General features: G+C 40.9%; 51 protein-coding genes (2 of these 51 cut by a window edge). 38 read left to right on the top strand and 13 right to left on the bottom strand.

Going from position 1 to position 57,671, the window contains the following annotated elements:
* From DWA30_RS09365 to DWA30_RS09330, 8 genes are all read left to right on the top strand, one after another.
* On the top strand, positions 1–1,280 hold the 3' portion of the coding sequence (locus DWA30_RS09365) for an O-antigen ligase family protein (protein ID WP_114492278.1). It extends 154 nt beyond the left edge of the window; 1,280 of the gene's 1,434 nt are visible here — the last part of the coding sequence; the start codon falls outside the window, past its left edge; its stop codon occupies positions 1,278–1,280.
* Positions 1,273–2,571 (top strand): MATE family efflux transporter, encoded by a 1,299-nt coding sequence (locus DWA30_RS09360; RefSeq protein WP_114492277.1) that lies wholly within the window; start codon positions 1,273–1,275, stop codon positions 2,569–2,571. Before DWA30_RS09365 ends, DWA30_RS09360 begins: the two co-directional genes overlap by 8 nt.
* Positions 2,568–3,386 (top strand): glycosyltransferase, encoded by an 819-nt coding sequence (locus DWA30_RS09355; RefSeq protein WP_245933892.1) that lies wholly within the window; start codon positions 2,568–2,570, stop codon positions 3,384–3,386. The genes DWA30_RS09360 and DWA30_RS09355 overlap by 4 nt, the downstream gene beginning before the upstream one ends.
* 76 nt (positions 3,387–3,462) lie before the next feature.
* Positions 3,463–4,701 (top strand): O-antigen ligase family protein, encoded by a 1,239-nt coding sequence (locus tag DWA30_RS09350; protein WP_114492276.1) that lies wholly within the window; start codon positions 3,463–3,465, stop codon positions 4,699–4,701.
* Positions 4,702–4,747: 46 nt separating this feature from the next.
* On the top strand, positions 4,748–5,875 hold the full coding sequence (locus DWA30_RS09345) for a glycosyltransferase (protein ID WP_245933891.1): 1,128 nt from the start codon (positions 4,748–4,750) through the stop codon (positions 5,873–5,875).
* A gap of 9 nt (positions 5,876–5,884) precedes the next feature.
* Positions 5,885–7,198 carry a UDP-glucose dehydrogenase family protein gene (locus DWA30_RS09340; RefSeq protein WP_114492274.1) on the top strand — a complete coding sequence of 438 codons (1,314 nt, stop codon included), beginning with the start codon at positions 5,885–5,887 and terminating at the stop codon, positions 7,196–7,198.
* Positions 7,195–8,184 carry a UDP-glucuronic acid decarboxylase family protein gene (locus DWA30_RS09335; protein ID WP_114492273.1) on the top strand — a complete coding sequence of 330 codons (990 nt, stop codon included), beginning with the start codon at positions 7,195–7,197 and terminating at the stop codon, positions 8,182–8,184. Before DWA30_RS09340 ends, DWA30_RS09335 begins: the two co-directional genes overlap by 4 nt.
* A gap of 2 nt (positions 8,185–8,186) precedes the next feature.
* The gene (locus DWA30_RS09330; RefSeq protein WP_114492272.1) at positions 8,187–9,542 is read left to right on the top strand and encodes an exopolysaccharide biosynthesis polyprenyl glycosylphosphotransferase; all 1,356 of its coding nucleotides are present in this window, start codon (positions 8,187–8,189) and stop codon (positions 9,540–9,542) included.
* Here the strand turns inward: DWA30_RS09330 and DWA30_RS09325 are convergent.
* The 3 genes from DWA30_RS09325 to DWA30_RS09315 are packed head-to-tail and all read right to left on the bottom strand — an operon-like array spanning position 9,539 to position 13,147.
* Positions 9,539–10,705: a glycosyltransferase family 4 protein gene (locus DWA30_RS09325; protein WP_114492271.1), complete on the bottom strand. Its 1,167-nt coding sequence runs from the start codon at positions 10,703–10,705 to the stop codon at positions 9,539–9,541. The genes DWA30_RS09330 and DWA30_RS09325 overlap by 4 nt on opposite strands.
* The gene (gene wecB / locus DWA30_RS09320; RefSeq protein ID WP_114492270.1) at positions 10,695–11,789 is read right to left on the bottom strand and encodes a non-hydrolyzing UDP-N-acetylglucosamine 2-epimerase; all 1,095 of its coding nucleotides are present in this window, start codon (positions 11,787–11,789) and stop codon (positions 10,695–10,697) included. The genes DWA30_RS09325 and wecB overlap by 11 nt, the downstream gene beginning before the upstream one ends.
* 44 nt (positions 11,790–11,833) lie before the next feature.
* The gene (locus DWA30_RS09315) at positions 11,834–13,147 is read right to left on the bottom strand and encodes a phenylacetate--CoA ligase family protein (RefSeq protein ID WP_114492269.1); all 1,314 of its coding nucleotides are present in this window, start codon (positions 13,145–13,147) and stop codon (positions 11,834–11,836) included.
* A 165-nt stretch (positions 13,148–13,312) separates the two neighbouring features.
* Between DWA30_RS09315 and purD the strand changes: the two genes are divergently transcribed.
* Positions 13,313–14,587 (top strand): phosphoribosylamine--glycine ligase, encoded by a 1,275-nt coding sequence (gene purD, locus DWA30_RS09310; RefSeq protein ID WP_114492268.1) that lies wholly within the window; start codon positions 13,313–13,315, stop codon positions 14,585–14,587.
* Here the strand turns inward: purD and DWA30_RS09305 are convergent.
* The gene (locus tag DWA30_RS09305) at positions 14,579–14,815 is read right to left on the bottom strand and encodes a DUF6341 family protein (protein ID WP_114492267.1); all 237 of its coding nucleotides are present in this window, start codon (positions 14,813–14,815) and stop codon (positions 14,579–14,581) included. The genes purD and DWA30_RS09305 overlap by 9 nt on opposite strands.
* Positions 14,816–14,854: 39 nt before the next feature.
* Here DWA30_RS09305 and DWA30_RS09300 point away from each other — a divergent pair, with 39 nt between their 5' ends.
* From DWA30_RS09300 to DWA30_RS09290, 3 genes are all read left to right on the top strand, one after another.
* Entirely contained in the window at positions 14,855–15,778 is a 924-nt protein-coding gene (locus DWA30_RS09300) for a DUF6427 family protein (RefSeq protein ID WP_114492266.1), read from the top strand.
* Positions 15,779–15,924: 146 nt separating this feature from the next.
* A complete protein-coding gene (locus DWA30_RS09295) occupies positions 15,925–16,530 on the top strand; it encodes a DUF4254 domain-containing protein (protein WP_114492265.1) in 606 nt (201 codons plus the stop codon).
* Between the two features lie 57 nt (positions 16,531–16,587).
* Positions 16,588–17,628 (top strand): glycosyltransferase family 9 protein, encoded by a 1,041-nt coding sequence (locus DWA30_RS09290; RefSeq protein WP_114492264.1) that lies wholly within the window; start codon positions 16,588–16,590, stop codon positions 17,626–17,628.
* Positions 17,629–17,631: 3 nt separating this feature from the next.
* Here the strand turns inward: DWA30_RS09290 and DWA30_RS09285 are convergent, their stop codons facing one another.
* Positions 17,632–18,675: a ferredoxin--NADP reductase gene (locus DWA30_RS09285; protein ID WP_114492263.1), complete on the bottom strand. Its 1,044-nt coding sequence runs from the start codon at positions 18,673–18,675 to the stop codon at positions 17,632–17,634.
* 194 nt (positions 18,676–18,869) lie between these two features.
* On the opposite strand from DWA30_RS09285, the gene porW reads away from it, so the two are divergent.
* The 17 genes from porW to DWA30_RS09200 all read left to right on the top strand — a co-directional run bounded on the left by porW (position 18,870) and on the right by DWA30_RS09200 (position 34,910).
* The gene (gene porW, locus DWA30_RS09280; RefSeq protein ID WP_114492262.1) at positions 18,870–21,455 is read left to right on the top strand and encodes a type IX secretion system periplasmic lipoprotein PorW/SprE; all 2,586 of its coding nucleotides are present in this window, start codon (positions 18,870–18,872) and stop codon (positions 21,453–21,455) included.
* 5 nt (positions 21,456–21,460) lie between these two features.
* Positions 21,461–21,934, top strand: a complete 474-nt coding sequence (locus tag DWA30_RS09275) for a bactofilin family protein (RefSeq protein ID WP_114492261.1) — start codon at positions 21,461–21,463, stop codon at positions 21,932–21,934.
* A 34-nt stretch (positions 21,935–21,968) separates the two neighbouring features.
* Positions 21,969–22,220: an AtpZ/AtpI family protein gene (locus DWA30_RS09270; protein WP_210725400.1), complete on the top strand. Its 252-nt coding sequence runs from the start codon at positions 21,969–21,971 to the stop codon at positions 22,218–22,220.
* Positions 22,213–22,608 carry a hypothetical protein gene (locus DWA30_RS09265; RefSeq protein WP_114492260.1) on the top strand — a complete coding sequence of 132 codons (396 nt, stop codon included), beginning with the start codon at positions 22,213–22,215 and terminating at the stop codon, positions 22,606–22,608. The genes DWA30_RS09270 and DWA30_RS09265 overlap by 8 nt, the downstream gene beginning before the upstream one ends.
* Before the next feature lie 69 nt (positions 22,609–22,677).
* Positions 22,678–23,787: a F0F1 ATP synthase subunit A gene (gene atpB / locus DWA30_RS09260; protein WP_245933889.1), complete on the top strand. Its 1,110-nt coding sequence runs from the start codon at positions 22,678–22,680 to the stop codon at positions 23,785–23,787.
* A 23-nt stretch (positions 23,788–23,810) separates the two neighbouring features.
* Positions 23,811–24,050 (top strand): ATP synthase F0 subunit C, encoded by a 240-nt coding sequence (atpE, locus tag DWA30_RS09255; protein ID WP_114492259.1) that lies wholly within the window; start codon positions 23,811–23,813, stop codon positions 24,048–24,050.
* 75 nt (positions 24,051–24,125) lie between these two features.
* On the top strand, positions 24,126–24,620 hold the full coding sequence (locus DWA30_RS09250) for a F0F1 ATP synthase subunit B (RefSeq protein WP_114492258.1): 495 nt from the start codon (positions 24,126–24,128) through the stop codon (positions 24,618–24,620).
* Between the two features lie 6 nt (positions 24,621–24,626).
* On the top strand, positions 24,627–25,169 hold the full coding sequence (gene atpH, locus DWA30_RS09245) for an ATP synthase F1 subunit delta (RefSeq protein ID WP_114492257.1): 543 nt from the start codon (positions 24,627–24,629) through the stop codon (positions 25,167–25,169).
* A 47-nt stretch (positions 25,170–25,216) separates the two neighbouring features.
* The gene (atpA, locus tag DWA30_RS09240) at positions 25,217–26,797 is read left to right on the top strand and encodes a F0F1 ATP synthase subunit alpha (RefSeq protein ID WP_114492256.1); all 1,581 of its coding nucleotides are present in this window, start codon (positions 25,217–25,219) and stop codon (positions 26,795–26,797) included.
* 80 nt (positions 26,798–26,877) lie between these two features.
* Positions 26,878–27,750 carry an ATP synthase F1 subunit gamma gene (atpG, locus tag DWA30_RS09235; RefSeq protein ID WP_114492255.1) on the top strand — a complete coding sequence of 291 codons (873 nt, stop codon included), beginning with the start codon at positions 26,878–26,880 and terminating at the stop codon, positions 27,748–27,750.
* 138 nt (positions 27,751–27,888) lie between these two features.
* Positions 27,889–28,410 carry a hypothetical protein gene (locus DWA30_RS09230; protein WP_136073184.1) on the top strand — a complete coding sequence of 174 codons (522 nt, stop codon included), beginning with the start codon at positions 27,889–27,891 and terminating at the stop codon, positions 28,408–28,410.
* Between the two features lie 54 nt (positions 28,411–28,464).
* The gene (locus tag DWA30_RS09225; RefSeq protein WP_114492253.1) at positions 28,465–29,925 is read left to right on the top strand and encodes a lipopolysaccharide biosynthesis protein; all 1,461 of its coding nucleotides are present in this window, start codon (positions 28,465–28,467) and stop codon (positions 29,923–29,925) included.
* Between the two features lie 5 nt (positions 29,926–29,930).
* The gene (dut, locus tag DWA30_RS09220) at positions 29,931–30,365 is read left to right on the top strand and encodes a dUTP diphosphatase (protein ID WP_114492252.1); all 435 of its coding nucleotides are present in this window, start codon (positions 29,931–29,933) and stop codon (positions 30,363–30,365) included.
* A gap of 62 nt (positions 30,366–30,427) precedes the next feature.
* Positions 30,428–31,444, top strand: coding sequence for a sugar phosphate nucleotidyltransferase (locus DWA30_RS09215; RefSeq protein ID WP_114492251.1), 1,017 nt, complete (start codon positions 30,428–30,430; stop codon positions 31,442–31,444).
* Between the two features lie 72 nt (positions 31,445–31,516).
* Positions 31,517–32,890: a tetratricopeptide repeat protein gene (locus tag DWA30_RS09210; protein WP_114492250.1), complete on the top strand. Its 1,374-nt coding sequence runs from the start codon at positions 31,517–31,519 to the stop codon at positions 32,888–32,890.
* Between the two features lie 4 nt (positions 32,891–32,894).
* Positions 32,895–33,668 (top strand): lipoprotein insertase outer membrane protein LolB1, encoded by a 774-nt coding sequence (gene lolB1, locus DWA30_RS09205; protein ID WP_114492249.1) that lies wholly within the window; start codon positions 32,895–32,897, stop codon positions 33,666–33,668.
* A gap of 3 nt (positions 33,669–33,671) precedes the next feature.
* Positions 33,672–34,910, top strand: coding sequence for a murein hydrolase activator EnvC family protein (locus DWA30_RS09200; RefSeq protein WP_114492248.1), 1,239 nt, complete (start codon positions 33,672–33,674; stop codon positions 34,908–34,910).
* Between the two features lie 48 nt (positions 34,911–34,958).
* Here DWA30_RS09200 and DWA30_RS09195 read toward each other — a convergent pair whose 3' ends face one another.
* From DWA30_RS09195 to DWA30_RS09185, 3 genes are all read right to left on the bottom strand, one after another.
* Positions 34,959–38,546 carry a S8 family serine peptidase gene (locus DWA30_RS09195; RefSeq protein WP_114492247.1) on the bottom strand — a complete coding sequence of 1,196 codons (3,588 nt, stop codon included), beginning with the start codon at positions 38,544–38,546 and terminating at the stop codon, positions 34,959–34,961.
* 170 nt (positions 38,547–38,716) lie between these two features.
* A complete protein-coding gene (locus tag DWA30_RS09190; protein ID WP_114492246.1) occupies positions 38,717–39,226 on the bottom strand; it encodes an acyl-CoA thioesterase in 510 nt (169 codons plus the stop codon).
* Positions 39,227–39,297: 71 nt separating this feature from the next.
* On the bottom strand, positions 39,298–40,233 hold the full coding sequence (locus DWA30_RS09185; protein WP_317048347.1) for an HU domain-containing protein: 936 nt from the start codon (positions 40,231–40,233) through the stop codon (positions 39,298–39,300).
* Positions 40,234–40,357: 124 nt separating this feature from the next.
* Here DWA30_RS09185 and dprA point away from each other — a divergent pair, with 124 nt between their 5' ends.
* The gene (dprA, locus tag DWA30_RS09180) at positions 40,358–41,461 is read left to right on the top strand and encodes a DNA-processing protein DprA (protein WP_114492371.1); all 1,104 of its coding nucleotides are present in this window, start codon (positions 40,358–40,360) and stop codon (positions 41,459–41,461) included.
* On the opposite strand, the gene trpS is transcribed toward dprA, so the two are convergent.
* Positions 41,458–42,426: a tryptophan--tRNA ligase gene (trpS, locus tag DWA30_RS09175; protein WP_114492244.1), complete on the bottom strand. Its 969-nt coding sequence runs from the start codon at positions 42,424–42,426 to the stop codon at positions 41,458–41,460. The genes dprA and trpS overlap by 4 nt on opposite strands.
* Positions 42,427–42,500: 74 nt before the next feature.
* On the opposite strand from trpS, the gene DWA30_RS09170 reads away from it, so the two are divergent.
* On the top strand, positions 42,501–43,241 hold the full coding sequence (locus tag DWA30_RS09170; RefSeq protein WP_114492243.1) for a lysophospholipid acyltransferase family protein: 741 nt from the start codon (positions 42,501–42,503) through the stop codon (positions 43,239–43,241).
* Between the two features lie 88 nt (positions 43,242–43,329).
* Here the strand turns inward: DWA30_RS09170 and DWA30_RS09165 are convergent, their stop codons facing one another.
* The 3 genes from DWA30_RS09165 to recA form a co-directional block, all read right to left on the bottom strand.
* Positions 43,330–44,862 carry a porin family protein gene (locus tag DWA30_RS09165; protein WP_114492242.1) on the bottom strand — a complete coding sequence of 511 codons (1,533 nt, stop codon included), beginning with the start codon at positions 44,860–44,862 and terminating at the stop codon, positions 43,330–43,332.
* Positions 44,863–44,864: 2 nt separating this feature from the next.
* A complete protein-coding gene (locus tag DWA30_RS09160; RefSeq protein ID WP_114492241.1) occupies positions 44,865–45,407 on the bottom strand; it encodes an RNA polymerase sigma factor in 543 nt (180 codons plus the stop codon).
* Between the two features lie 120 nt (positions 45,408–45,527).
* Positions 45,528–46,535, bottom strand: coding sequence for a recombinase RecA (recA, locus tag DWA30_RS09155; RefSeq protein ID WP_114492240.1), 1,008 nt, complete (start codon positions 46,533–46,535; stop codon positions 45,528–45,530).
* A gap of 163 nt (positions 46,536–46,698) precedes the next feature.
* Between recA and trhO the strand changes: the two genes are divergently transcribed.
* From trhO to DWA30_RS09125, 6 genes are all read left to right on the top strand, one after another.
* Positions 46,699–47,730, top strand: coding sequence for an oxygen-dependent tRNA uridine(34) hydroxylase TrhO (gene trhO, locus DWA30_RS09150; RefSeq protein WP_114492239.1), 1,032 nt, complete (start codon positions 46,699–46,701; stop codon positions 47,728–47,730).
* A 112-nt stretch (positions 47,731–47,842) separates the two neighbouring features.
* The gene (locus DWA30_RS09145) at positions 47,843–49,018 is read left to right on the top strand and encodes a PSP1 domain-containing protein (protein ID WP_114492238.1); all 1,176 of its coding nucleotides are present in this window, start codon (positions 47,843–47,845) and stop codon (positions 49,016–49,018) included.
* Positions 49,011–49,499, top strand: coding sequence for a gliding motility lipoprotein GldH (locus tag DWA30_RS09140; protein ID WP_114492237.1), 489 nt, complete (start codon positions 49,011–49,013; stop codon positions 49,497–49,499). The genes DWA30_RS09145 and DWA30_RS09140 overlap by 8 nt, the downstream gene beginning before the upstream one ends.
* A gap of 2 nt (positions 49,500–49,501) precedes the next feature.
* A complete protein-coding gene (locus DWA30_RS09135) occupies positions 49,502–51,811 on the top strand; it encodes a penicillin-binding protein 1A (protein WP_114492236.1) in 2,310 nt (769 codons plus the stop codon).
* 121 nt (positions 51,812–51,932) lie between these two features.
* Complete coding sequence (locus DWA30_RS09130; RefSeq protein ID WP_114492235.1) at positions 51,933–52,634, top strand: CoA transferase subunit A; 702 nt, start codon at positions 51,933–51,935, stop codon at positions 52,632–52,634.
* Positions 52,634–53,290, top strand: coding sequence for a CoA transferase subunit B (locus tag DWA30_RS09125; RefSeq protein WP_114492234.1), 657 nt, complete (start codon positions 52,634–52,636; stop codon positions 53,288–53,290). Before DWA30_RS09130 ends, DWA30_RS09125 begins: the two co-directional genes overlap by 1 nt.
* 383 nt (positions 53,291–53,673) lie before the next feature.
* Here DWA30_RS09125 and DWA30_RS09120 read toward each other — a convergent pair whose 3' ends face one another.
* Positions 53,674–55,362, bottom strand: coding sequence for an ABC transporter ATP-binding protein (locus DWA30_RS09120; protein WP_114492233.1), 1,689 nt, complete (start codon positions 55,360–55,362; stop codon positions 53,674–53,676).
* 207 nt (positions 55,363–55,569) lie between these two features.
* On the opposite strand from DWA30_RS09120, the gene DWA30_RS09115 reads away from it, so the two are divergent.
* Positions 55,570–57,671: the 5' portion of a M36 family metallopeptidase gene (locus tag DWA30_RS09115; protein ID WP_114492232.1), read on the top strand. Its footprint extends 1,828 nt past the window's final position; the window shows 2,102 of its 3,930 coding nt (coding positions 1–2,102); the start codon lies at positions 55,570–55,572; the stop codon falls past the right edge of the window.

Genomic DNA, 57,671 nt, shown 5'->3' with positions numbered 1-57,671 from the left:
TTTTCTTTTTTGGCGCATTTTTCCTTTTACTAGTTCTCGCAGCAATTCAACGAAAGATCGCGATTCCATTTAACAACCTGTTGTTTCAAGTGGTGTTGCTGCTCATCGCCTGGTTCTTTATTACTACTGTGCTAAATATTCCGGCCATTCACAATTACTATTTTAAAGGGATAGGAGGTTACGAACGCTTTATTAGGCAGTATGCCGTACTTCTAATCTCTGCGGTATTCTTTTTTCTAACGTATTACAATGTCTTTATAAATTACAGCAGTAAAGAGTTGTTTACCAAGGTGCGACGCGTGTTCTTATTTAGTATGGTAATAGTAACCGCCTATGGATTTTTTGAAATTCTCATAGTTAAATTCGGAATGGGCGTTTTTTACAATGTGATCAATTTGTTCGATTATTTCCCGTTTACCAATGTATATCTGCATGGTGGTTCGCGAATATCATCGGTAACTTTTGAAGCACCCGCATTGGCAACCTACCTGTTAACGGTATCCGGATGGATGTTCAGCTACATAATCACCGAGAAAGGCATGTTGAGGTTCGTTCCTTCTTTAGCTATAATTGTTTTGGCGCTTTTCTCAGATTCACGTGCGGCACTAGTGGTTATCTTTTTACAAATTGTTGTATTCGGATTTCTATTGCTGAAGAAAAAAAGGCACCATCAATTATTTATCAAAATAGCCGCCTTATCGACCGTAGCCATTCTTGTGATTGGCGTCGCCAAAGGGGATGTAATAGCCGAATACATTACCGAAAAATTAACGTCTTTTGGCGTAGAAGATGATCAGCACAGTATTTCGAATAGATCGCGATTCGGGATTCAACAAGCAAGCTTGATGGTCTTTGAAGAAAACCCGATAATTGGGGTTGGCTATGGGCAACAAGCCTACGAAGCAAGAGAGCGTTATCCACGATGGGCAACCGCAGGCAACTGGGAGTTCAAATTGAAGTATTTAAATCAGTCAGATCCACAATTTCCGCCGGGGTATAACATCTACACCCGAATTTTAGCGGAAGGAGGTATCATTGGAATGATCATCTTTGCTTCATTACTTATTCTAATAATGTGGGTATGTCTGGTGGTTACGCAAAAGAATGATGATCGCTACTTGTTAGCCTTGGTCATCTTAATCTCTATGGTGGGCTTTTATTTTAATTGGCTAAAGATGGATACCGTTCGGGTATTTGGCTTTTGGATCAATTTAGCTTTGCTAGTAGCCATTACGAGAAAGACAAGATTTGTGGCGAACTTAAAACAACGAAATGAATAATGTGCTTCGCACTTTTATAAAGAATACACTTGTAAACCGAAGTCTCAAGGTATTGTTATTGAGAGTTGGCGGGGTGTTCTTGTTTTTCCTTTTGTCATTGTTCTTAACCAATTTTTTTGATCCTGAGATCGTAGGACGATACGATTTTACAAGGTCCACTCTCTTAATACTGGGCGGAATTTGTCTGCTGGGGACCAACCAAGCAATTATCTATTACTCAGGCGTACTGGTGGCGCAAGACTCTTTGGGCGGACTTCACCGTGTGTACCAAAAAATGGTCACCATAATTGTGGGAACCTCCTTAGTGTTCTTAGTGCTGGTCTTATTAATTCCTGATTCATTTTTTAACACTTTCTTTGAAAAAGCAGATGCTTCAGAATTAGTTTTTAAGATCGTACTTGCGTTAAGCGCCTTCGCCATGACGATGTTGAATATCGATACCTTGCGCGGACTTAAACGCACCCTTTTTTCAGAATTATACAGGAACATATTTAGATATTTACCCTTCTTTCTTGGGGCAATTCTATTATTTGCAACACAAAATGCACACTGGTTGGTCGAGGTGTATCTGCTGGGCTTTGTAGTATTGGCATTGGTTTCTACCATTCAAGTGGTGATTGCATTTCATAAGAGCGAAACTCCCGATCGATCGATCAATTATTCATACAATTCGATCTTTAAAAAGTCATACCCCATGGCATTAAGCGCAGTATCGTATTTTATGATGCAAAGCATAGACATTATTTTGCTGGGTAAGTTTACCGATTTCGACACGGTGGCGTTTTATTCCGTGGCTGTAAAGCTTGCTACCGCTACTTCTTTGGCCTTGCAATCGGTGAACATCATTATCGCACCAAAGATCGCAGAGGTGTTTAAAAAACAGGAACTAGAGAGTCTTAACAAGATGATCAAGAACAGCGCACGACTTATTTTTATGCTTAGCTTACCGGCCTTGGCCGTGCTGGCACTTTTTGCCACCTTTTTTCTAGGGCTCTTCGGAAGTGAATACACGGTCGCTAAGGAAGCGCTATATATCCTATTGCTGGGACAGTTCTTTAACACGCTTTGCGGGCCGGTAGCCATTTACATGAATATGACCGGAAAACAACATGTGTTACATCAAATATTGATTGTAGGTTTTGCGACAAACTTAATTTGCAATTGGTTCTTTATTCCCGAATTTGGTATGATAGGTGCCGCTTGGGCTACCGCTCTTAGTATGATACTGTGGAATGTGATCGCCGTACTGTATACGTATAAGAAAGACCGTATTAAAACATTTATTTCGTGAGTACAGCTTCAGAAAAAAATAAAAAACTAATCGTGCTAATGGCACACTACAACAACCCGAAGGGCTTGCTAGATTCGCTGCGATCTATCGATGAACCTTTCGAGGTCGATGTGCTCATTGTAGACGATGGAAGCGAACACAAGCCAAATGAAGCCGAGTTACGAGATAGTTATGACAACGGAACCTTGTATTTTGATTATTTAAAGACCAATCAAGGGGTAGGAATAGCGGCGAATAGAGCATTAGAGCTAGCCCAACAAATGCACTATGAACTTATTGCACGCTTCGACTGTGGCGATATTTATTACAAAGAAAAGTTTAAAAAACAACTGGATTATCTAGCGGCCAATCCCGATGTAAAATTGCTTGGGACCTGGGCACGAGTGATCGATGAGAAAGGAAACTTTCTGCATATGCTAAAACACCCGACATCCTATGAAGAACTCAAGAAAAAAATGTACTTGAACAGTATGTTCTTGAATCCGTCGGTGGTGTTTTATTCTGAAATTATTTCCGAAGTAGGCAATTATCCGTATAAATATAGAAGAGCAGCGCAAGATTACGCCTTCTTTTTTAAGGTGATCAAAAAGTTCAAGGCAGAAAATTATCCGGAAGTACTTATGGATTACATTGCAGATCCAAACTCGATCTCGACCACCAAACGCAGACTTCAAGTTAAGAATAGGATAAACATCGTACTCGATAATTTCTATTGGGGATGGTACCCGATATTCGGAATACTAAGAGGATCTATTCTATACTTGATGCCTAGAAGTCTTACGACCTTTTTTAAAAAAATTGTACAACGAACGTAAAATGAGAAGCGTATAAACCGATCAAATAATAAATCATATAGCGTGTACCCTTGCTAAATACCTTAAATTTGAAGTTATGAAGGCCTTATTAAAAAGTATATATCCGTATTTATTCCTCTTCTTTTGTTTTGTATTGCCTTTAGATAAGTATGCGACTTCGGTCCCCAATATCGTGCTCATTGCATTGGTCGTAATATTTCCATTCGTAGTAACGAAAGAGAATTTCAATATTTTGAAGAAACGGGAAGTATTGCTTTTCGCCGGCTTGGTGTTATATGTGTTTTTGAATGGCTTTTTATTTCAGGATTTCGATCGAGACCTTACCATTAGCAAGAAGATCGCAGGTTCTTTATTGCTTATTGTGCTCGCAATCCCACTCGAACGCACCGATAAGCTTAAGAAAACCGTCATCGTTTCAGTAGTGATATGCATCGCTATTTCGCTCTACCACCTTTATTTCTTCTATATGCGAGAGGGCGAATTCAATTTTGCCGCAGGCGGTGAGATTAACGAGGTACTCATAATAGATCGGTTGTATCTCGGCTTTCTCTGTGTTATAAGCATTATTGCATCTATAGGGCTTATTGGTAGAAAATATAACGAATACAACAAATGGTATTTCGCAAACATTGTGCTCTGTGCAGGTTTTGTACTGCTAATCTCGTCTAGGTTAGCGATTTTGTTATTGGTGTTGCTATTCCTTTTAAAGATATTCTACACCAAAAGTAAAAAGGAGTATTTGTTTTTTTTCTTCGGAATCGTAGGTCTTATGATCGTAGCATTCATGCTAAATAAAAACCTGAACGAACGCTTTTTCTACGCCCACAGTACGCAAAAAGATAAAGGATATATAGAATTATTTCAACGCATGGAACCACGTGTAATTATTTGGGAATGTAATTACAACATCGCTAAAAATGAACCATTCGCATTAACCGGATTAGGATTTTACCACACCAAGGATTTACTGGTAGATTGCTATCGCGAAATAGTTACGCCAGATCGCCGCAAACAGTATTTTATAGAGAGTCGATTTAATTCGCACAACCAGTTTATGGACTTTTTCTTGAGTACAGGTATTATTGGCGGACTCGTTTTCGGACTCATATTTTTGTCCTTTTTTGTGCGAAACTGGAAGTATTTCTTTGGAACAGGGCTTATAGTTACCATGTTCGCGTTTGCCAATATCGAGAGTTTCTTTCACCGCCAGTTAGGAGCCTATTATTTTGGGATCGTCTGTATCTTTTTATTAATGGATTACCAACGAAGAAACACCGATTCCGAAGAAACCAAAACAGGAAACCAAGCCGAGTAAGAAGTATGGAGATGAAGGCAGAAGCAGAAATGAAAAATCACTACTTTTGCATCTTGAAAATAAGAAAGAGGGACCGTATTTAATGAAAAAGAAAGCACTCATTGTAGATTGGTTAGATAAATACGGTGGTGCCGAACGTGTTATAAGTTCTTTGTGTAGTGTATTTGCTTTCGAAAAATGTTACTTGCTCATTAATATTATGAGTAAGGAGAATGAAGCAAAGGTTTTTGGGCAACGCCCTATTCCTGTTAAGGAAACCATTATTCGGTACGCCGGATCGAAGTTCAGGTACTTGTTTTTTTTGTTTCAGGGTGTGTTTAGACGCATTAAGATCGATCCCGATATCGATGTGATCATTTCGTCTTCGCATGCCATAGCAAAAGGAATTAATAAGTCGCACCCTCGACAAGTGCATATCTCCTATTTTCAGGCAAGAAACTTGAAATATATCTGGGATGATTATAAGTTGTACTTCGGAAGGCTAAGGTTTATGCTGTATCCTATGATTGCGATCATGCGAAAAATGGATATTAAAGATGCACAAAAGCCGGATCATATTATCGCCAACTCAGTTTTTGTAAAAGATTGGGTCAAGAAAATATACAATAGGGAAGCCGATGTGATTTATCCGCCGGTTGACTTGTCTAAGTTCACTTTAGAAACGGATAAGGAAGACTATTACGTGGCGGTAGGTAGAATAGAACCATACAAACGTTTCGATATCGTGGTAGACGCATTTAATGAGACGAATCGTAAACTAATTGTGGTGGGCGATGGGAGCCAGTTAAACAGTTTAAAACTAAGAGCAAACGATACGATTTCGTTCGTTGGTTTTGTAGATGCTTCCGAAGTATTTAAATATATAAGCAAGGCCAAAGGATTTATTCATGCGGGCATTGAAGATTTCGGGATCGCTCCAATTGAAGCACAAGCTTGCGGGACTCCAGTGATCGCTTATGGATACGGCGGTGTTCTAGAAACCATAATTGAAAATAAAACGGGAGTTTTCTTCCGTGAAGAAAGCAAAGAAAGCTTACTCGAGGCGATCGATGCATTTGAAAAAGTGCAATTCGATTACCATAAAATTTGTGAGAATGCCCAGCGTTTTAGCAAAGAAAAATTTGAAAGCGCTATGGAAACCTATGTAGCGCAAAAGATTAATGATAATGATTAAGAAATTTAGATGAAAATAGCAGTAATAGGAACAGGATATGTAGGATTGGTCACCGGAACCTGCCTCGCAGAGACAGGGAACGATGTGATATGTGTCGACATCAATGAAGAAAAAGTTGAGAAAATGCGTCAAGGGATAGTCCCTATTTACGAACCCCATTTAGACATACTTTTCGATCGCAATATTAATGCAGGAAGGCTGCGTTTTACCACTTCCTTAGACGAAGGTTTAGCACATGGCGATATCGTGTTTTTAGCGCTTCCAACGCCCGAAGATGAAGATGGCTCTGCAGATCTATCGTATGTTTTAAATGTTTCCGAAGAAATAGGAAAGAAAATAACCTCTTATAAGGTAATCGTCGATAAGAGCACCGTTCCGGTTGGTACTGCCGAAAGAGTCACCGAGGTGATCGCCAAGAACGCAACTTGCGAGTTCGATGTAGTCTCAAACCCTGAATTTCTTAGAGAAGGTTTTGCAGTAGACGACTTTCTGAAACCCGAACGAATTATTATTGGATCTAGCAGCGAGCGTGCGACTACGCTAATGCAGAAATTATACGGTCCTTTTGTGCGTTCCGGTAATCCGGTGATCGTAATGGACGAAAAATCGGCAGAGTTGACCAAATACGCAGCAAATTCATTCTTAGCAACGAAGATCACCTTTATGAACGAGATCGCGAACTATTGCGAAAAAGTGGGAGCCGATGTCGATAAAGTACGAGCGGGCATGGGAACCGATTCTCGAATTGGAAAGCGCTTTTTGTTTCCCGGAATAGGATACGGAGGTTCGTGTTTTCCAAAAGATGTAAAAGCCTTGCAAAAAGCCGGCAAGGACGAATCCTACGATTTCAAAATATTAAATTCGGTCATCGAAGTTAATCGCAAGCAAAAGACTATCCTACTGCCTAAAATCGAGGCTTATTTCGACGGGAATCTAAAAGATAAGAACATCGCTGTTTGGGGATTGGCCTTTAAGCCGGAAACCGACGACATTCGTGAAGCGCCTTCTATCGACATGATGCAAGCCCTACTTAAAAAAGGAGCAAATTTAACTGTATTCGACCCGGAAGCGATGGAGAACATAAAAGCCAAATTTGGGGAAACACTAACTTACGCCGACTCTATGTATGAAGCGCTTGAAGATGCCGATGCATTGCTTATTTGTACTGAATGGAGCATTTTTAGAACACCAAATTACAGTAAATTAAAAGAGTTGCTCAAGCAACCGGTAATTTTCGACGGTCGAAATTTATATAACGTTAATGATATGGAAGCAGAAGGGTTTACGTATATTTCAATCGGAAGAAAGGAAGCGAACACATGAAAAAGAGAGTACTAATTACCGGAGCCGCTGGATTTCTAGGATCCCACCTATGCGATAAATTTGTTGCAGAAGGGTATTCGGTAATTGGTATGGACAACCTTATAACAGGTGACCTGAAGAACATCGAACATTTGTTCAAGAATGAAGATTTCGAGTTTTACCATCACGATGTTACAAAATTTGTACACGTACCGGGCAAAGTAGATTATATCTTACATTTTGCCTCTCCCGCAAGCCCTATAGATTATTTAAAAATACCAATTCAAACGCTCAAGGTGGGTTCGCTTGGCACCCATAATCTTTTGGGGTTGGCAAAAGAAAAAAAGGCTAGAATTCTTATCGCGTCTACTTCGGAAGTATATGGCGATCCATTGGTACACCCGCAATCTGAAGAATATTACGGCAACGTAAACACCATTGGGCCACGTGGGGTATACGATGAAGCAAAACGTTTTCAAGAATCGATCACGATGGCGTATCACCGTTTTCACGGACTCGAAACGCGTATCGCTCGAATATTTAATACTTACGGTCCAAGAATGCGACTTAATGACGGAAGGGTAATTCCGGCATTTATTGGTCAAGCATTAAGAGGGGAAGACCTTACGGTGTTTGGAGACGGAAGTCAAACACGTTCGTTTTGTTATGTAGATGACCAAATAGAAGGATTATACAGCTTATTACTAAGCGATTATACGCTACCGGTAAATATTGGTAACCCGGACGAGATCACCATACTCGATTTTGCCAAAGAGATCATTAAACTCACCAAAACTGACCAAAAGATCGTGTTTAAACCTTTGCCAAAGGACGACCCAATGCAACGTCAACCCGATATAACGAAAGCAAAAGAGGTGTTGAACTGGCAACCAAAAACAGCAAGGCAAGAAGGAATGAAAAAGACCTTTACGTACTTTAAGAACTTGACCAAAGAAGAGCTGTTTAAAAGCGAACATAAGGACTTTTCAAAGCATATTAGACCGTAAGCATGATTTTTAAAAGAGGGAGATATTCAGGGTTTTTACGGCCAATTTCGTATGGAATAGATCTAGCCATTATTCACATTTTGGCTTTTCCGTTCTTCGGCAACAATTTTGAGTATCTCAACTATATCATATTTGTATCCTTAGCATGGATCATACTGTCGGTCAAGTCAAATTTCTACGAGATCTACCGCTTTACCCATGTTGCTAAGATCATGTCGTTGATCGGAAAACAAGGGATCGTATTTTTCTTGATCGTTTTCGCCTTTTTTGGCTATTACAACAACATCGAGAAGGACCCTATTGCTATTATCAAGTACTTTTTGTTGGTAATGCTTCTCATTACCGTCGTTAAACTAACGGTCTATTACCTGCTTAAAAAATACAGATTACACTTACGAGGGAATCTGAGAAGAGTTGTTATTATCGGCCTCAACCAAAAGACAGACCAATTGCGTAAGTTCTTTATCGATAATCCGGAATACGGTTATCAATTGCACAAGACCTTCGAATTACGTGGCCCTAATAAAGTATCGGTGGCAGAATGTTTCGACTATATTAACGAGCATAAGATCGATGAGATCTATTCTTCCGTAGCAGAGATCAATAATAAGGACCTGGTGAAACTAATCGATTTTGCCGATAATAATTTAAAGATTTTAAAATTCCTTCCCGACAACAAAGAAATTTATAGCAAACGACTCGATTTTACCTATTACGGTTTCCTGCCAATACTTTCGTTACGTAAGATCCCAATGGAAGAGCCATTCAACAAGTTGGTAAAACGCAGTTTCGATATTGTACTGTCATTAATAATCATTATTGGCATCCTTTCATGGCTTACCCCTATTTTAGGGATCATTATTAAGCTAGAGTCTAAAGGTCCGGTGTTCTTTAAACAGAAACGCAACGGACTGGATTATCAAGAATTCTTCTGTTATAAGTTCCGATCGATGAAGCCCAATCCTTTGGCACATTTACATCAAGTGCGCAAAGGAGATGAACGTATTACACGCGTGGGTAAGATCATTCGTAAAACTAGTATTGATGAATTGCCGCAGTTTATCAACGTGCTAAAAGGAGACATGTCGGTCGTGGGGCCTCGTCCTCACATGGTAAGTCACACCCACATGTATGCCGAACGTATCGACAAGTTTATGGTGCGTCATTTTATCAAACCGGGAATTACAGGCTTGGCACAAGTAAGTGGCTATCGGGGTGAGGTAGAAAGCGACAAAGACATTATTAATCGCGTTAAATACGATATCTTCTACTTAGAGAATTGGTCATTATTCTTAGACATCAAAATTACTTTTCAAACGGTGTATAACGCATTACGAGGCGAAGAAAAAGCGTATTAAAGCGCTTCTATGCTTCGGAAGAATTCCGAGAACTGAGTATCAAAATCAAAGGCTTGCAATGCGCGTTGTTGTACCTTGTTTTTAGGATATACTGAAAGTTTTTCCAAAGAAAGTGAATTTACAAATGCTTGAAGCGCATCCATATCCTGCACCGGAAGCACCCATCCTAATTCATGGGTAACGACTAACTTCTCTCCTTCACCCCCGGCATTGTATAACACCGGAAGCCCAAGTCGGGTATATTCAAAGATCTTAGAAGGTACCGAGCCATAAATACGTTTTACCAAAGGAATAAAGGCAATATCATGCTGTATTAGCAGGGTATGTAGTTGTTCACGAGATACTTCTCCGTGGTAGTGAATATTTGGTTTGTTCAATGCTGCTATCGCCGCCGCTTCGGGCCCGTTTCCATAGAGATGTAAGGAAACATTTTCAGAAAAGTCTATATGCTTGCAAATAGTATATAGTCCTTGAGCGACGCCCAACAAGCCGGCGTAGACCAAAGTGATCGTAGTAGTGTGTTTTGTTTCTTTTGGTGCAGCTGCATCAAATCGAGGGAGATTTCGATACAAGAGCATCTTTTTGTTGGGATAATAGGAAGAAACATGCGTTAGGATCTCTTTCGATTGCCCAACTACCAAATGTGCTTTTCTATAGCAAAAGCGTTCCATTTTTTCTAGCAAGCGATAATAACTTCCCTTTTTTAACAGCCCCATTTCCAGTCCGGCCAACGGCCAAAGGTCTGAGATATTCAATACGATCTTCTTTCTAAAGAGCCAAGCGAACCATACGGCAGTAAACCCTACAAATACAGGAGAATATTGTACAAAGACTTTAGGGGGAATCTTTCCGAAGAGAAAAAATAACGACAAGCTACAAGCAAACGATAACATAGATAACAACCGAATAAACTTGTTGGAAGAATTACTAGGCCACACCCAAAGGCGGTAGATAGTAATGTCGCCCTTAGCTTCTTCTGCGTATAGTTTTCCTTTAAACGTAGAATAAATGCTTCCGGTCGGGTAATTAGGCAGTGGGCAGACCACAGCTACTTTCATTTTGTGGTTGACCAAGGCTTCGGCTAGAGACAGCATTCTGTTAGCTGCCGCTCCTTTTTCGGGAGGAAAATAATTGGTAACCAGTAAGATATCGTTAGTTGCCATGTAAGCTTAAGATATGATCTAGTATGCGCTTTGCCGCTTTCCCATCCCATTTAGGTATATGTTGCGACTTAGGCCAGTTTCCACTCGCCAATAATTCGAAGGCCGTATCGATCTTTTTTGGATCGTTGCCAACAAGCATATTGGTGCCCAGCTCACAAGTTTCGGGTCTTTCGGTGCTATCTCTAAAGGTAATACACGGTATGTTGAGGACTGAAGCTTCTTCTGTAATGCCACCCGAATCGGTTAAAACCGCTTTAGCGTGCTTCACAAGATAGATAAACGACAAATAACCTTGGGGCGATACATAATGCAAGTTCGGAAAGCTGAGGTCCGCATCTTGTAATATCTTTTGTGTGCGAGGATGAACGGGAAATACGACAGCAGCGCCCTTGGCGTGTTCCATGATCTGCGATAATAAGGCTGTAAAGCGAGTCAATCCATCTACATTCGACGGACGGTGCAAGGTAAGCACGAAATACTTGTTTTTAGACAGCTTCAATTCGTCCCAAAAAGATGGTTGTTGCAGTCTGTTGAGGTTATGCAGCAACGTGTCTATCATCACATTACCAACAAAGAAGATGTGTGTAGTCGGTTTGCCAATCGATTTTAAATGATCGCTCGCCTGTTGGGAAGTTGTAAAAAAATAATCGGTGATACTGTCGGTCACAATTCGATTGATCTCTTCGGGCATTTTCATATCCCCACTTCGTATTCCTGCTTCTACATGTGTAACAGGAATATGTGCTTTTTTAGCCACGATGGTACAAGCCATAGTGGAGGTTACGTCGCCTACCACCAGAACCAGATCACAAGGATGTGCTGCCAATTCTTTTTCAAAACCTACCATTATGGCTCCGGTTTGGGCGGCCTGACTTCCACTTTTTACATCTAAATTGTCGTTTGGTTTGGGAATGTTGAGTTCTTCAAAGAAGGTATCGCTCAAATTCTTATCGTAATGCTGCCCTGTATGTATGAGTCGGTATGAAAGCGAAACCCCTTGCTGCTGTCGCCTCTCGATCTCGTGAATAATTGGAGCGATCTTCATAAAGTTTGGACGAGCTCCTGCGACAAGGGTGATTTTCATAGTGATGTGGGTCTATAGTAGTTCAAAAATAACAAAATAAAACGCTACGCATCGAGTAAACTAACGAACTGTTTCAGTTTTCCACGTGCGCTTCGGTCGAGCTGTTCTTTTCGCTCGAACTCTAATGTTAGATCTTTTTCCAAATACCGGTATAATCCTTTCTCTATTCGTTTTATCGCTTCCGAAGTGAGCGCACTTTCAGAAACATATAGTATTCTAAACGTATCGAGAGCCGTTTGTTCTACGACAAATTCTTTTACATTTCCGTCATCTTCGATCACGCTTTTGGTGACATAATAGAAGGTAAGTCCGGGCACCGATCTCCCGTCGGGTAATTTTGCGACATCATTGGTTCGTCCAACCAGCTTTTCAAGGATTGGCTTTTTAAGTGTACTGTCGGGATGCAATATTCCGGTATCACCAATATCGTAACGTATCATTGGATGTGCGCGATTATAAAGTGAGGTGATCACAATGCGACCGGGTGTACCATGTGGAACTATTTGGTCTTGATCATCAAGGATCTCGACCAATAAAGTTTCGCTATTTACTACCATTTTGCCGTCGGGATGCGTAAATGCGATAAGATCCAACTCACTAGCTCCATACTCATTTACAACGGGAACCCCCAACACCGATTCCAGCAGCGTTTTATCGCTATCAAATAACATTTCGCTTGTCGTAATGCAATATTGCAGGCTGGGACATACGGTGGTAAGTACTATGTTCTTTTTTTGAAGGAATTTGGCAAACAGCACGATCGCGCTCGTATAACCGTTGATATAGGTAAAGCGTTTTCGTTTGAATACTTTTAAAAATTGCTCCATTTTTTCTTCGGAAAGATCGAAGATTGGAAAACGATAGCGTTTGCTCAATCGGTCTTTGAACCGTTCTTTTACATACCCTTTTTTGTTTAAAGGGATGCCGTAGAACCGTGCTTGAAGCGATCTATTTAGGTCGAGACCGTACCAACTATACCGGTCTATGATCTCGGCCCAAGTAAGTGCATGACAAAAATTATCTTTTGCAAATATAAATGGATGCCCGCTGGAGCCCGATGTTTTGTTTACGTATGCGTATTTATTGTTAAATCCGTTAGACAATCGTCCGGCCAAGGATTGTTGCAAATCGCTCTTTTGTAGCACCGGTACTTCCTCCCAGTTTAAGAACGATTCAACTCCAGTAAAGGATTGATAGAACTCATTTTCTCGTTGGTGGTATTCTACGATGTCATTGCACAGTTTGGTCACGTAGGCTGAGTAATCGTCTAGTGGAATCTGTTGAATCTCTTTCAACCGTTTCTTGGCTTCCACTATGGGAAAGCCTTTAAATCGCAATGTGTGTTCAAAAAGATTCAAAATAGATCGATTTTACGTTCAATGTAGTGATTCTCTGTTTTGTAAAAAAAGTATTGTGATTTTTTCCGAAGCAATCTAATGCATTACCTCCCTAAAAGCCGGTTTGTGTCATTGTCAACGCATAAAATTACGTTATTTTTGGAAGTGAATTAAAACCTTGCTTCTATGAATATTTTGATCTTGGGCTCCGGCGGTAGAGAACACACATTTGCTTATATGATTGCCCAGAGTAAACGATGCGATTCCCTATTCGTGGCACCCGGAAATGCAGGTACAGCCACCATTGCAACCAATATAGCCCTTTCGGTTACCGATTTTAAAGCCATTGAACAATCTGTGAAAGAACACCAAATAGAAATGGTTATAGTAGGACCGGAAGATCCGTTGGTACAAGGAATAGCCGACTATTTTGAAACTACCGAATCATTGCAAGATGTGATGCTTATTGGTCCTTCAAAACGTGGTGCGTTGTTGGAAGGGAGTAAAGAGCGTGCTAAAGAGTTTATGGCGCAACACAACATTCCAACCGCAGCCTACGCAAGTTTTACTGCAGAAAGCATAGAAGCCGGAAATGAGTTCTTAGACAGCTTACAACCCCCTTACGTGCTCAAGGCCGATGGTCTGGCTGCGGGAAAAGGGGTATTGATCTTAGAGGATCTCGACGAGGCAAAACAGGAATTGGCGAACATGCTTACACACCAAAAATTTGGAGCTGCAAGTGCGACCGTAGTGATCGAAGAATTTCTAGACGGAATCGAACTGAGTGTTTTCGTACTTACCGATGGGGAAAATTATAAGATCTTGCCTACCGCCAAAGATTACAAACGAATTGGTGAAGGTGACACCGGATTGAACACGGGAGGGATGGGCGCAATTTCTCCGGTGCCATTTGCAGACCAAACCCTTATGAATAAAATTGAACAGCGAATCGTAAAACCGACGATCGATGGGCTCAAATCTGAAAAGATCGATTACAAAGGGTTTGTATTTATTGGCTTGATCAAAGTTGGTGATGAGCCCTATGTGATCGAGTATAATGTACGAATGGGTGATCCTGAAACCGAAGTGGTGTTGCCGCGTATTAAAACGGATCTGGTCGAGCTACTGGAAAAAACATATAAAAAACAATTAAACAATATTGAGATCGAGATCGATGAGCGCGCTGCGGCTACTGTTATGGTGGTGTCGGGCGGTTACCCGGAGGCTTATGATAAAGGGAAAGAGATCGCAGGAATTTCCGATATTGAAGATTCGATCGTATTTCATGCGGGTACGGCGATCAATGTAGGGAAGACAGTGACCAATGGCGGACGCGTTATTGCCGTGACCTCACTAGAAAAAGATTTCAAACAAGCGCTAAAAAAATCCTATCAGAACGTAGAAAAACTATCGTTCGACAGGATGTATTATAGAACCGATATTGGTTTCGATCTAGCTTAAGAACGAATGCGAGGTAGAAGAGCGATCCTCTTCGTTATTGTCATTAAACTTCTTCAATTGTATCATCCAATAAACAAATGCTACAAAACCAATAATCATTAATAACCAGGACATTATGTTCGCCAAGAACCAACTGTCGTAAGAGAGTGCTCTTAGGGCGTCAAACGGAATGAATAAAATATCTTCGGTAAATGATTGTATTCCTTCAAAAATTCCTTTCCAAGACATATCTTTATATTTATAACGCAAAAGTATAAATTACCCGCTATGCTTACAAGCTTTTTCGGTAAATCTAATCCAATTAATTTTGTAGTGCTTGCTGTGGGGCTGGTTTTGGGTTTCGTTTTAGGAGCGCTTCGCTTGTCTGAAAGCGTTCTTAACTTTTCTACGATAGGTCATTATATTCTGCTTTTACTGCTAAGTATATTCTCTATGTTCTTGTTAGATTTTATGATACGCAAGAACGACCTCACCAAACAAAATACCTTTGGCGTCTTTTTTTACAGTTGTTTTCTGGTCATGTTACCCATTGTTTTTCTGAAAACAGCCATTATCATTGCTAATGTACTTATACTGCTAGCACTACGAAGAATGCTAAGTCTATATTCTGAAAAGAACACCGAAAAGAAAATAATCGATGCTGCGATCTGGATCACCCTCGCTTCCTTCTTCTATTTTTATAGCCTTTTGTTCTTTATCGTCTTATTCGTTGCTATTGTACGTAAGTCGCATACCACGTACAAACACATGCTCATTCCCTTGGCAGGATTTACCGCTATATTTTTATTGGTAACGGCGTATTATTTTATCACCACCGATTCCTTTGCATGGTTCTACGAATGGAAACCTGCCATCACAATGGATTTTTCTGCTTATAATGCCATGAAGGTCGTGCTTCCGCTATCGGTAATTGCAACTTTGTTGGTATGGACCTCGACATTTCGAGTGTTTAAATTGTCGTCAGTTCAGAAGAAAGAACGACCTAATTATTTATTTATGCTAGTCGTGGCATTTGTAAGTATTGCTGTAGCCTTAGCAAGTCCTGAAAAGTCAGGAGCCGAAATGTTGTTCGTATTTGCTCCCACTGCCATTATAAGTGCAAATTACTTGGAGCAACTCAATGAATTCTGGTTTAAAGAAGTGCTACTGTGGCTTGTTTTGCTGTTGCCACTAAGTTTTTTATTCTTGTAGTAACTACCTTCATACAGATGATGGCTTCGGAAAGAGCCTTGCTTCACAGCATAATTCCTATAATAAAAAATAATACCTTTGTGTAATTAAAAAATTGCGGTCTCGGCTGCGGTTTCAAACGGAAGTGTTTCAGAAAAAATTACAACATGTTCAGCGATAAGGCAAATTCAATATTTAATGAAGTGATCGATACGTATCACGAGATCAACACCGTAGACCAACCCTTTAATAATCCATACGACAAAGACAAAGAACTTATAGAACATTTGTTGTATCGCAAGTGCTGGATCGATACCGTACAATGGCATTATGAAGACATTATTCGCGATCCTGAAATTGACCCGGAAGCAGCCTTAACACTAAAACGAAAAATTGATGCTTCGAATCAAGATCGCACCGATACGGTCGAGTATATCGACAGTTACTTTCTAGAAAAATTTAAGGATGTTGAGGTAAAACCGGATGCAACGATCAATACTGAAAGTCCGGCATGGGGAATCGACCGACTATCCATTTTGGCATTAAAGATCTATCATATGAACGAGGAAGCCACTCGTGAAGACGCTTCTCAAGAGCACCAAATGGCATGTAAGGCCAAACTGGACATTCTCTTAGAACAGCGAGTAGACCTTAGCACTGCGATCAACCAATTGTTGGATGATATCGCTCATGGTAAGAAATATATGAAGGTGTACAAACAGATGAAGATGTATAACGACGATGAGCTAAACCCGGTATTGCGCGGAAAATAAAATAGGATTCACCACTTCCGGTGAACAAACTTTCTTATAGTAAACAAGGTATTCCTAATGACGAAACCCAAGCACATTTTGGTCATCCGATTATCGGCTTTGGGCGATGTGGCGATGACCGTGCCGGTCCTTCGTGTGTTGGCTAAAACCTATCCCGACGTTAGAGTCACCGTCTTATCCCGTCCGTTCTTTAAGCCGCTATTCGAAGAACTTTCCAATGTGCAATTTTTGGAAGCCGATGTGTATGGTACGCATAAGAACATTGGGTTACTAAAACTTGCAAACGAAGCCAAGGCTTTGGGTGTAACGGCTGTTGCCGATCTACACAACGTGATACGCTCTAAGGTAATTCGAAACTATTTGATGCTTACAGGGCTCCAAACTGCAGCCATCGATAAAGGGAGAACTGAAAAAAAAGCGTTAACACGCGCCAATCCCGATAAAAAATTGCGACCATTACGCAGTATGCATCAGCGTTATGCCGAGGTATTTCAGAAATTAGGATGTTCTCTCGACTTGGACCGGCACGAGTTTCCTCCTAAAAAAGAATTGAGTCCGTTACTGCATGAGCTCATCGGTAAACATGCTAAGAAACTTATAGGAATCGCTCCGTTTGCTGCGTATGAAGGAAAGAAGTATCCTCTTTCACATATGACTCAAGTGATCAAATCATTAGACGCCACGGGAAAATACAAACTGTTTTTATTTGGTGCCGGACACGATGAGATCAAACTACTTCGCGCCTTCGAGACAAAGTACAAATCGGTAACGAATATGGCCGGGAGGGTGTCTTTTGAGGAAGAATTAAAGCTAATCTCCAATTTAGACGGTATGCTCTCTATGGATAGTGCCAATGGACATCTAGCTGCGTTGTATGGAATTCCGGTGCTTACCTTATGGGGCGTTACACATCCGTATTTAGGTTTTACGCCTTTTGGCCAGCCAATCACCCATCAACTTGTTTCTGATCGTGGTGAATACCCGCTAATACCTACTTCCGTTTATGGGAATAAAGCACCAAATGGTTACGATAAGGCCATGGAGAGCATACCTCCCGCCAAGGTCGTGGCAAGGCTGGAAGCCATTACCAATAGCTAGTCCTTATACATCGTCGTAATCGATCACTAATTTAGCGGTGGTCGGGTGTGCTTGGCAAGTAAGTATTAAACCTTCGGCGATCTCGCCATCAGTTAGAATTTGGTTTTTACGCATTTCGGCTTTTCCTTCTTTTATACGAGCAATACACGTACTGCAGATACCTCCTTGACATGAATAGGGAGCATCTAACCCCTGTTCCAACACAGCTTCTAAGACCGAATTTTTTTGAGACATTACGAACGAGTCGGTTTCATCATCGACCGTGACCGTGATTTCGGTATTTCCGTCATGCGACTCCACCAATAATCCTTCTTCGGCAGTGGTAAATAACTCGAAATGTATTTGCTTTTCGTTCACCCCTTGTTCCTTGAGTGTGGCCGAAACCAGATCGATCATGGGTTCCGGACCGCAAAGAAAATAGTCGTTGAATGTGGTGTCCTCGAATTTGTTTTTCAGCAAGAAATTAACGGTAGACCGCTCAATTCTTCCGAAGAGCGCTTCCTCCTCCTGAGTTCGGCTATAAATAAACTCTAAGAACAACCTAGTTGGATGCTCCTTTTGTAGTTGCAACAATTCTGAAGCAAACATCGTCTCTCGCATCGACTGGTTTCCGTAGACCAATAAGAATTTACCATCTCCGCCAACTTCCATCGCAGCTTTTACGATGGCGAGTATGGGAGTGATGCCACTACCGGCCGCAAAGGCGGCATAGTTCACATCTGGTTGCGGTTCTAAAACAAACGTACCTTGGGGCGGCATGACCTCTAGGGTGTCTCCAGCTTTTAATTTAGTATTTGCAAATACAGAGAATCGACCGTCCGGGACTTTTTTAACGCCCACCTTTAAGATGGCTTCGGAAGGACTACTGCACAACGAATACGCGCGGCGTTCTTCTTTATCGTTTAGTCTATGTTTTAGCGTAAGATATTGACCCGCAGTGAATCGGAAGGTTTCGACCAATGCATCGGGCACATTAAAACTAATGGATACCGAGTTTGGGGTCTCTTGTTTTACTTCGGAAATGGTCAAGGTGTGAAAATCGCTCATAGGACTCAAAAATTTTTTAGCAAAAATACAATCAAATTTAGGTTCACAAAGGATTAAGCGGGGTATTCCAACTGTTTTTTTGGGTAATTTAAAGGGGAGATATTAAAAAGAAATGTATTTTTACCGATCTATCATGCTTTTACATACTAAAAGCATGTCTTTTTAGTTACTGTAGTATAATAAATACACCAATTTTGAAGGGCGCATATAAAACTACCATTTTAGTACTGGTTATCTTAATCCTCGCAGCATGTTCGCGTAAAAAGAATACATTCATGAGCCGCAACTATCATGCGGTTACAGCCGAATATAATGCACTTTATAATGGCGACGTTGCTTTTGTGGATGGAAGGGACGAACTTGCTTTAACCTTTCGTGATAATTTTTGGGAGATCCTTCCGGTAGAACGAATTGCACCAAAAGCCGAAGAATCGGGACTTCCAAGTGAGGAAGAGAATCCAAATTTTAATAGAGCCGAAGAAAAAGCGGCCAAGGCCATACAAAAACACTCCATTTATATAGATGGAAAAGAACACAACCCTCAGGTCGATGAGGCCTATATGTTATTAGGGAAATCGCGCTATTTCGACAGCCGATTTATACCTGCATTAGACGCCTTTAATTTTATACTAAATCGCTACCCTACAAGTAACAGCATTAATCGAGCGAAAGTATGGAAAGCAAAAGCAAACATTCGACTTAGCAATGAAGATGTTGCACTAGAGAACCTTCAGAAAATGATAGACGAAGAAGAGCTGGAGGACGAAGAACTTGCAGACGCATCGGCTATCATGGCTCAAGCCTATATCAATTTAGATTCGTTAGAACAAGCCTTGCCGTTTATGAAAATGGCTTCAGAATATGTAAAAGATAACGAGCTAAAAGGACGGTATTCCTATATAAAAGGACAACTTTACAACCGCCTTGGATTTAAAGACAGTGCGAATCTCGCCTTCGATGAGGTGATAGAACTTAATCGTAAATCGCCACGTATCTACATGATCAACGCCTATATCGCAAAGGCGCAAAACTTCGATTATGAAAATGAGGATAAAGTGGCTTTTCTGGAATTATTACGGGAGTTAGAAGAAGATCGAGAAAATCGACCTTACTTAGATAAGATCTACAATCAAATTGGGGATTATTATCGAAATAGTGATAGCATAGCCACTGCGGTAGATTTTTATAATAAATCGATCCAAGCCTATACACAGGATAAATACTTACAAGCTGTCAACTACAGAACACTGGCAGAGATCAATTTTGATCGCGCACTCTATAAGAATGCAGGAGCCTATTACGATAGCACCATTACTTTCTTAGAGGTGAATTCTCGCGAATGGCGACGTATGAAAAAGAAGAGAGAGAATCTTGACGACGTGATTAAATATGAGGACATTGCTACTACCAATGACAGCATATTAAGAATCGCCAACATGAGCGAATCGGCTCGACTTAGTTTCTTCACAGAATATACCGATGAGCTTAAAGCACAAGCCAAAAAAGACTCCTTAGCGGCAGTTGCTCAAGAAGAGCGGATCGCCAATCAAGAGTTTTATAATCAGAACAATACAGGCAATACGACCTTAAAAGGATCAGAAAGTGGAGGCAATAGTCGTTTTTACTTCTATAATTCGTCTACCGTTGCCTATGGGAAACAACAATTTAGACAACGCTGGGGTGACCGAAAATTGGAAGATAATTGGAGAAGGTCAAGCAAAAAGACAAGCGGTCTGGAAACTGAAGTTGAGGTTGGAGAAACTGTTGTGACCATCGCAGACAACGAGCGTTTTGATCCACAATATTATATCGATCAAATCCCTTCGGAAACAAAAGTGTTAGACAGTCTCGCTAAAGACCGAAACTTTGCCTATTATCAATTAGGATTAATTTATAAAGAGAAATTTAAGGAATACGGCTTGGCGGCAGATAGGCTGGAAACCCTATTGACTTTTAGCCCGGAAGAGCGGTTAATACTACCTACAAAGTACAATCTTTTTAAGATCTACGGTCAATTAGACGATGAGGCTAAGGCCAATCAGTTTAAGAATGATATTTTAAACAATCACAGCGAATCGCGTTACGCCGAGATCTTACGAAATCCGAATACCCAATTACCATCAGATGAGTCCAGTCCCGAATTTAAGTACAAGGAATTGTACAAAGAATTTGAGGCCTCGCGCTATCAGTATGTAATTGACACCGCCGATGAATATATTATACAGTACAATGGCGATGCAATAGTGCCAAAATTAGAGTTGCTAAAAGCGACAGCCCTCGCCAGGAAAGATGGTTTTGAAGCGTATAAAAAAGCATTGAACTATGTTTCATTGAACTATCCTAATTCCGAAGAAGGCAAGCAAGCACAAGACATTTATGCTACTGTGCTCCCAAAATTAGCAGTAACTACATTTGTCCCGGACGAAGAAAGTACAAGTTGGAAAGTAGTGTACCGTTTTAATGTGGATGAAATGGAAGCTGCTGAGGCACTTCAGAAAAAATTAGATGAGGCCATCGAAGAATATCGCTACTCGAATATGAGTACCTCGATCGACTATTACAACGAAGACACCCGTTTTGTGATCATACACGGATTAAACACGAAAATGGGAGGACGAGGCTTTGGTGAGATCTTAGAAGAAAACAAAGAGTATAAGATCAAACGCCCATTTTTTGAAATCGCAACACCTAATTATAAGATCATTCAGATTCATAAGAATTTAGAATCATACCTGAATCGGAGTGAAGTCGAAGAAGAAAATAGTAATCCCCAAAAATAGCGACTATGTTTTCAGACAAAAAAGAGAAGAGTATGAATGAGCCAGGCACAGGACAAAATCGTATTAACGAAGGAACTAATATCAAGGGAGATATTCATTCTAAGGGATTCTTTCGTATAGATGGAACGATCGAAGGCAACGTAAACACCCCTTCTAAAGTGGTGATTGGGCGTACCGGAAAGATCGATGGAACACTTACGTGCGAAAATGCCGATATTGAAGGTACTTTCGATGGGAACTTAAATGTATCGGGCACGCTTACGTTAAAAGAAACAGCCCATATTGAAGGAGATGTAGTCGTAGGTAAGCTAGCCGTTGAACCCGGTGCCACATTTAATGCAACCTGTCGCATGAAAGGCGCCAATAGCAAAAAGCAAACGGCACCCTCTTCAGAAAATGAAACGGCAGAAGCCACTAAGAATCATCCGTACGATCGTCAACAACGACTTAAAAAGACTTCTGGAGAAACCTCCAAATAAGAAACAATCCTAACGGCTATAAAACTACACTATTGTGACTAAGCCTAACGATTCCAATTCAGAAAAAAACAAGAATCGATTACAGGCCTACGCTCGCTTTTCGGGTATAGCCTTCGAGATGATCGCTATCATTGGTCTTGGAACCTATGGCGGTATGAAGTTAGACGAGGCCTACCCTAATTCCTATTCATTATTCACTATAATTTGTAGCTTGTTATCTGTTGGTATCGCGATGTATGTGGTTATAAAACAAGTTTCGACCGATTCAAAAAAAGACAATGATTAAAGACATCCTAGCCTATTTATTAAAACTGTTGGCTTTTACAATCCTATTATTGGGAGTGCACTATTATATTTTCTTTATTTTCTTTTCTGAAGTAGTGCTTTTCTTTCCTTTATGGAGTATCTATCTATTTAATAGCTTTTTGGTATTTGTGGTTTTTGCCTTTATTCGCTATAAGGTGGCAAATGGTTATAAAAAGATCTATAACTTATTCTTGATCACGACCTTGTTGAAGATGGTTTTAGCCATGGTCTTCTTATTGCCATTATTTGTAGGAAAAGCGGTAAACGCAAAGATCGATGTGATCAATTTTTTTATCCCTTATTTCTTCTATTTAGCCTTCGAAATCATAAGCTTACAGAAAAGTTTTAATCAAGAAGAAACAAAGTAAATTTTGGTTTGTCAATTGATTAAATGTTAGTACATTTGCACCAAATTTCAGGAACGCAAAAGCACGACATTGAAAACAACTCATTTTACTACCATTAAAAGCCTCATAACCGGGGTGTTTTTTATTTTAGTAGCCTCTTCAACTTTTGCAGCTACTACCGCGTCTTCCAAAGAAGAGTCGACCGAAGAAGAAGTGTTCAATGTAACCGATATGATCATGCATCATATTAAGGACGCACATGATTTTCATATCATGGACTGGGATGGTCATGCGATCTCGGTTCCGTTACCTATTATACTTTGGACCGAGAACGGCTTAGTAACCTTTATGTCGAGTGAGTTTAAGCACGATGATACTGGTACGGTAGTCGTAGAGCGAAAAGGACAGAAATTTGTAAAATACCACGAAGAGATCTATTATGCTTCCGATGCGCCGCAAGGAGACACCTATATGTTACCGGGCGAAGGCAATCATCCGGGCAATGAACAGCCACTAGATTTTTCGATCACCAAGTTGGTGTTTTCTATGTTCCTTTCAATGGTATTGTTATTGTTGATCTTCGGACTTTCTGCAAGGAGATACGATGGCAATGGGGTTCCAAAAGGGATTGCTAAATTCACAGAACCACTAGTAGTATTTATACGTGACGAGGTAGCACGACCTAACATCGGGGAGAAAAAATACCGCCGTTATATGCCGTTCTTATTAACGTTGTTCTTCTTTATTTGGATAAATAACGTAATGGGATTAATTCCGTTTTTCCCATTTAGCGCTAACTTAAGTGGAAACATTGCTTTTACCTTAGTATTAGCGACCATTACTTTTGTTATCACAACAGTGGTAGCTAACAAAGACTACTGGAAACACATCTTTTGGATGCCAGGTTTACCGGTACCTATGAAAATATTCTTAGCCCCAATCGAGTTTATGGGGATTTTTATTAAACCGATCTCGCTTATGATTCGTTTGTTTGCAAACATCACGGCAGGTCATATTATCGTATTGAGTTTGATCTCGTTGATCTTTATTGCTGAAACCGTGTGGGTAGCTCCGGCTTCCATATTCTTTTCAGTATTTATCAGCGTGATCGAGGTCATGGTTGTAGCCATTCAGGCGTACATTTTTACTTTACTGTCGGCCTTATATATAGGTACAGCAGTAGAAGAACATGAACATTAATTAATTTTTAATATTTAAACACTATGAGTTTAGCATTATTACAGGAAGTAGCAGCCGTAGATTACGGAGCTATCGGAGCAATTGGAGCAGGACTTGCAGCTATCGGTGCCGGAATTGGTATTGGTAAAATTGGTGGTTCAGCAATGGACGCTATTGCACGTCAGCCCGAAATGCAAGGAAAAATTCAAGCATCTGCAATTGTTATTGTTGCCTTCGTTGAGGCGGTAGCACTTTTCGCGGTGGTTGTATCCCTTATTAAGTAGAAAAAGTTCGGCGCAACGGTTGGTTGCGCCGCCCTTTTTAGTTTTAAATACTAAAGATTATAAAAAAATAAAGAAATGGATTTAGTTACTCCAGATGTAGGATTGATGTTTTGGACGTTTGTTTCATTCGTCGTATTGTTTTTTCTTCTGAAGAAATTCGCATGGGGACCAATTGTAGGTACCGTCAATTCTCGTGAAGATTCCATTAGAGAGGCACTAGCTTCTGCTGAAGCTGCCAAACGTGAAATGGAAAACTTAACCGCAGATAACGAGCGCATCCTTAAAGAAGCACGTGCAGAACGTGAGTCTATGCTAAAGGAAGCACGTGAGATCAAAAACAAGATGATCGCAGATGCAAAAGATGATGCCAAGAGCGAAGCAGACAAAATGATCTCTCAAGCACAAGCAGCCATCGAAACTGAAAAGAAAGCCGCTGTAGCAGAATTAAAAAGCACAGTAGCCGAACTTTCCGTAGAAATTGCAGAAAAAGTGATGAAAAGTGAACTTTCTAACAAAGACAAGCAATTGAAATTGGTTGAAGATATGTTAGGAGACGCTAAATTAAACTAATAAAAGATGAACGGAAGCAAAGTAGCCATACGATACGCGAAAGCAGTCTTACAACAAGCCAACGATGCCGACCTGGCCAACGTTGTGTTTGGCGATATGCAATCCGTAGATGCCACGCTTGAAGAAAGTAAAGATTTAAGAACTGTGCTTAACAGTCCGGTAATTAAAAACTCCGACAAGCAAGAGGCATTACTAAAAATATTTAGTGCTCAAACAGAAAACACTAAAACGCTTATTAAAGTTTTGGTGGAAAACAAGCGAATTGAAGCACTAGGCGATGTAGCCAAGAGTTACATTCATTTGTACAACGAACAACAAGGTGTCAAAGTGGCCAAAGTGACTACTGCACTACCTATTACTTCGGAAATTGAAGCACAGGTCCTCAGTAAAGTGAAGGAGCTTACCGGAAGTGATTCGGTTACCTTAGAGAATGTGATCGATGAGGAAATAATTGGAGGATTTATTCTTAGAGTAGGAGACCTTCAATACAATGCGAGTATCGCAAATAAGTTAGGAAATTTAAAAAGAGAATTTAGTAAAAGTTTATAACGTGTGGTCTTGGCGCAAGCGAGATCATCAAACATAATTAAACAAAAATGGCACAAGTAAAACCCGCTGAAGTTTCAGCAATTTTAAAGCAACAACTTTCAGGTTTTGAAGCTACCGCTTCATTAGATGAAGTAGGAACTGTACTAACCGTAGGGGATGGTATTGCCCGAGTGTACGGACTTGCCAACGCACAATACGGTGAATTGGTTGAATTCGAAGATGGATTAGAAGGGATTGTATTGAACCTGGAAGAAGATAACGTAGGGGTTGTATTATTAGGGCCTTCTAAAGCGATTAAAGAAGGTGATACTGTAAAGCGTACCCAACGTATTGCTTCCCTAAATGTTGGTGAAGGAATTACAGGACGTGTAGTAAACACCTTGGGACAGCCTATCGATGGAAAAGGACCTATTACAGGTGAAACTTACGAAATGCCATTAGAGCGTAAAGCTCCGGGTGTAATTTACCGTCAACCGGTAAACGAACCATTACAAACAGGTATCAAATCAATCGACGCGATGATCCCGGTAGGACGTGGACAACGTGAATTGGTGATTGGTGACCGCCAAACAGGTAAGTCAACCGTTTGTATCGATACCATTTTGAACCAAAAAGAATTTTACGATGCAGGAGAGCCTGTATATTGTATCTATGTAGCCATTGGACAAAAAGCGTCTACGGTTGCAAACATTGCAAAAGTATTGGAAGATGCAGGAGCATTGGCCTATACTACAATCGTTGCTGCAAATGCATCAGACCCTGCACCAATGCAGGTATATGCTCCATTTGCAGGTGCTGCGATTGGTGAGTATTTCCGTGATACCGGTCGTCCGGCACTAATTATCTATGACGATTTATCCAAGCAAGCAGTTGCATACCGTGAGGTATCACTCTTATTACGTCGTCCACCGGGACGTGAGGCGTATCCTGGAGATGTATTCTACCTTCACTCAAGATTGCTAGAGCGTTCGGCAAAAGTGATTGCCGATGATGATATCGCCAAGGAAATGAACGATCTACCCGAAAGCTTAAAGCCAATCGTAAAAGGTGGTGGTTCACTAACTGCCCTTCCTATTATTGAAACGCAGGCAGGAGACGTATCGGCCTATATCCCAACAAACGTGATCTCGATTACCGATGGACAGATCTTCTTAGAATCTGACCTTTTTAACGCAGGGGTTCGTCCTGCGATTAACGTTGGTATCTCGGTATCTCGTGTAGGAGGTAATGCACAGATCAAGTCTATGAAGAAAGTAGCAGGTACCTTAAAATTGGATCAGGCACAATTCCGTGAATTGGAAGCCTTTGCTAAATTTGGTTCCGACCTTGATGCAGCAACCTTGAACGTGATCGAAAAAGGTAGACGTAACGTGGAGATCCTTAAACAAGCACAAAATGACCCTTATCCGGTAGAAGACCAGGTGGCCATCATTTATGCCGGTTCTAAGAACTTACTTCGTAACGTTCCTGTAGAGAAAGTAAAAGAGTTTGAAAGAGACTATCTTGAAATGTTAGATGCAAAACACAGAGATACATTAGATACGTTAAAGGCCGGTAAGTTGACCGACGAAGCGATCGATGTATTAACTTCTGTGGCTGCAGACCTTTCAGCTCGATATAAGAAGTAATGATTTCTGCTACTTGCGAGTAGCTTTCATTTCAAAAGAGTAACAACGTTATTGGTTACCATAATTTTGAATTAAAATAAATGGCAAACTTAAAAGAAATACGTAGTAGAATTGCCTCGGTTGGATCGACCATGCAGATCACCAGTGCCATGAAAATGGTATCGGCTGCAAAGTTGAAAAAAGCCCAAGATGCAATTACGGCAATGCGTCCTTATTCTGAAAAACTCACCGAGTTGCTTCAAAACCTCAGTGCGACCTTAGATGGTGATACAGGAGGTAAATACTCAGAGCAACGTGACGTGAATAAGGTATTGGTTGTTGTGATCACTTCAAACCGAGGTTTGGCAGGTGCTTTTAACAGTAATGTCATTAAGCAGGCAAAAGTGTTGGCTTCTGAAAACTATGCCGGAAAGGAAGTAGATTTCTTTACCATCGGTAAAAAAGGGAATGATATTCTTAAAAAAACCGGGAATGTCTTTCAGAACAACAACAATATCTTCGATGACCTAACTTACGACGCTACCGCAGAAGTTGCAGAGATCTTAATGGATCTGTTTTCTAAAGGAGCATACGATAAGATCGTAGTTGTTTACAACCATTTTAAGAATGCAGCGACACAATTAGTAATGACCGAACAGTTTTTACCAATTTTGCCGCCTAAGCCTTCAGAAAATACAACAACAAATGCTGCAGCCGATTATATTTTTGAACCTTCGAAAGTAGAAATCATTGAAGGATTGATTCCGAAGAGCTTAAAAACTCAATTGTTTAAAGCGTTACGCGATTCTGCAGCGAGTGAACATGGAGCACGTATGACGGCCATGCACAAGGCAACAGATAACGCGACCGAACTTCGCGATCAACTTAAATTACAATACAACAAAGCGCGTCAAGCAGCAATTACGAACGAAATCCTTGAGATCGTTGGTGGTGCAGAGGCCTTGGCCGGTTAACATATAGGATAGTATCCTAAGGGTATAATACCTACTTAGTGCGAGAACCTTCCATTTTCAACACTGTTGAGAATCGAAGGTTCTTTTTTTGCTACCTTTATGGCAAGGCTTTTGAAAAGTTTAGCTAAAAAATTCGCTATGAGATTAATTAAGAATACTGTTTTACTGCTAGGAACGTCCTTTGTCTTGTTTGGATTTTCCAATTGCGGTGCCTCTAAGAACGAAAAATTAAAGTACGAGCTTACGCAAGATGCTCCGTTTACCATAGCAAATAGTTTTTATCAGGATTGGGTGGCCGGTGTAAAAGATGGAGGTGCCGGAACCAATCTTCACATTACCTTTGGTTCGTTGCCGAACACTATTTCCATCGAATCGTTCTACTTTCAGCAACAATTAGAACCGGCTGTTAGATCAACGCAAAACAAGCTGTTGTATATAGGCTATTTTTCCGAAGAGAAAAAACAGGACATTATAATGGATGCGAATGTCGTTGAGGAAGCTAAGAACACTCCTCCAAAATCATTTCCTTTTCAGTTAGCAGAAAACGAGGCCGTTATCGCTTATAAAGACGATGGGAAACTGTCTTTTTTCAAGCTTTCAAATATCGAACAAAAACCTATGTTAGCTTATCCACAAAGTAATCCTAATGGTGAACAGTAAAACGTAGGAAGCTAGTGGGAATTTCTCTACTTTTACCTAAGAAATTTATCCGCATTGAGCGTTTTCACGAAATTATTTAAGCAAACTTTTATCTACGGCTTGGCTACGGTTTTACCACGTGCCTTAGCAATAGTTTTAGTGCCGCTTTATGTAGAAGTATTGCAAAAAGAGCAATACGGTATCTACGCTTCGCTGATGGCATTTCTAATTCTGGGAAACGTCTTGCTTTCCTACGGAATGGAAACCGCTTTTTTTCGCTTTATCAATAAGGATGTATCTAAGAAGCAAATCGTACAATCCACCGCACTTACCTCCCTTACGTTATCGACGGCATTGTTTCTTGCGTTGTTCTTGTTTTTTAGAGAATCGCTGGCCGATCTGCTGGAATTTAAAACCGAATATGTAACCTACGGATTATGGATTCTAGCCTTAGATGCCCTTGCGGTAATACCCTTTGTTTGGTTTAGAGCCAACGAACGCCCCATGCGCTATGCGATCATCAAGATCCTTAACGTCTTGGTAAATCTCGGCTTTAATCTATTCTTCTTTTTAGTGCTTCCAACATGGGCAAATGAAACCAACGATTCGTTTTGGCGTAGTATTTATTCCGAAGAAAACAAGGTGGCATTTGTCTTTATCGCTAATCTAATAGCAAGTGGGTTTACCTTATTGGTCCTTTTACCGCAGTACGTAAAAATTGGTTTTGGTTTTAATACCACAGTCTGGAGACAGATGCTACGTTATGCGTTCCCGGTCCTAATTGCCGGTATTGCCTTTTCGATCAATGAAGCCTTCGACAAGATATTGCTGAAGTATCTATTGCCGGCAGATATTGCCGAAGCAGAGGTTGGCGTATATGCCGCATGTTATAAGCTAGGGGTTTTTATGACCCTGTTCGCGACGGCTTTTAGATTGGGAATTGAACCGTTTTTCTTTAATCATGCTAAAAGCGCCAACGCAAAGCAAACCTATGCAACCATCACAAAATATTTTACGATCTTCGGAAGTATTATTCTATTATTCGTGATCGTTTACCTCGATGTGTTCAAACGTATCCTAATTCCTGAAAGCGAATATTGGGTAGCACTCGAGATTGTTCCGCTCATACTACTGGCAAACTTATGTCTGGGCATTTATCACAATCTGTCGGTTTGGTACAAGGTTACCGATCGCACTAGGTTTGGCGCGTACATATCGGTGGTTGGCGCCATAGTGACGCTGGTACTGAATTTTATTTTAATTCCTAGCATGAGTTATCACGGGTCGGCTGTCGCTACCTTGGCCGCCTACGGGAGTATGATGCTACTGTCTTACGGTTTTGGCCAGCGTTACTACGCAATTCCTTACGACTTAAAACGAATAGCAGGATACCTAGTGTTGTCTATCGCACTTTCTGCTGTGTCCTTTTATATGTTTGAAGGGAATATAACCATTGGGACTGTATTATTATTGGTATTTTTGTCATTGCTTTTCTTTTCTGAAAGGAAAGAACTAGGACGAATCATAGGTAAATAATTGACATGAAAGTTAAGATAATAAACAAATCAAAGCATCCATTGCCTTCGTATGAAACTATTGCTTCTGCCGGAATGGATTTACGTGCGAATGTGGCGGAACCGTCAACCTTACAACCCTTGCAGCGTGCAATCGTTAAAACGGGATTGTTTATTGAACTTCCGGTAGGTTTTGAAGCACAAGTGCGCCCGCGTAGCGGCCTGGCTGCTAAGAATGGAATTTCAGTATTGAACGCACCTGGAACGATCGATGCTGATTACCGTGGTGAAATTGGTGTGATCCTAGTAAATCTGTCAAATCAACCATTTACAATAGAGGATGGAGAACGAATCGCCCAGTTGGTGATCGCGAAACACGAACGGGCCGTGTGGGAAGAAGTGGAAACCTTAGAAGAGACCTCAAGAGGTAGCGGCGGATTTGGAAGTACAGGTGTAAAATAAAAAAGCGTAGTACGGCACCGACCCCATGTCGTACAATAAAGAATCGTATAAATTGAATTAACATGAAAATAATTGTCCCAATGGCAGGGCGTGGATCGCGTCTTCGTCCTCATACCTTAACGGTACCTAAGCCTTTAATTCCGGTGGCGGGCAAACCCATTGTGCACCGATTGGTAAGTGAGATCGTATCCATTCTTGATGAAAAAATAGATGAGATCGCTTTTATATTGGGCGATCCGGCGTTTTTTGGAGAAGAGGTGGTAGAAAGTCTTACCGAATTGGCCGAAGGGCTGGGCGCCAAAGCAAGCATTTATCGACAATTAGAGCCTAAAGGTACCGGACATGCCATAATGTGTGCCGAACCGTCATTAGAGGGACCGGCAGTAATTGCTTATGCCGATACGCTCATCAAGGCCGACTTTAGCTTAGATAAGGAGACAGATAGTGTTATTTGGACTAAAAAAGTTAAAAACCCGGAGGCCTACGGAGTTGTAAATTTGAATGAACGCGATGAGATCGTAGAATTGGTAGAAAAACCAACCGAATTTGTAGGCGATCAAGCCGTTATAGGAATCTATTATTTTAAAGATGTTGGGGTGCTTAAAAACGAACTCCAATACGTATTAGACAACAATATTATTCATGGAGGAGAGTATCAAATCAATGACGGGATAAAACGTATGTTGGCCGATGGAAAGGTCTTTAAGACCGGAACGGTCGAAGAGTGGATGGATTGCGGAAACAAAGAAGTGACGGTGGAAACCAACCGTAAAATGCTTGGCTTTCTAGCTGAGAGCGGAGCTACTTTAATTTCAGAAAGGAGCAACACCCAACATGCAACCATTATTCCGCCATGTTATATTGGAGACAATGTTTTGTTGAAAAATAGCACAGTGGGACCTTATGTTTCAATAGGTAACGGTACAATAATTGAGAATAGTAACGTTAAAAATAGTATAATCCAGTCGCAATCAGTAGTTAAAAATGCTACTTTAGACAATGCAATGATTGGTAACCACGCTACCTTCGATGGTAATTTTACGAATGTAAGTATCGGAGATTATTCCGAATTAAAATAAACATAAGTGCCGCTACTATAGGGTGGTGCTTCAAATACGATTAGAGAGGTTTATACCTTTCGTGCTAGCAAAATGAAGAATCTACACAGCTATGTCTTGCTTTTTTTCTTCGGAATAATTTGTATTCCAAACGATTGCTATGCGCAAGAATTAGCCGAAGTGCCAACCGATGATCTTGGTGATGTAAGCGATCAATTTCAAGAACATTTTTTTGAAGCCTTAAAGCAAAAAGGCATTGAAAACTATGAACTTGCCCTCGATGCTTTACGAAAGGCCGAAAATGCAGCCAAAGGCGACACCGATCTAGTGGCTGTGGTTACCTTCGAAATGGGTAAGAACAATACAGAACTAGGCAATTACGACCAAGCAGAAGCGCAATTCAAAAATGTATTACAGGATCAAGGAGATCGACTCGATGTATTAGAAGCCTTATATAATTTATATTATTTAGAACGTGATTACGATGCGGCTATCCCGTTGGTACAGCGATTACAAGAATTCGATGAAGATTACAAGGAAGACTTGGCAAACCTTTACCATCGCACGAGACAATACGATAAGGCGCTAAGTGTTTTAGACGAGCTCGATGAACTATGGGGAGAAAGCGACTATAGAAACGCCTTAAGAACTCAGATCTACCGAGCCACAGGAAATACCTCCGGTGAGATCGAGAATTTGGAAGGGCGCATCGACGCGAACCCTAAAAATGAAAGAGAATACCTGAATCTCATCTATTTATACAGCGAAGAGGGTGATACCGAGAAGGCCTTCGAAACAGCTAAGACCTTACTTAGAAATAACCCACAAAGCAAACTGGTACATTTAGCGCTGTATAAATTCTATTTAGACGAAGGAAACACTTCCGAAGCATTAAACTCTATGAAAATTGTGTTTTCAGCCCAACAAATAGATAAAGAGAGTAAATATAAAGTGCTTGGGGATTTTATTCAGTTTGTAAATACATATCCGGCCTACGAAACGGAACTGGAAACTATAGTCTCTGGATTTTCAGAGGACATTAGTGGACAGGTCTATGAAAAACTTGGTGATTATTACATCACAAAACAACAAAGAGCAGATGCGCTAAAGTATTATGAAAAAGGAATAGCGATCGATCCCGATAACTTTAGTTTGTTAAAGAACACTCTATTGCTTCAAATCGATTTCAACAAATTTGATGCTGCTGCAAGTACCAGCAAAAGTGCCTTAGAAATATTCCCGGCTCAGCCCATACTGTATCTACTCAATGGAGTAGCCAATAATCAGTTAGAACAACCGGAACTTGCTATAGAAAGTTTAGAAACCGGGATTGATTATTTATTCGACGACCCTCAAATGGAAAAAGATTTCTACACGCAATTGCAGATCGCATATCAAAAAAAGGGCGATACAAAAAAAGCCCAGCTGTATGCCGACAAAGCGGCGCAAATAAACCTCCCGAATTAATCTTATGAAACACCTATTTTCCCTACTTTTCGTCTTAGTGCTTTTAAGTGCTTGTGGGGGCGCTAAAAACACTACCGGATCCAATACCGCAAAGCCTTCTATGACCGTTAAGGATCTTACGAAAGCACATGCCAACGCATCTCCAAACTTTACGACCATGGCAGCTAGAGTTCAAGTAGTCTACGAAAATGAAAACAAGCTGCAAAGTATCACCGCTAGTTTACGCATGGAAAAGGATAAAAAGATTTGGATCAAAGCATCCATTCTAGGCATTACATTGGCTAAAGTGTTGATCACACCCGACAAAGTTAGTTACTATGAAACCATTGGCAACACGTATTTTGAAGGTGATTTTACACTTTTAAGTGAATGGCTCGGTACCGAGATCAATTTTAATAAGGCACAGGCTATTTTGTTAGGGCAGTCTATTTTTCCGTTCGATGCGGCTACCTATTCGGCCACAGTCGCCAATAACAAATACAAGGTGCAACCAAAGGTTCAGCCACAGAACTTTATTCATTCTATTTTTCTGAATCCGGAGAATTTTAAGGTAGCTTCGGAAAGTCTTTCACAGCCTTACGATGATCGTTTGTTGTCGATACGCTACGCAAGCTATCAAACACTTGAAGCAGGTTCCTTCCCTTCAGAAATAGACATAGATGCCACCGAAGCAGGCAGTAAAACAAAGATACAGTTAAATTATAAAGACATCGATCTCAATGTTTCTATAGGTTTTCCGTTTACTATTCCGGAAGGTTATACAGCAATCGAATTATAAACTATGAAGTACAGTCGTTTCGCATTCTTTTTAATTATTGGAATTCTGTTCTCAGGAGCAATGAATGCCCAATCTGACAAGCAAAAGGAACTAGAAGAAAAGCGCCAATCATTGCTCAATGAGATTAAGCAGATCAATTCCTTGCTATTTCAAACACGAGGTGAGAAAAAGTCGGTACTTACCGAAGTAGCCGATCTGGACCAACGTATTAAAACACGTGAGAACCTTATACGAGTTACCAATCAACAGGCCAATTTATTAAGCCGAGAAATTAATGACAATCTTAATAAGATCGATCAACTACGAGACGAGTTGGAGACCTTAAAGGAAGACTACGCGGCCATGATCAAGAAGTCGTATCGCAGTAAATCACAACAAAGCAGAGTGATGTTCTTGTTATCTTCGGAAAATTTCTTGCAGGCGTATAAACGCTTGCAATACATGAAGCAGTATACCAAACACCGTAAGAAACAAGGGGAAAGTATAAAAGAAAAGGCAGCCTTGTTACAAGTTCTAAATACCGACCTAATAGAGCAGCGCAAACAAAAAGAAAAACTAATTGAAGAAAACAGGATCGCTAAGGTAAAGCTCACACAAGAAAAGAAGGACCAAGAAAAATTGATCGCTTCCTTAAAAAAGGACGAAGGGAAATTTGCAACCCAAATACGTAACAAAGAAAGTGAAGCGCGAGAACTCAACAAGCAAATAAATGCATTGATTAAAGCAGCAATAGCCGAAGCCAATAACAAGGCAGGGAATACAGCTACCCGTACTACGACTGCCTCGGCAACAACCTTTGACCTTACTCCGGAGGCCAAAGCCTTGGCGGCCGATTTTAAAAATAATAAAGGCAAGTTAATCTGGCCGGTTGAAAAAGGGGTGGTGCAGAATCGATATGGGAAGCGACAGCATCCTCAATTTCCAAATGTAACACAAATGTTTCATGGGGTCGAAATTGCCACGGAGCCAAATGCATTGGTTCGGTCTGTTTTTAATGGGGTCGTCTTAGAAGTACAACAATTGAGAGGCGCCAACAAGGCCGTACTTATTCAACATGGAGATTATATAACCATTTATAATAATCTTGCGTCTGTAATGGTTAAAAAAGGGGACGCCGTAAGCACCAAACAATCTATTGGAACCGTATTTACCCATCCCACTACAGGGAAAGCCGTGATCAAATTTCTAGTGTACCAAAACACTAAAGAAATGAACCCTGCCGATTGGATCTACAGAATGTAATAAAAAAGGCGCCATTTGGGCGCCTTTTTAGTTTATGGTATCGAAAAGTTATTTAATAACTAACTTTTTGGTTTCAGTTTGAACTCCCGTTTTTATGGTAACAAAATAGATTCCACTCGCATAGTTGGCTACATTTAATCGCGCCGTACCGGTACTTATATCATTTCCATTTTGCACTTGCATGATCTGCCCTAAACTGTTGGTAACAGCTATCGAATAATTGTTTGGAGTGTTCGTTCCAAAATCAATAAATACTTCGTCTTCAGCCGGATTTGGATACATGGTTATGGTAGTAAGAACAGTATCTTCCACACTTAATGTTCCAGCGTTAAGATTAATATTATCGATAAAGGTAGAGTTTCCGTAGCCATTCACATTCACAAAACGGAACATAGCAACCTCTCCCTCATAAGGTGACAGGTCTATGGTCTCCGTGCGCCAGTCTGCCGCCGATGAGGGCGTCCAAATAGATGTTTCATAGCTTGACAGTGTCGATAGATCAAGGTTGGTTTTCTCGTACACGCTCGTAAAGGTAACTCCACAATCTGTTGATACCTCTACACGAAGGGCGTCAAACAGCGAAGAAGAGTATTGAGCCTTCGCGAGATCGAAGGTCAACGACGGTCCATTCGTATTTGTAAGATCGAAGATGAGTGTTTGCAACACATCTTCTTCACCCGGAGCATTGTAGTTATAGTTGTTAATGTAGGGCGTGGTAGTCGCATTTCCATCACTACCGGTAATATTGGTTCGTTCTGTCCATGTAATGGCTCCATCGTTATTCAAGATATACCATCCGGCGGGCGGAAGACTACTCGTTTCGAAGTCTTCTTCAAAATCCAATGAAGTGGCCTCGACTGCAGCATAAAAGTCTAACGATTGCTCATTGTTGGAAGCATTTTGATCTGTAGACAGATCAACATATACGCTAAGCGTATATTCGCCTGCGGTTGATAAAGTCACCGGCGTGGTGAATTCAAAATTGTCTTGCTGTCCGCTCGCTAAGGTAGCTGTATAGGTTTCTTCAACTGGCGTATTGCTATCGATTTGATATCCTACCGTAAAATTACTCTGTGGATCTACACCTGTATTTCGAATTGTAGCCGAAATGGTCACTTCATCGGTTCCGCTACAGATAATCGCGAAGTCGTTGGCCGAGTTGTTGATCGCTTCGAGTGCTACGTCGTTTGCCAACGAGCAATTCAATAAACCACCTGCGTAATTGATCGCAATAGTACGTCGGCTTTCCCAACCTTCTGTATTGTTCTTTGCAACTATCGCAGCCCATTGCGTCGCATTTGGGTCTGTAATTGGAACCGTTACAGTAGTACCTGTTGTAGTACCTACTACTTCCATATATTTATTACCTAACAGATAAACATCGTATTCTTCAGCATCTGCCAACGCATTCCAAGCAAATGTAATATTGGTTGGACATACTTGGGCAAATTCTAATCCGGTAACCTGATTCGCGATCGAAAAAGTGGCATCGCTCGTATCTTGGAACGAACCACTTGTGATTCGGATCAAAGCATTTCCGGTAACTTCGTTAGGGACATTCCAACCATAGTTGGTGGTAGTGTTACTCACCGTGGTGATCGAATTCCAAGTTCCTCCATTATCGGTAGAATATTCTAAGGTATAGCCTGCAGTAGTATTGATCCCGTCCCAGTGGATGCTTTCTGTTTCGCCCGGACGGAAACTTTCTCCGTCGTTTGGATAAGTAAGTGTTAGGTTTTCTGAAATTATTTCATATACCACGAAATACTCTTGAGGTCCTACCGGTACATTGAACCCGGTAATGTCGATGTCATAATCACCGGCTGCTGGGCTGTTGATCAATACTTGTTCAACATTGTTTAAATGATCTTCACCATTTGTAGCGGGAAGATTAAGAGTAGTAGGATTTGGTGTAGGGTCCAAGATCCATGGCAGATAATCGTTATTAGAAGGATCGGTTACTACCAGGTCTAGGTCATTAACCAAGGCGGGATTTGCTCCCGGAGTTGCTTCCGGATCACTCCAATAAACCATGAATCGTACTTGTGCAGTTCCTGCAGGCACGTTTATAGTATGTGTATTAGTACTTCCTTGAATACTAGTGTCAGATAAATAACGTCCTTCTTCAATTAGTTTTCCGGCTCTAAGTCCGTTTACAATTCCCCAACCAAATTTGTAATCAGGTCCAATGTTCCCGGCTTCGTTGGCGGTATTTAAAAGTGTTGCTTTAATGAGTGCAGAAGGTGGAAAAGCACCTCCGTTAAGGTCACCGTATACTTCATATAGTTGAGCAGCAACGCCTGCGATTCCCGGTGCAGCTCCGGAAGTACCACCAAATGATTGATAGCCATTATTGGGATTGGTAGATCCTTGATTTTGTCCGTTGGCGGCAATGTCGGGTTTAATTCGGCCGTCATGAGCCGGTCCACGACTACTGGAATTTACAAGCGATCCGTCAAAAAATGTATTAGCAGTAGCAATTACATTCTTTCCTTGTTTGTGACCTCCGGTAATATTCCCCCATTGGTTCCCGGCTCCGTATCCACAGTTGTTGTTATTTGAATTTCCTGCAGAGAACACATGTAGCAAGGTCGGAATTGTGCGGGTTTGAAAATCTACAGTCCTAGTACCCGATGTATACCCCGCATTACAACCATCACTATACGATGAATTGGTGATTTGAACATCGCCATTGTTAATATACGTTTGAGTGGCGGTATCTAAAAAATTAGAAGCGTAATTGGATACAAAAATATTCGATCCGGCTGCCATTCCTCGCATGGTAGGGTCAAGGTTACCGGCTCCTGCCATAATACCTCCAACACCATCACCATGGGTTCCTGTGGTTCCACTAGCGAACGAATTGTCTATACGACCTTGAAAGTCGATATGAGGTCCTACGATTCCATCATCACGTACCATAACACCAATTCCGTCTCCTGTGTAGTTTCTACCGGCACTTGTTTGCGTATCTAAACCACTTGCACGGTGAAGACTTCTTCCTCTAGTGTCATCTTTCACCGGAGGAGCCGCAATTAGCTCAACCCATCGTACGTATGGAAGGTTCGACAATGCATCTAAGCAATTATCGGGAATCGCCAAGTCTATAATGTTCGATCCTTTATATTGCTGTTCTAAAGTGATTTGTTGTTGTGCAAGATCCTGCAGCACGAAATCGGTAGATACGTTTTTATGATGAATTAAAGTGACCAATATTTTATTCCCTTTCTTAGCATAAGAAGGGTATGGTGGATTTTTCAGTTCTTCTGAAAGTTTAAAACGACCTTCTACGGGAACGATAGCACGAACGCCATTATTCCGAAGAAAATCTACAGAAACAGTTTCAGGAAAATAAAATAAATACGTTCTATGCGGAATGTAATCCATCAACTGAAGGCTGTTCGCTTCAAACCGATCTTGAACCGTTTGCGAAGGGGTTTCATAAAATTGGATCCAACCAAAGTATCCGTTTGCCAAACGTGAAGATTCTGGCATTTGTCCCCAATTAAAAGTATTAATGTTTTCGGGAACTTCTAAGACCTCATCTTGAAATCGGATCGTATAATCAGATTGAGCAAATGATAAAGTAAAAATTCCAATACAGGCTAAGAGTAGCGTAAAAGTAGTTTTGTTCATTACGATTTTTTTAGGTAGCTGAAGCAGCTATTTTTTTTTGGAAATCCAAATATATCTAATCGACGTAAAAAAACAAGCAGAATTTTAAGAATAATTCTGCACTTTTAGCAATATAAAATCCTACTAATCAAGTAGGTTAAATCGCGTATTCTACTAACTTTTCTATAAAGTTACTCGAACAATGCTTTTAATTCTGAAGCTTCGTTCGGTTTCATTTTTCCGGCCAATACCAAACTTAATTGCTTTCTTCTTAAGGCAGCATCATAGCGTTCTTTCTCTAATTCTGTTTCGGGAATTAATTGTGGTACAGGAACAGGATTTCCCATTTCATCGACCGCTACAAACGTATAAATTGCTTCATTCGCCTTGCTGCGCAATCCACTTTCGCGATCCTCGATCCAAACATCCATAAAGACCTCCATCGAACTTTTGAACGCCCTACTAACGTGTGCTTCTACAGTAACTACACTCCCGAGTGGGATCATCTTATTAAAAGCAACGTGATTAACAGAAGCGGTTACCACGATACGGCGGCTGTGTCGTCTGGCCGAAATACTGGCAGCTCGGTCCATTCGCGCTAACAGTTCGCCTCCAAACATATTTCCAATAGGATTGGTTTCGCTAGGAAGTACTAGATCGGTTATTACCGTTCGTGTTTCTTTTGGTGTTTTACTACCCATAGTTCTGTTTTTTTGCAAAGGTAGTAATTCCTACCTAGGCAATGGTCAAAAGAAAGTTGAATATAAAGTGATTATTGATCTAGTTCTTGAACTAGCAACCAAGCATCTTTGTTCTCTGTAGCCTTGATAGATCGTAACGAGCGTAACGCTTCCAATCGATCTTCGAAGCTTTGATAGACTACTTGATGTAAACCGTATCGGTTCTTTCCTATGGCTCGTGCCGAATAGCCTTTTTCCTGAAGTTGTTCTAATTTTTTTTGTGCATTCTCCTCAATTCTGAATGCACCGGCAATTATGTGATATTTTCCGGTTTGCTTCGGAATGCTAACATTTAGCACCGGCAACGGATTTTCTAATATAAAAGTCGCTTCTTGTATTTGATCATCAACCAGTGAATTCGCCTTTTGCTTTTCAGCATAATTGTGATTTTGTACGTTGCTCTCATACAGTTTCATCCCTCCGAAGCTACTTAAAGCAACGGCGATCAAACCAATAGCAGCATAGCGTAGGTAAGGTCGGGTTTCTCGTTTTTCTGGCGTGAATAATAATGGTGTTTTCTCTTTTTCCGCTTCAGAGGATGCGTTGATACCTTCTCGCGATATGGTTGGAGATACAAATGAACTAAGTCCGAAAGAAGCCGTACTAAAATTCTCTGTTTCCGAAGGTATGAATTGAATAGACCGTTCTTCATTTAACGAAAAGGAACCGATCTTTTTAAATTGAATGGTTGCTCCTTCGGAAAGTTGTAAGGCGATCTTTCCGGTAAAATTTCTAATTTTTTGGAGCGCTTCTTCATAACTGCAGTTCTCTGCGGAAGCTACATAATTAGCCAACAACCCATCATTGGTTTGAAGTTGTCGATTAAAAGACACGGTTTTTCCCGGTGGCGTAAAAGTATGTGAATCGGCATCAATACTCGCAGATCGATATTGGGTTAAAAAGGCACCAAATCCTGGAATGATCACACACTCGTAACGGTAGAGTAGGTCGTTTATGTAATTCGCCATTTGCATGTAAACAAACTTAATTTTTTTTTAAACCTTCGTCAATTTTAAATGCATTAAGTTATCAACAACCAAAATTGTTGTATTTTTAAGTGCAACTCCCCTGCAAATTGTCACAAGTACCATGCTGTCTAAAAATGAATTACGCTACACGCTGGCATTACAGCGCGTACCAAATTTGGGAGATGCTTCAGCAAAAAAATTGATTCATCACGTTGGTTCTGCCGAAGGAGTATTTAGCGAAGACCCACGTAAATTGCTAAAAATCGACGGAATTGGCGCGAGCAAATTGAAAGCGCTCAACGATCGTTCGGTCTTAGATGAAGCCGAAGCCGAACTTCGATTCGTAGAACAAAACGGGATCGCCTATAGCTACTATCAAGAGGTGACCTACCCCGAACGATTAAAACATTGCTTAGACGGTCCGCTGTTATTTTTTCATAAAGGGAATATCGATCTAAAAAACAAACGAATTATTAGCATAGTTGGTACTCGCAGCATAACCACCTATGGCAAAGCTTTTTGTGAGAAATTGATTGCAGAACTTGTGCCACTCGATCCCGTGATTGTTTCAGGATTCGCTTACGGCGTAGATATTACAGCTCATAAGGCGGCTTTAAAGCACGGTCTACAAACTATTGCTTGTTTAGCGCACGGATTGAATCAAATTTATCCGAGATCACACAAGAAATATGTGGAAAAGGTGAAAGACCACGGTGGGCTTATTACCGAATTTTGGAGCGATGATCCCTTTGATCGTACTAATTTCTTAAGAAGAAACCGAATCATTGCAGGAATTAGCGAAGCAACCGTTGTTATCGAATCGGGAGAAAAAGGAGGTAGTCTTGTAACTGCAGATATCGCAAATTCATACAACCGTGAAGTCTTCGCTGTGCCGGGACGTGCCACCGACTTGCAAAGTGTGGGGTGTAACTACCTTATACGAACACAACAAGCACATTTAATCAGCTCCAGTTCCGATTTGGTATTTATGCTGGGTTGGAAATTGAAGCCTACACGATCTCCGGTAGTGCAAACACGATTGTTCGACGATCTTTCCGAAGCAGAACAAAAAATTGTCGATTATTTACAACAAAAAGACAAAGAGTTACTCGATAGTATTGCGCTGGGTTGTAGCATCCCCGCCTTTACTGCAGCCTCATTATTACTTACCTTAGAATTAAAAGGTGTGGTGCAACCACTGCCGGGAAAACAATTTAAATTGGTTTAGTATCCTACCTTTTCACGAACACGTGAAAGTACGGCGTTTGCCGTTTTTGTCGCTTTTTCGGCACCTACTGCCAATGCGGCATCGATCTCATCCAGGTGGTTCATATAATAGGTATACCGTTCGCGTTGTTCAGCAAATTTTTCTAGTACAAGTTCAAACAGTGCTTGTTTCGCATGGCCATAACCGTAGCCACCGGCTTCGTAGTTTTTACGCATGGCAGCAATGTCTCCTTCGGAAGCCAATAAAGCATATAACGCAAAAACATTACAACTTTTAGGGTCTTTAGGATCTTCCAACGGTGTACTGTCGGTTTCAATACCCATGATCTGCTTACGCAATTTCTTGTCGGGCAGGAAAAGGTTGATAATATTGTTTTTCGATTTGCTCATTTTTGCACCGTCGGTGCCCGGAATTAACTTGGTGTTCTCTTCCACTTTTGCCTCTGGTAATACAAAGGTCTCACCCATTTGCGCATGGAAACGAGCAGCCACATCCCGGGTCATCTCAAGATGTTGTAATTGATCTTTTCCTACCGGAACGATCTCGGCATCGTATAATAGGATGTCGGCAGCCATTAACATAGGGTAGGTAAACAATCCGGCGTTTACGTCTTCTAATCGGTCTGCTTTGTCTTTAAAGGAGTGTGCCAAGGTAAGGCGCTGATAAGGAAAGAAACAGCTAAGATACCAGGACAGTTCCGTTACTTGTGGGATATCGCTTTGTCGATAAAAAACAGTTTTCGAAATGTCCAATCCAAAGGCCAACCATACCGCAGCTGTACTGTAAGTATTGTTTTTTAAAGTCTCACCATCCTTTATTTGCGTTAAGGAGTGCATATCTGCGATAAACAAATACGACTCATTTTTAGGATCGTTCGCCATTTTGATCGCCGGCACGATGGCACCTAGTATATTCCCTAAGTGTGGGGTTCCCGTAGATTGGATTCCTGTAAGTATTCTCGACATGAATAATTCAATTTTTGGCAAAGTTACTTTTTTTCACGTTTCGGTAGGTTGCAAATCATTATTTTTGATGCGCGATGCAAATTCTTCGTTACATTTTAACGCCCCTCTACCGAATATGGTTCTATATTCTGGTCACTGTGCCTATCGTTATCTTATTCCCTTTACTTATTGTAAGTATCGCAAAGGAAAGTTGGTATCCGTATTTTTTTAAACTAGCTCGACTTTGGGCAACCATCATTCTGTTCGGTATGGGATTCTTTCCTAGGATAAAGCGTCAAACTCAATATGAAAAACGAAAAAGTTATATGTTCGTTTCCAATCACACCTCCATGACCGATATCATGTTGATGTTATATGTAACTCGTAACCCTTTTGTTTTTGTTGGCAAGAAAGAATTAGCTAAGATCCCGGTCTTCGGATTTTTCTATAAGCGCACTTGTATCCTGGTAGATCGGAACAGTCCAAAGAGCAGGCTCGAAGTATTTCAGCGAGCACAACAAAAATTGAATCAAGGATTGAGTGTGTGTATTTTTCCCGAAGGAGGAATTCCAGAAGATGAGCGCATTGTATTGGACGAATTCAAAGATGGTGCGTTCCGTTTAGCCATTGCACATCATATACCTATTGCGCCTATGGTATTTCACGACAACAAAAAGCGGTTTTCGTACACCTTCTTTAGTGGAACTCCCGGTAAAATGAGAGTAACCGTGCTCCCTATTGTGCCAACTGCGATATTAGAATTAGAAGATAGACGTATGTTAAAACTTCAAACGAGAGCAGCAATTTTAGACGAACTTCAAAATCCTTCACTTTAGCGCATAAAAAAACCGCCCTATGGCGAAGGACGGTTTTTTCTGTCATCAATGCTTGGTATAATCCAAACCTAACCAACTAAAAAATAACCTAAAACTTAAAACTCAAACCGGTATACACTCCCAAATAATAGGGCTTAAAACCTACAGATGAATCTGTGTACGGGTTGAGCTGGTATTTAAACATAGGCTCAATATTAAACTTAAACTTTCTACTAATCTTATAATCGAGTCCCAACCCAATATTGGTTGTAAAACTAACCGATGATAAATTGTTGGCTTCCCCTAAGGTTTCGCTAAAATCTGCTGCGCGAACGGAAACATCGTTGCTTCCTAGGAATAACGTACTAAAACCACCAATGACATTAACCCCTATTTTGTTATTTAATAGGGCGTATTTTAATTCTAATGGTACTTCGTAATAATTGATGTTTTGTATTAACGAAACATCGCCCGCAGTGGATTTCGGCGTGATGTTTCCAAAAGGATCTCCATCGTTCATTCCTTCGGCCAAGGTTCCTTTGTCGACAACGGTCAAGACAACTTGTCGGCCACCATAATCGATCGACTTTAAAGCCACTCCCACTGGACCTGTTCCTAGTTCTACATCACCCGTCGCGTAGCTGAGGTCAACATTGCTTACTCCAGAACGCACACTTAATTTATCGGTAATGGCGTAGCTTACTTGTACACCATAACTTAGATTTACGTCTCCACTTTGTGTATTATCAGCAAACATAGCGTCAATCGAAGACCCTTCACCTAAAGTGTTGTAATATACCGGTGCCACAAAAGGACCAACATCCCAACGGTCGTCAATTTTTGTGTTTGGTTTTGTTATTTTTTCTTCTTCCTCTTGAGAGCTTGCGATCGCATCGTAAATAGACGGCTTCTCTTTGTCTTGAGTAACATCTTCTTTATTCGTATCGCCGGTCGTAGTTGATGTTCCCAAGTTTTCGGAATCGGTAGACTTGTTTTCCGCCACACCGGTCTTGGTCTCAGTTACTACTTCTTTTGCTGTATCGATCAAAGGATCTTTTTCGAGTTCATTCTTTTTTGCTTCGGAAACAGTAGCGATGCGTTTATCGGAAGCAATACCTTTATTGGCTTTCTTACGTAACTCGTCATTTGATAGTTCTGCCTTATTTGGTTGCTTCTTTTTATTGTCTGAAGCCACCGTAGTTTCGGCAACTTTTGTGCTATTTACGATTTTGTCTTTAATTGTTCTAGTTGTATTTAGATCATCTTGTTCTTCTGAAGCATCGGTAGCATTTCTATTTTCGGTCTTTTCTTCGGTTGCTTCGGAAGCGATCACGGTCTTCGATTCATTGGAAATTGTGTTTGGATCTTTAGAACTGTCTTCAACGTGTTCAGAAGGATCTTCAGTTACAATGGAAGGATCCTCACTTCCGAAGGGATCAAAAACAGTATTGCCAATGGTAAGCAGTAAGGCAAGTAAAGCAGCGACCCCGGCCACTTTCCACCATAATGGAATAACCTTGCGCTCCTCTTTCTCTTCTTTTAATTGTGCTTGGATCTTGTTCCAAACTTCGGGAGAGGGAGTGGCTTCAAAGTTTTTAAAGCGATCTTTAAAAAGCTGGTCTATGTGCTTTTTATCTTTCATAATTATTCGGCATTTTTTGCCTGCTGGTATGCTTCAATTTTAGATTGTAAAATAGCGCGTGCTCTTGCTAGATTAGATTTAGACGTACCATCACTAATTCCTAACATCTCGGCGATCTCTTTATGCTGATAATCATCGAGCACATACATGGTAAACACCAACCTGTAACGATCGGGGAGTTGCTGTATGATCTCCAGCAAGTAATCTAAAGGAATTCCGTCATCATCTATAGAAACATCGTCTGCTTCATCCTCGATCTGGTCTTCCCTGTGTATGTCAAAAACACGTTTTTTTCGGTATTTCTGAAGTACCGTGTTTACGGTGATCCGTTTCATCCAGCCTTCAAAAGAACCTTTGTCTTTAAACTGAGCTATTTTTTTGAAAATAGTAATAAATGCATCTTGCAAGCTATCTTCCGCTTCAACATAATTAGGTGAATACTTTAGGCAAATTGAAAAGAGTATACCAGAATATCGTCTATACAATTCTCCTTGCGCACTAGCATTTTGCTGCTTACATTGTATGATGAGCTCGTCTAAAGTCAAATTGCAGTACCGTACATTATATTGTTGATAAATCTTACGCTAAGTAAGTGGCAACCAATAATTGAGGGTTCTACACACTGTAGATACCGTTTGCTAAAAAGGGTTGCGTCCAAGCTGAAATTAGGCATGAATGGCCGCGATCGAATCTTTGATCTTTTGCTCCAATTCTTCCATAAGTTCCGGGTTGTCTTGTAGTAAGGTTTTTACCGCTTCGCGCCCTTGACCTAGTTTGGTGTCGTCGTAACTAAACCACGAACCACTCTTTTTAATGATCTCAAAATCGACGCCAAGATCAATGATCTCACCTACCTTAGATACACCTTCACCGTACATGATATCAAATTCGGCAGTTTTAAAAGGAGGGGCCACTTTATTCTTAACCACCTTTACACGGGTTTTATTACCCATTACCGAACTATTGGTATCTTTAATTTGTGTCGATCGACGAATGTCCAACCGAACCGAAGCGTAGAACTTAAGTGCGTTACCACCGGTTGTGGTTTCCGGATTTCCAAACATTACCCCAATCTTTTCGCGTAACTGATTGATAAAGATCACGGTACATTTGGTCTTGCTTATGGAACCTGTAAGTTTCCGAAGTGCTTGCGACATTAATCGCGCGTGAAGTCCCATTTTACTGTCACCCATTTCACCTTCTATCTCACTTTTTGGCGTTAATGCAGCTACCGAGTCGATAACTATAATATCTATAGCACCACTACGGATCAAATTATCGGTGATCTCCAAAGCCTGTTCTCCATTATCGGGTTGCGAAATAATCAGGTTCTCTATGTCAATTCCCAGTTTTTCGGCATAATATCTATCAAAAGCATGTTCTGCATCAATAAAAGCGGCAATGCCTCCTTTTTTTTGTGCTTCTGCAATGGCGTGCAAGGTCAATGTAGTTTTACCCGAAGATTCCGGTCCGTAGATCTCGATCACTCGTCCTCTAGGATATCCACCCACACCCAAGGCAACATCAAGACCTAAAGATCCGGTTGGAATTACATCAACTTCTTCTACAGCCGAATCACCCATCTTCATTACGGTGCCTTTCCCGTAGGTCTTGTCCAGCTTGTCTAATGTTAGTTTTAAGGCTTTTAGTTTTGCGTCTTTTTCAGTACTCATGTTTGTATAAAATTTATGTGGGGAGTGAATAGGCTAAGGTACTATTTCTTTGTGTTCATCACAAAGGTTCCCACCCTCTAATTATACTTTTTGTCAACATGCCCGAATTGCTTAAATTTGCCTCCTGTTTAAATAAAATCTTTTACACTAAATAAAGTATAGCATGCAACTGTACAACACCTTAAGTGCAAAAGAGCGGGAAGCATTACTTGAAAAGGCCGGTGAAGACCGTCTTACCCTCTCTTTTTATCAATATGCCAAGATCGGCAATCCTAAATTATTTAGAAATCACCTATTTATTGCGTGGGACGAACTGGAAGTCCTAGGACGTATTTATGTTGCCCACGAAGGTATCAATGCGCAATTGTCTGTTCCCGCTAAGCGTTTCAATGAATTTAAAACCTTCTTGGACGGAATTTATTTTCTGAAAGATGTTCGTTTAAATATCGCCATAGAACACGACCTTAAGTCGTTCTTAAAACTAAAGGTGAAAGTGCGAAAAAAAATTGTGGCCGACGGGCTCAACGATGAAACCTTTGACGTGCGAAACAAAGGAGTGCACGTAGATGCTTCCACCTTCAATGCCTTGATCGAAGATCCCGATACTATCTTGGTCGATATGCGTAATCATTACGAAAGTGAGATAGGGCATTTTAAAGGTGCTATCACACCCGATGTAGACACCTTTAGAGATTCATTAGACATAATAGAAGAAGATCTAAAAGCGCACAAGGAAGATAAAAAACTCGTCATGTATTGTACAGGAGGAATACGATGTGAAAAGGCCAGTGCGTATTACAAACACAAAGGATTCAAGAATGTGTTTCAATTAGAAGGCGGGATTATAGAATACACCCGACAAGTAGAGAAAAAAGGACTGGAAAATAAGTTTATTGGAAAGAACTTTGTCTTCGACCATAGGCGTGGAGAACGAATCACAGAAGATGTCATTGCGCAATGTCACCAATGTGGTGCGCCTTGCGACTCGCATGTGAACTGTGCTAATGAAGCCTGTCATTTATTATTTATTCAATGTGATTCGTGTGCCGAAGCTATGGAGAATTGTTGCTCTACCGAATGTCAAGATATCATCCAATTGCCCTACGAAGAACAGAAAAAGCTTCGGAAAGGAATTCCTAACAGCAATAAGATATTTAAGAAAGGACGTTCGGAGAAACTAAAGTTTAAAAAATAAATTCGGAATTCTAATTTCAGAATTCATCATTAATTATTGGTATCTTTACCTACTAAAGATAATGTTTAATCTACGTCTCTTTTCTTCTGAAAAAGAGCAATATATATAAAATATGGGCTGTACAAGCTGTGCCTCGGGTACCAATGGTCAGCCAAAAGGATGCAAGAACAATGGGACTTGCGGTACTGATGGCTGTAATAAATTAACGGTATTCGATTGGCTTTCTAACATGTCACTTCCGGGTAATATGGAGCCATTTAAAGGGGTGGAAGTACGCTTTAAAAATGGTAGAAAGCACTTCTATCAAAATGCCGAGGACCTTAGTTTAAGTGTTGGCGACATTGTTGCTACCGAAGCTTCTCCGGGACACGATATTGGTATCGTTACCTTGATGGGAGAACTGGTGCGTGTTCAAATGAAGAAAAAGAACGAAGCCCCAAAACCCGAAGCACTTCCGAAGATCTACCGAAAAGCAACTCAAAAGGACATCGATGTGTGGCAAAAAGTACGAGATCGCGAGGCTGATGTACAAAAACAGTCCAGAGAGATCGCCATACGACTTGGTCTTCAAATGAAAATTAGTGATGTCGAGTTTCAAGGCGATGCCTCAAAGGCCATCTTTTATTACACCGCCGAAGAACGAGTCGATTTTAGACAACTTATTAAAGAGTTCGCAAGAACCTTCAACACAAGGATTGAAATGAAACAAGTAGGGTTTCGTCAAGAAGCCGCTCGCTTAGGAGGAATTGGGTCCTGTGGTCGTGAATTGTGCTGTTCTACTTGGTTAACCGATTTTAGATCGGTAAATACTTCGGCAGCACGGTATCAACAATTATCCCTTAATCCTCAAAAACTTGCCGGGCAATGCGGGAAGTTGAAATGCTGTCTTAATTACGAACTTGACACCTATTTGGAAGCATTGGAAGCCTTTCCGAAGAGCGATGTAAAGCTACAAACCGAAAAAGGCCCTGCCGTTTGTCAAAAGATCGACATATTTAAAGGATTGTTGTGGTATTCGTATGTAAAGGATGGCATGAACTGGCACCAGCTTTCGGTCGAAAAGGTAAACGAGATCATCGCTTTAAATAACAAAGGGAAAAATGTGGCCAGCTTAGAAGAATTTATAGAGGACACTCCTGTTTCGAAGAAAAAGGAATTGTTTAGCAATGTTGTTGGTCAAGATAGTTTAACGCGTTTCGATCAACCAAAACAAAAACGCAAGAAACGTCGTAAAAAGAGCAGGAACAGAAATAAGAATCGCAACCGAAATTCAAAAAAGAATGCGTAATTTTTTAGTTGTTTTTGGTGTCGTCCTATTGTGTGTGTCGTGTAATACCGATACCGTAGTTAGCGGCAATCAAAATATTTCAGGAGGATGGGATGTAGACCAACCAGCCGTTTTTGAAATTCCTCAATTGGACTCGCTTCAAACGTATAATATGTTCCTGAATGTGCGAAACACGAACGACTATAAGTTTAACAATTTGTTTTTGATAGTTCGTATGGACTTTCCACACGGTAAGGTCGTAACCGATACCTTAGAATATAGAATGGCGCATCCGGACGGAACATGGATGGGTCAAGGAATTGGTAGCGTAAAAGAGAATAAGTTGTGGTATAAAGAAGGCATACGTTTTGCAGAGACCGGAAATTATAACATAACTATAACACATGCGGTTCGCAATAACGGTGCTGTAGAAGGCGTTAAAAATCTAGAGGGAATAACCGACGTTGGGTATAGTATCGAAAAAACAGATCAAGAAGAGTAGCCATGGCAAAGAAAAAAACAACAAAAAAAGCAACTAAAGATGTGGGGCGACATATTAGAACCTTTTGGAAGATCTTTGCCGGATTCATAGGGCTAATAATCCTTGTTTTCTTATTAGCATCTTGGGGTGTCTTCGGAAGCTTACCCGATGAGACGAGTCTTGAGAACCCCGAAAAGAACTTAGCAACCGAGATTATCGCGAGCGATGGCAAGGTGATTGGGAAATTCTATAAGGAGAACCGCACCCCGGTCCCCTATGAAGCATTGCCAGACCATCTAATAAATGCCTTGATCGCAACCGAAGATGTACGCTTTTACGATCATGCAGGTATCGACGCTAAAGGTACCGTGCGTGCAGTCGCATTTCTGGGAACCAAAGGAGGCGCGAGTACCATCTCACAACAGTTGGCTAAATTGTTCTTTACCGAACAAGTTTCAAGAAATAAACTACAACGAGGTATACAAAAGATCAAAGAATGGATCATTGCAACACGCCTCGAACGCAGATATACCAAAGAAGAAATCATTACCATGTATTTTAACGAATACGATTTCTTAAATCAGGCGGTAGGAATCGAATCGGCAGCTAATATTTATTTCGACAAGCCGCCTTCAGAATTAAACACAGCCGAATCGGCCATGTTGGTAGGAATGTTTAAAAACTCTTCCTTGTACAATCCGGTGCGAAATCCGGTTGGTGTAAAGAACCGTCGTAACGTTGTACTATCACAAATGGAGAAGTACGGTTATATTACCGAGCAAGTAAAGGATTCCTTGCAGGCAACTCCACTTAATATCGAATTTACGCCCCAAGGGCATGTAGAAGGATTGGCTACCTACTTTAGAGAATACGCAAGAGCGTTTATGGCAGACTGGGTTGACAAGAACCCTAGAAGTGACGGGACCAAGTACAATATCTATAGCGACGGATTAAAAGTGTATACGACCATCGATTCTAAAATGCAACAGTATGCAGAAGAGGCAGTCGACCTTCATATCGCCAATTTGCAAAAATCCTTTGACGAACAGAATGAGAAAAATAAAACAGCTCCTTTTAGAGATTTAACCGAAGAGGAAACGAAAGGTATAATGAACAGCGCCATGCGTCGAAGCGATCGCTGGCGTATATTGGAGGAGCAAGGTAAGAGCGAAAAAGAGATCATCGCAAGCTTTAAGAAAAAAACAAAGATGCGAATCTTTTCATGGGGTGGCGAAATAGACACCTTAATGACCCCAATGGATAGCATACGCTATTACAAGTCGTTCTTACGTGCGTCATTAATGTCCATGACGCCTCAAACAGGGGAAGTCAAAGCATGGGTTGGTGGTATCAACTACAAGCATTTTAAATACGACATGGTAAAGACCGGTAAGCGACAAATAGGGTCTACCTTTAAACCTTTTGTGTACGCTACCGCCATCGACCAAATGCATATGTCGCCTTGTGACACCTTGCCTAATACGCCACATACCATTCCGGCAGGAAAATATGGCTTGCTAAAACCATGGACTCCCAAAAATTCCGGTGACACCTCAGGTGAAATGCTTTCACTGAAAACGGCCTTAGCACAATCGATCAATACGGTCACGGCACGTTTAATAGACCGAGTTGGGCCACGACCGGTGATCGACCTCGTTAAGAAAATGGGTGTGGATACCGAAAATATACCCGAAGCACCCTCTATTGCTTTAGGTACTCCAGATGTCTCGTTATACGAAATGGTAGGTGCCTACAGTGTTTTTGCTAATGAAGGCGTTTACGTGAAACCCACGTTAATTTCAAGGATCGAAGATAAGAACGGTACGGTACTTTATCAAAGCGTTCCTGAAACCAAAGATGTAATTAGCGACGAGTCGGCGTATGTTACTGTAAGTCTAATGGAAGGTGTGACACAGTCTGGTTCTGGTGCGAGATTACGTGGTACTTGGGCTACTACCAACAAATTTTATAATGAGGTGGTAACAGGTTACCCTTACGATTTTAAGAATCCAATTGCGGGAAAAACAGGTACTACACAAAATAATAGTGATGGCTGGTTTATGGGGATGGTACCCAACTTGGTAACGGGTGTTTGGGTTGGAGGCGATGATCGTGCTACGCATTTTGCCTCAACGCGATACGGTCAAGGAGCAACCATGGCCCTGCCTATTTGGGCTATTTATATGAAGAAGTGTTACGAAGATGAAGCGTTAAATATCTCGACGGGAAGCTTTAATCGACCCTCTAATTTGTCAATACAAACAGATTGTTCTAAATGGCGAGAAGATAATACCGATACGAAAGACGAGATTATCGATGAATTCGATTTTTAGACAGAAGTTATTTTTTTCTAGGCTTTCTTCGGAAGGAACTCTGCTTCAATTTTAGTATTTTTATCCAAACAAAAAGGAGCACTATGTTTCATAGTGTCAGTTTTCAGAAAAAATAAATTAAATGATCAATAAAACGGTATCTAACGTTCAAGAAGCCTGCGAAGGCATCAAAGACGGGATGACATTTATGTTGGGTGGGTTCGGACTTAGTGGTATTCCCGAGAATGCTATTTCCGAATTGGTTCGTCGCAATGTTAAAGAGGTGACTTGTATTTCAAACAATGCAGGCGTAGATGATTTTGGACTGGGATTGTTGCTTCAGAAACATCAAATTAAAAAGATGATCTCTTCTTACGTAGGTGAGAACGCAGAATTTGAACGACAAATGTTAAGCGGAGAACTGGAAGTAGAGCTTATTCCACAAGGAACACTTGCACAACGTTGTAGAGCAGCGCAAAGTGGAATTCCGGCATTCTTTACCCCTGCCGGCTACGGAACAGAAGTAGCCGAAGGAAAAGAAGCCAGAGAATTTAACGGGAAAATGCACATATTAGAAAAGGCTTTTAAAGCAGACTATGCTTTTGTCAAGGCTTGGAAAGGCGATACCGCCGGGAATTTGATCTTTAAAGGAACCGCACGTAATTTCAATCCGAATATGTGTGGCGCAGCCACTATTACCGTTGCTGAGGTTGAGGAACTGGTTCCGGCCGGTGAACTGGACCCTAACGAAATACATATCCCCGGAATATTTGTACAGCGCATATTCCAAGGAGAACGCTACGAAAAACGTATTGAACAACGAACCGTAAGAACGAAGGCCTAATGAGTTTATCGAAAGAACAAATCGCACAACGTATCGCTAAAGAAGTAAAAGATGGGTATTACGTAAACCTAGGAATTGGTATTCCCACCTTGGTCGCTAATTTCGTACGAGACGATATTGAAGTCGAGTTTCAAAGTGAGAATGGCATTCTAGGAATGGGCCCTTTCCCCTTTGAAGGAGAAGAGGATCCTGATCTTATAAATGCGGGAAAACAAACCATTACAGCCTTGCCTGGTGCTTCGTTTTTCGACTCTGCTACCAGCTTTTCTATGATTCGTGGACAACATGTAGATCTCACTATCTTAGGAGCTATGGAAGTTGCACAAAACGGAGATATCGCTAATTGGAAGATTCCCGGGAAAATGGTTAAAGGTATGGGAGGCGCCATGGATCTAGTGGCTTCTGCCGAGAATATTATCGTAGCTATGATGCATACCAATCGCGCAGGCGAGTCTAAACTACTTAAAGAATGCAGTCTACCATTAACAGGTGTGAACTGTGTAAAAAAGATCGTGACCAACTTGGCCGTGCTCGAAATAGAACATAACCGCTTTAAATTATTGGAACGCGCACCGGGCGTAAGTGTGGAAGAAATTCAAGCGGCTACACAAGGAGAACTTTTGGTCGAAGGTGAAATTCCCGAAATGAAATTGTAAGTAACTATCATTAATAAGCAACACATCCGATGTTTTTACATCGGATTTTTTTTGATTCAATTGTAAGAAAAACCTTAATTAAAATACGAAAATGTTAAAAAAAAGTGTATTACAACGAAAAAAAGTGTTTTTAATCGTGTTTTTTGAAAAAGTGTAGGATATTAGCAGTCCCCAAGAATAACTAACAAAACCTACTTATGCAAACGATCATTAACTCTCTGAAAAATACGGTGCGATTGCTAAACAACGTACTGTATGTAGCTAAAAAAGTGTTTTTACTAATGTAATGCCTTCAAGGTGTTAAGAGTACATTACCCCGAATCTGCAATGATTCAAATAGTTGGTCCCGTTCTTTGTGAGGTTAGAACGGGACTTTTTTACTGTTACAATCCCTTCGGAATCGCATCTATTAATTTCTTGGTGTACGGTCGTGTAGGGTTCTCATAGATCTCATCGGCATCGCCCATCTCTTCTATCGCACCCTGATTCATTACAAGTAATTGGTCCGCCATGTATTTTACCACCGCAAGGTCATGCGAAATAAATATATAGGTAAATCCAAAATCCTCTTTAAGCTCATTGAGCAAATTAAGCACTTGCGCTTGTACCGAAATATCCAAGGCCGAAACCGATTCATCGCAAATAACGAGTTTGGGTTCCATGGCAATGGTCCTGGCAATACCCACACGTTGGCGTTGACCACCGGATAGCTCATGAGGATAGCGATGGTAATAACTGCTGTCTAGACCCACTCGCTCTAACAGCGAAAACACGCGCGCTTTACGTTTTTTCCTGCTGCTTTCGATCTTATGAACCTCCATAGGTTCTAGTAAGGCTTCACCTATTAGTAATCTCGGATTTAATGACGAATATGGATCTTGAAAGATTAACTGTACCTCTTTTCGCAACTTCCGAGTTTCCGAAGCCGTAAGTGTCGTTAGTTCCTTACCACGGTATCGTATTGATCCGGCGGTCGCAGTCTCTAGCTGCAAAATTGTCTTTCCTAAGGTCGATTTACCACAACCCGATTCGCCTACCAATCCCACGGTTTCTCCTTCGTAAACTTTAAAACTCACATTATCCACGGCTAATACGCGCTTATCTTTGGAAAAAATACCGGCATTGCTTACATATTCCTTTTTTAAGTTGTTTACTTCAAGGAGAGGTGCAGCTGTATAGACTTTTTTATGTCGAAAGGCACGTTGTTGAGCACTTACTTCATTGGGGGTAAAAGAACCATCGGCCAACGAGGCTATGGTAGGTAGTTTTTTAAGTCGAACGTCAAGTGTAGGTCTCGATGCCAAGAGAGCCTTGGTGTAGGTGTGGTCTGCTTCGGTAAAGATCTTGCGTACCGATCCGGTCTCTACAATTTTTCCTTTGTACATTACAACGACGGTATCGGCTATCTCACTTACTAGGCTAAGGTCGTGTGAGATAAAGATCATGCTCATGTTGGTTTCTTTCTGAAGTGATTTCAACAATTCTAAGATCTCTTTCTGAACGGTAACATCTAACGCGGTAGTGGGTTCGTCTGCAATTAAAAGTTTGGGTTTACAAGCGATCGCCATAGCGATCATTACCCGTTGCATCTGGCCGCCACTAATTTGATGTGGGTAACTATTAAAAATTTCATGAGGCCGTGGCAGTTTTACCTTTTCGAATAAGGATAAGGTTTCTTTCTTGGCTTCGGAAGCAGACATGTTTAAATGATGCATTAGGATCTCGACAACTTGAAATCCGCAACGAAGCGACGGATTTAATGCGCTCATTGGTTCCTGAAAGATCATGGAAATGTCTTTCCCTCTCAACTTTCTAAGTTGTTTTGGTTTTTCTGAAAGCAACTCCTTCTCTTCAAATAATATAGAGCCATTACTATGAGCGGTCTTTTCGGGCAACAATCCCATGATGGCCATAGAAGTCACCGATTTGCCCGAACCCGATTCCCCTACAATTCCGACAATCTCATTTTTAGAAACAGAAAAGGAGATTTGATGCACCACTTCGACCGCTTTCCTTTTTTTTCCGAAGGAAATAGAGAGGTTATGACAACTTAAAAGAGTGTTTTCCGGCATAAAATCAAAGATAGTATAATGGCAGCAATTTATTGATAAATGCACAAAACCTAGTAAGTCACTAGGAATTAGGAATTTGCGGTCAAATTGTTAATAACTTAAGGTTGCAGTTCATCGAATAAAATTTGATTTATGATAAATAAATTGTTCTTTCGTTAACGTTTTTTTATAAAATGAACCTAATTATTAACAAAAACCTAATTCATTATGAAAAAAATCTATTTTTCCGCAATGCTATTTTTCATTGCAGGACAAGTGTTTTTTGCACAAAGTACGGTTGAATCGGTAGTTCAAAACTACTTCAATGTACTAAAAGGCGAATCACACTTTAAACAAGCCGATCTTAGTCAATTCGAGATCACCGATGTGGTGCCTTCATTGAATCCGGATGTGAAACATGTTTATGTTCAACAATTTCATAACGAGATCCCCATTCAGTACGCCACCTATAAATTATCGGTAAGAAATGGAAAGGTTACCTATCACGTAGACCAATTTGTTAGCGACATTAATTCTAGAGCACCTATTGCAAGTGCTTCATTAAGTCCAGAGGACGCCGTGCTGCGAACGGTGCAAAACCACAACCTTAAACGTCCTGTCTTAACCGGTTCTCGGAACGCAGAAGGGACTTATGTTTACAATGATCCTACCGCTGCGCTCGAACCTATTAAGGTAAAGCAGCTCTACCAAATGCATGAAGGCCAACTGCGATTGGTTTGGAATGTTAGCTTCTACCAGTTGGATGCACAACATTGGTGGAATGAAAATATTGATGCAAGTACCGGAGAAGTACTGCGTACCGAAGACTGGGTTATTACCTGTAATTGGGGTGATAATCATAGCGATCATGGACATGATGGGAAGTCGGTCGACAATCTAGTAACGGTCGAAGAGGCGCCAACGAGCATGTTGGCAGGAGAAAGTTATAATGTGTATGCCATGCCTTTTGAGAGTCCGTTAGACGGTGGCCGTTCTATCGTAAACGAACCACAAGACCCTATTGCCTCACCTTATGGATGGCATGACACCAATGGTGCCAATGGTGCCGAGTATACCATTACACGTGGAAACAATGTTTGGGCGCAAGAGGATGCCAATGGTAATAATGGAACCGGATATTCACCAAATGCAGGTTCCGGTTTGGATTTTAATTATTCTATTAATCTAAACAATCAGCCTAGTTCGTATAGAGACGCGGCGATCACCAATCTTTTTTACTGGAACAACATCATGCACGATGTGTGGTATCAATACGGATTTGATGAAGCTTCAGGAAATTTTCAAGAAAATAACTACGGAAGAGGTGGTGCAGGAAGTGACTCTGTAAATGCCGATGCACAAGACGGTAGTGGATTGAACAATGCCAACTTTGCCACACCGGGCGACGGAAGCAATCCAAGAATGCAAATGTTCCTTTGGTCCGGTAACCCACAAATAGACGGTGACCTTGACAACGGAATTATAGCACATGAGTACGGTCACGGAATCTCAACACGACTTGTTGGAGGACCAAATACCAACGGACTTGGTGGTTCAGAACAAATGGGTGAAGGATGGAGCGACTGGTTTGCATTAATGCTCACCATAAAAAGTGGTGATGCAGGCGGCGATGCTCGTGCTATAGGAAACTACGCATTAGGTCAAGGGTCTAATGGTGGTGGAATTCGACCAACACCATACTCAACAAATACTTCTATTAATGGAACTACCTATGGTGACATTGGGAGCTTAGCCGTTCCTCATGGGGTTGGCTATGCTTGGGCAACGATCATTTGGGATATGACTTGGGCCTTAATAGACCAAGAAGGGTTCGATCCAGATTTTTATTACGGTACCGGAGGTAACAATATTGCCATGGCACTTGTTATTGAAGGACTAAAGAACACACCAAACAACCCTGGATTTGTTTCGGGACGAGACGGTATCTTACAAGCCGATCAAGACCTTTATGGCGGACAGTACAACTGTCTTATCTGGGATGTATTTGCCGCTAGAGGTGTAGGCGTAGACGCCAACGAGAACACCAATGGAGGAACAAACACTAACAATGACCAATCGATCTCATTCGTGAGTGGTTGTTCAGGACCACCAACACCGGAAGCATGTTCTGCAACGGTTTCAAACTATCCGGATACAGAGAGTTTTGAGTCTTCTTTTGGAGATTGGTCACAATCTACTCAAGATAATATAGACTGGATTAGAGATGCTTCAGGAACGCCCTCTAGTAATACAGGACCTTCTGCAGCAGTTGACGGAAACACTTATGTGTATGTAGAAGCTTCAGGTAATGGGACGGGATATCCAAGTAA

This window comes from Candidatus Ulvibacter alkanivorans, assembly GCF_003333325.1.
In the GTDB taxonomy this organism is placed as follows: domain Bacteria; phylum Bacteroidota; class Bacteroidia; order Flavobacteriales; family Flavobacteriaceae; genus Ulvibacter_A; species Ulvibacter_A alkanivorans.
The sequence above is the reverse complement of the archived record's forward strand: the minus strand, read 5'-3'. Positions and strand labels throughout refer to the sequence as shown.

Coding starts and splice junctions, on each gene's coding strand:
- atpA (WP_114492256.1), top strand. CDS start 25,217: ATGGCACAAGTAAAACCCGCTGAAGTTTCAGCAATTTTAAAGCAACAA.
- DWA30_RS09275 (WP_114492261.1), top strand. CDS start 21,461: ATGTTTTCAGACAAAAAAGAGAAGAGTATGAATGAGCCAGGCACAGGA.
- DWA30_RS09305 (WP_114492267.1), bottom strand. CDS start 14,815: ATGTCTTGGAAAGGAATTTTTGAAGGAATACAATCATTTACCGAAGAT.
- DWA30_RS09230 (WP_136073184.1), top strand. CDS start 27,889: ATGAGATTAATTAAGAATACTGTTTTACTGCTAGGAACGTCCTTTGTC.
- trhO (WP_114492239.1), top strand. CDS start 46,699: ATGCAACTGTACAACACCTTAAGTGCAAAAGAGCGGGAAGCATTACTT.
- DWA30_RS09340 (WP_114492274.1), top strand. CDS start 5,885: ATGAAAATAGCAGTAATAGGAACAGGATATGTAGGATTGGTCACCGGA.
- DWA30_RS09360 (WP_114492277.1), top strand. CDS start 1,273: ATGAATAATGTGCTTCGCACTTTTATAAAGAATACACTTGTAAACCGA.
- wecB (WP_114492270.1), bottom strand. CDS start 11,789: ATGAAAATCACCCTTGTCGCAGGAGCTCGTCCAAACTTTATGAAGATC.
- atpH (WP_114492257.1), top strand. CDS start 24,627: ATGAACGGAAGCAAAGTAGCCATACGATACGCGAAAGCAGTCTTACAA.
- atpG (WP_114492255.1), top strand. CDS start 26,878: ATGGCAAACTTAAAAGAAATACGTAGTAGAATTGCCTCGGTTGGATCG.
- DWA30_RS09170 (WP_114492243.1), top strand. CDS start 42,501: ATGCAAATTCTTCGTTACATTTTAACGCCCCTCTACCGAATATGGTTC.
- DWA30_RS09145 (WP_114492238.1), top strand. CDS start 47,843: ATGGGCTGTACAAGCTGTGCCTCGGGTACCAATGGTCAGCCAAAAGGA.
- recA (WP_114492240.1), bottom strand. CDS start 46,535: ATGAGTACTGAAAAAGACGCAAAACTAAAAGCCTTAAAACTAACATTA.
- DWA30_RS09265 (WP_114492260.1), top strand. CDS start 22,213: ATGATTAAAGACATCCTAGCCTATTTATTAAAACTGTTGGCTTTTACA.
- dut (WP_114492252.1), top strand. CDS start 29,931: ATGAAAGTTAAGATAATAAACAAATCAAAGCATCCATTGCCTTCGTAT.
- DWA30_RS09325 (WP_114492271.1), bottom strand. CDS start 10,705: ATGGCAACTAACGATATCTTACTGGTTACCAATTATTTTCCTCCCGAA.
- DWA30_RS09290 (WP_114492264.1), top strand. CDS start 16,588: ATGACGAAACCCAAGCACATTTTGGTCATCCGATTATCGGCTTTGGGC.
- DWA30_RS09300 (WP_114492266.1), top strand. CDS start 14,855: ATGCTTACAAGCTTTTTCGGTAAATCTAATCCAATTAATTTTGTAGTG.
- DWA30_RS09210 (WP_114492250.1), top strand. CDS start 31,517: ATGAAGAATCTACACAGCTATGTCTTGCTTTTTTTCTTCGGAATAATT.
- DWA30_RS09215 (WP_114492251.1), top strand. CDS start 30,428: ATGAAAATAATTGTCCCAATGGCAGGGCGTGGATCGCGTCTTCGTCCT.
- DWA30_RS09120 (WP_114492233.1), bottom strand. CDS start 55,362: ATGCCGGAAAACACTCTTTTAAGTTGTCATAACCTCTCTATTTCCTTC.
- DWA30_RS09165 (WP_114492242.1), bottom strand. CDS start 44,862: ATGAAAGATAAAAAGCACATAGACCAGCTTTTTAAAGATCGCTTTAAA.
- atpE (WP_114492259.1), top strand. CDS start 23,811: ATGAGTTTAGCATTATTACAGGAAGTAGCAGCCGTAGATTACGGAGCT.
- DWA30_RS09130 (WP_114492235.1), top strand. CDS start 51,933: ATGATCAATAAAACGGTATCTAACGTTCAAGAAGCCTGCGAAGGCATC.
- DWA30_RS09195 (WP_114492247.1), bottom strand. CDS start 38,546: ATGAACAAAACTACTTTTACGCTACTCTTAGCCTGTATTGGAATTTTT.
- DWA30_RS09125 (WP_114492234.1), top strand. CDS start 52,634: ATGAGTTTATCGAAAGAACAAATCGCACAACGTATCGCTAAAGAAGTA.
- DWA30_RS09200 (WP_114492248.1), top strand. CDS start 33,672: ATGAAGTACAGTCGTTTCGCATTCTTTTTAATTATTGGAATTCTGTTC.
- DWA30_RS09335 (WP_114492273.1), top strand. CDS start 7,195: ATGAAAAAGAGAGTACTAATTACCGGAGCCGCTGGATTTCTAGGATCC.
- DWA30_RS09350 (WP_114492276.1), top strand. CDS start 3,463: ATGAAGGCCTTATTAAAAAGTATATATCCGTATTTATTCCTCTTCTTT.
- trpS (WP_114492244.1), bottom strand. CDS start 42,426: ATGTCGAGAATACTTACAGGAATCCAATCTACGGGAACCCCACACTTA.
- DWA30_RS09190 (WP_114492246.1), bottom strand. CDS start 39,226: ATGGGTAGTAAAACACCAAAAGAAACACGAACGGTAATAACCGATCTA.
- DWA30_RS09285 (WP_114492263.1), bottom strand. CDS start 18,675: ATGAGCGATTTTCACACCTTGACCATTTCCGAAGTAAAACAAGAGACC.
- DWA30_RS09330 (WP_114492272.1), top strand. CDS start 8,187: ATGATTTTTAAAAGAGGGAGATATTCAGGGTTTTTACGGCCAATTTCG.
- purD (WP_114492268.1), top strand. CDS start 13,313: ATGAATATTTTGATCTTGGGCTCCGGCGGTAGAGAACACACATTTGCT.
- DWA30_RS09135 (WP_114492236.1), top strand. CDS start 49,502: ATGGCAAAGAAAAAAACAACAAAAAAAGCAACTAAAGATGTGGGGCGA.
- DWA30_RS09295 (WP_114492265.1), top strand. CDS start 15,925: ATGTTCAGCGATAAGGCAAATTCAATATTTAATGAAGTGATCGATACG.
- DWA30_RS09140 (WP_114492237.1), top strand. CDS start 49,011: ATGCGTAATTTTTTAGTTGTTTTTGGTGTCGTCCTATTGTGTGTGTCG.
- DWA30_RS09250 (WP_114492258.1), top strand. CDS start 24,126: ATGGATTTAGTTACTCCAGATGTAGGATTGATGTTTTGGACGTTTGTT.
- DWA30_RS09185 (WP_317048347.1), bottom strand. CDS start 40,233: ATGGCGAATTACATAAACGACCTACTCTACCGTTACGAGTGTGTGATC.
- lolB1 (WP_114492249.1), top strand. CDS start 32,895: ATGAAACACCTATTTTCCCTACTTTTCGTCTTAGTGCTTTTAAGTGCT.